Source organism: Pseudomonas sp. Pse35 (assembly GCF_024519715.1).
In the GTDB taxonomy this organism is placed as follows: Bacteria; Pseudomonadota; Gammaproteobacteria; order Pseudomonadales; family Pseudomonadaceae; genus Aquipseudomonas; species Aquipseudomonas paracarnis.
This window is the reverse complement of the sequence record NZ_JALJRP010000006.1, coordinates 1-57,671: the sequence shown is the minus strand read 5'-3', so window position 1 is coordinate 57,671 and position 57,671 is coordinate 1. Positions and strand designations below refer to the sequence as shown.

At 60.6% G+C, this 57,671-nt stretch carries 49 protein-coding genes, 1 tRNA gene and 3 pseudogenes (1 of these 53 running past the window's edge); 17 read left to right on the top strand and 36 right to left on the bottom strand.

The window, feature by feature from the left end; all coding sequences use genetic code 11:
- The 17 genes and pseudogenes from mdoH to hutC form a co-directional block, all read right to left on the bottom strand.
- Positions 1-1,154: pseudogene (gene mdoH / locus OC445_RS07475) on the bottom strand (glucans biosynthesis glucosyltransferase MdoH); its annotated part reaches 1,425 nt to the left of the window's first position; the annotation flags it as partial.
- A complete protein-coding gene (locus OC445_RS07470) occupies positions 1,147-2,883 on the bottom strand; it encodes a glucan biosynthesis protein G (RefSeq protein ID WP_262020036.1) in 1,737 nt (578 codons plus the stop codon). The pseudogene mdoH and the gene OC445_RS07470, both read right to left, overlap by 8 nt.
- Before the next feature lie 267 nt (positions 2,884-3,150).
- Positions 3,151-3,588, bottom strand: a complete 438-nt coding sequence (gene dtd, locus OC445_RS07465) for a D-aminoacyl-tRNA deacylase (protein ID WP_034125553.1) — start codon at positions 3,586-3,588, stop codon at positions 3,151-3,153.
- Positions 3,585-4,556: a prolyl aminopeptidase gene (pip, locus tag OC445_RS07460; RefSeq protein WP_034125552.1), complete on the bottom strand. Its 972-nt coding sequence runs from the start codon at positions 4,554-4,556 to the stop codon at positions 3,585-3,587. The genes dtd and pip overlap by 4 nt, the downstream gene beginning before the upstream one ends.
- 103 nt (positions 4,557-4,659) lie before the next feature.
- Positions 4,660-4,773: pseudogene (locus OC445_RS07455) on the bottom strand (alpha/beta hydrolase); the annotation flags it as partial.
- 144 nt (positions 4,774-4,917) lie between these two features.
- Entirely contained in the window at positions 4,918-5,718 is an 801-nt protein-coding gene (hutG, locus tag OC445_RS07450) for an N-formylglutamate deformylase (RefSeq protein ID WP_054897534.1), read from the bottom strand.
- Between the two features lie 12 nt (positions 5,719-5,730).
- On the bottom strand, positions 5,731-6,936 hold the full coding sequence (gene hutI / locus OC445_RS07445) for an imidazolonepropionase (RefSeq protein ID WP_072445800.1): 1,206 nt from the start codon (positions 6,934-6,936) through the stop codon (positions 5,731-5,733).
- A 15-nt stretch (positions 6,937-6,951) separates the two neighbouring features.
- Complete coding sequence (locus tag OC445_RS07440; protein WP_034125549.1) at positions 6,952-8,361, bottom strand: amino acid permease; 1,410 nt, start codon at positions 8,359-8,361, stop codon at positions 6,952-6,954.
- A 164-nt stretch (positions 8,362-8,525) separates the two neighbouring features.
- Entirely contained in the window at positions 8,526-10,064 is a 1,539-nt protein-coding gene (gene hutH / locus OC445_RS07435; RefSeq protein WP_089042090.1) for a histidine ammonia-lyase, read from the bottom strand.
- 26 nt (positions 10,065-10,090) lie between these two features.
- Positions 10,091-11,599: a histidine ammonia-lyase gene (gene hutH, locus OC445_RS07430; protein ID WP_198790472.1), complete on the bottom strand. Its 1,509-nt coding sequence runs from the start codon at positions 11,597-11,599 to the stop codon at positions 10,091-10,093.
- Positions 11,600-11,747: 148 nt separating this feature from the next.
- Positions 11,748-12,572, bottom strand: coding sequence for a glycine betaine/L-proline ABC transporter ATP-binding protein (locus OC445_RS07425; RefSeq protein ID WP_003187840.1), 825 nt, complete (start codon positions 12,570-12,572; stop codon positions 11,748-11,750).
- On the bottom strand, positions 12,569-13,420 hold the full coding sequence (locus tag OC445_RS07420) for an ABC transporter permease (protein ID WP_003187838.1): 852 nt from the start codon (positions 13,418-13,420) through the stop codon (positions 12,569-12,571). The genes OC445_RS07425 and OC445_RS07420 overlap by 4 nt, the downstream gene beginning before the upstream one ends.
- Before the next feature lie 71 nt (positions 13,421-13,491).
- A complete protein-coding gene (locus tag OC445_RS07415) occupies positions 13,492-14,457 on the bottom strand; it encodes an ABC transporter substrate-binding protein (RefSeq protein ID WP_032893997.1) in 966 nt (321 codons plus the stop codon).
- A gap of 69 nt (positions 14,458-14,526) precedes the next feature.
- Entirely contained in the window at positions 14,527-15,972 is a 1,446-nt protein-coding gene (locus OC445_RS07410) for a purine-cytosine permease family protein (protein WP_034125547.1), read from the bottom strand.
- A gap of 177 nt (positions 15,973-16,149) precedes the next feature.
- Positions 16,150-17,820, bottom strand: a complete 1,671-nt coding sequence (hutU, locus tag OC445_RS07405; protein WP_054919484.1) for a urocanate hydratase — start codon at positions 17,818-17,820, stop codon at positions 16,150-16,152.
- Between the two features lie 400 nt (positions 17,821-18,220).
- Positions 18,221-18,781, bottom strand: coding sequence for a HutD family protein (locus tag OC445_RS07400; RefSeq protein ID WP_198790470.1), 561 nt, complete (start codon positions 18,779-18,781; stop codon positions 18,221-18,223).
- The gene (hutC, locus tag OC445_RS07395; RefSeq protein WP_230182974.1) at positions 18,778-19,488 is read right to left on the bottom strand and encodes a histidine utilization repressor; all 711 of its coding nucleotides are present in this window, start codon (positions 19,486-19,488) and stop codon (positions 18,778-18,780) included. Before hutC ends, OC445_RS07400 begins: the two co-directional genes overlap by 4 nt.
- 147 nt (positions 19,489-19,635) lie before the next feature.
- Here hutC and OC445_RS07390 point away from each other — a divergent pair, with 147 nt between their 5' ends.
- Positions 19,636-21,000, top strand: coding sequence for a formimidoylglutamate deiminase (locus tag OC445_RS07390; RefSeq protein ID WP_181124073.1), 1,365 nt, complete (start codon positions 19,636-19,638; stop codon positions 20,998-21,000).
- 125 nt (positions 21,001-21,125) lie between these two features.
- On the opposite strand, the gene OC445_RS07385 is transcribed toward OC445_RS07390, so the two are convergent.
- From OC445_RS07385 to OC445_RS07370, 4 genes are all read right to left on the bottom strand, one after another.
- Complete coding sequence (locus OC445_RS07385) at positions 21,126-21,695, bottom strand: lipocalin family protein (RefSeq protein WP_262020035.1); 570 nt, start codon at positions 21,693-21,695, stop codon at positions 21,126-21,128.
- A 30-nt stretch (positions 21,696-21,725) separates the two neighbouring features.
- Positions 21,726-21,980, bottom strand: a complete 255-nt coding sequence (locus OC445_RS07380) for a hypothetical protein (protein ID WP_003187823.1) — start codon at positions 21,978-21,980, stop codon at positions 21,726-21,728.
- A gap of 176 nt (positions 21,981-22,156) precedes the next feature.
- Positions 22,157-23,167 (bottom strand): class 1 fructose-bisphosphatase, encoded by a 1,011-nt coding sequence (locus OC445_RS07375; protein WP_003187818.1) that lies wholly within the window; start codon positions 23,165-23,167, stop codon positions 22,157-22,159.
- A gap of 229 nt (positions 23,168-23,396) precedes the next feature.
- Complete coding sequence (locus tag OC445_RS07370) at positions 23,397-25,847, bottom strand: glycogen/starch/alpha-glucan phosphorylase (RefSeq protein ID WP_198790469.1); 2,451 nt, start codon at positions 25,845-25,847, stop codon at positions 23,397-23,399.
- Between the two features lie 237 nt (positions 25,848-26,084).
- Between OC445_RS07370 and OC445_RS07365 the strand changes: the two genes are divergently transcribed.
- Positions 26,085-26,519, top strand: coding sequence for a YkgJ family cysteine cluster protein (locus OC445_RS07365; protein WP_003187815.1), 435 nt, complete (start codon positions 26,085-26,087; stop codon positions 26,517-26,519).
- 197 nt (positions 26,520-26,716) lie between these two features.
- Here the strand turns inward: OC445_RS07365 and typA are convergent, their stop codons facing one another.
- Both typA and thiI read right to left on the bottom strand, forming a co-directional pair.
- A complete protein-coding gene (gene typA, locus OC445_RS07360; protein ID WP_014716526.1) occupies positions 26,717-28,537 on the bottom strand; it encodes a translational GTPase TypA in 1,821 nt (606 codons plus the stop codon).
- A 139-nt stretch (positions 28,538-28,676) separates the two neighbouring features.
- Complete coding sequence (thiI, locus tag OC445_RS07355) at positions 28,677-30,131, bottom strand: tRNA uracil 4-sulfurtransferase ThiI (RefSeq protein WP_262020034.1); 1,455 nt, start codon at positions 30,129-30,131, stop codon at positions 28,677-28,679.
- 335 nt (positions 30,132-30,466) lie between these two features.
- On the opposite strand from thiI, the gene glnA reads away from it, so the two are divergent.
- From glnA to ntrC, 4 genes are all read left to right on the top strand, one after another.
- Positions 30,467-31,873 carry a type I glutamate--ammonia ligase gene (glnA, locus tag OC445_RS07350; protein ID WP_003187811.1) on the top strand — a complete coding sequence of 469 codons (1,407 nt, stop codon included), beginning with the start codon at positions 30,467-30,469 and terminating at the stop codon, positions 31,871-31,873.
- A gap of 204 nt (positions 31,874-32,077) precedes the next feature.
- Entirely contained in the window at positions 32,078-32,623 is a 546-nt protein-coding gene (locus OC445_RS07345; RefSeq protein ID WP_262020033.1) for a chorismate mutase, read from the top strand.
- Between the two features lie 358 nt (positions 32,624-32,981).
- Positions 32,982-34,067 (top strand): nitrogen regulation protein NR(II), encoded by a 1,086-nt coding sequence (gene glnL / locus OC445_RS07340; protein ID WP_014716523.1) that lies wholly within the window; start codon positions 32,982-32,984, stop codon positions 34,065-34,067.
- Positions 34,064-35,500 (top strand): nitrogen regulation protein NR(I), encoded by a 1,437-nt coding sequence (gene ntrC, locus OC445_RS07335; protein WP_003187806.1) that lies wholly within the window; start codon positions 34,064-34,066, stop codon positions 35,498-35,500. The genes glnL and ntrC overlap by 4 nt, the downstream gene beginning before the upstream one ends.
- 446 nt (positions 35,501-35,946) lie before the next feature.
- Here the strand turns inward: ntrC and OC445_RS07330 are convergent, their stop codons facing one another.
- Entirely contained in the window at positions 35,947-36,387 is a 441-nt protein-coding gene (locus tag OC445_RS07330) for a hypothetical protein (RefSeq protein ID WP_032894013.1), read from the bottom strand.
- Between OC445_RS07330 and OC445_RS07325 the strand changes: the two genes are divergently transcribed.
- Positions 36,386-36,841 (top strand): tRNA (cytidine(34)-2'-O)-methyltransferase, encoded by a 456-nt coding sequence (locus tag OC445_RS07325; protein WP_262020032.1) that lies wholly within the window; start codon positions 36,386-36,388, stop codon positions 36,839-36,841. The two genes, OC445_RS07330 and OC445_RS07325, sit on opposite strands and share 2 nt — an antisense overlap.
- A 159-nt stretch (positions 36,842-37,000) precedes the next feature.
- On the opposite strand, the gene secB is transcribed toward OC445_RS07325, so the two are convergent.
- The 3 genes from secB to OC445_RS07310 are packed head-to-tail and all read right to left on the bottom strand — an operon-like array spanning position 37,001 to position 38,191.
- Positions 37,001-37,480, bottom strand: coding sequence for a protein-export chaperone SecB (gene secB / locus OC445_RS07320; protein WP_032894017.1), 480 nt, complete (start codon positions 37,478-37,480; stop codon positions 37,001-37,003).
- Positions 37,481-37,521: 41 nt separating this feature from the next.
- Positions 37,522-37,776: a glutaredoxin 3 gene (grxC, locus tag OC445_RS07315; protein WP_003171118.1), complete on the bottom strand. Its 255-nt coding sequence runs from the start codon at positions 37,774-37,776 to the stop codon at positions 37,522-37,524.
- A 1-nt stretch (position 37,777) separates the two neighbouring features.
- Positions 37,778-38,191 (bottom strand): rhodanese-like domain-containing protein, encoded by a 414-nt coding sequence (locus OC445_RS07310; RefSeq protein WP_032901811.1) that lies wholly within the window; start codon positions 38,189-38,191, stop codon positions 37,778-37,780.
- Positions 38,192-38,342: 151 nt separating this feature from the next.
- Between OC445_RS07310 and gpmI the strand changes: the two genes are divergently transcribed.
- The 4 genes and pseudogenes from gpmI (at position 38,343) to OC445_RS07290 (ending at position 43,542) form a co-directional block, all read left to right on the top strand.
- Positions 38,343-39,869: a 2,3-bisphosphoglycerate-independent phosphoglycerate mutase gene (gene gpmI, locus OC445_RS07305; protein ID WP_262020031.1), complete on the top strand. Its 1,527-nt coding sequence runs from the start codon at positions 38,343-38,345 to the stop codon at positions 39,867-39,869.
- A 258-nt stretch (positions 39,870-40,127) separates the two neighbouring features.
- Positions 40,128-41,422 (top strand): annotated as a pseudogene (locus OC445_RS07300) (murein hydrolase activator EnvC family protein).
- A gap of 30 nt (positions 41,423-41,452) precedes the next feature.
- Complete coding sequence (locus OC445_RS07295; protein WP_034125537.1) at positions 41,453-42,766, top strand: S41 family peptidase; 1,314 nt, start codon at positions 41,453-41,455, stop codon at positions 42,764-42,766.
- 2 nt (positions 42,767-42,768) lie between these two features.
- Positions 42,769-43,542, top strand: a complete 774-nt coding sequence (locus OC445_RS07290; RefSeq protein WP_054897548.1) for a divergent polysaccharide deacetylase family protein — start codon at positions 42,769-42,771, stop codon at positions 43,540-43,542.
- Between the two features lie 110 nt (positions 43,543-43,652).
- Here OC445_RS07290 and OC445_RS07285 read toward each other — a convergent pair whose 3' ends face one another.
- The 7 genes from OC445_RS07285 to OC445_RS07255 all read right to left on the bottom strand — a co-directional run bounded on the left by OC445_RS07285 (position 43,653) and on the right by OC445_RS07255 (position 49,395).
- The gene (locus tag OC445_RS07285) at positions 43,653-44,408 is read right to left on the bottom strand and encodes a substrate-binding periplasmic protein (protein WP_198790467.1); all 756 of its coding nucleotides are present in this window, start codon (positions 44,406-44,408) and stop codon (positions 43,653-43,655) included.
- Positions 44,409-44,474: 66 nt separating this feature from the next.
- Complete coding sequence (hisF, locus tag OC445_RS07280; RefSeq protein WP_003187786.1) at positions 44,475-45,245, bottom strand: imidazole glycerol phosphate synthase subunit HisF; 771 nt, start codon at positions 45,243-45,245, stop codon at positions 44,475-44,477.
- Between the two features lie 9 nt (positions 45,246-45,254).
- Positions 45,255-45,992 carry a 1-(5-phosphoribosyl)-5-[(5-phosphoribosylamino)methylideneamino]imidazole-4-carboxamide isomerase gene (hisA, locus tag OC445_RS07275; protein WP_032894030.1) on the bottom strand — a complete coding sequence of 246 codons (738 nt, stop codon included), beginning with the start codon at positions 45,990-45,992 and terminating at the stop codon, positions 45,255-45,257.
- A 39-nt stretch (positions 45,993-46,031) separates the two neighbouring features.
- Positions 46,032-46,289 carry a DUF2164 domain-containing protein gene (locus OC445_RS07270; RefSeq protein WP_032894032.1) on the bottom strand — a complete coding sequence of 86 codons (258 nt, stop codon included), beginning with the start codon at positions 46,287-46,289 and terminating at the stop codon, positions 46,032-46,034.
- On the bottom strand, positions 46,290-46,928 hold the full coding sequence (hisH, locus tag OC445_RS07265; protein ID WP_054897551.1) for an imidazole glycerol phosphate synthase subunit HisH: 639 nt from the start codon (positions 46,926-46,928) through the stop codon (positions 46,290-46,292). It abuts the gene before it with no gap.
- Positions 46,928-47,524 carry an imidazoleglycerol-phosphate dehydratase HisB gene (gene hisB, locus OC445_RS07260; protein WP_003187781.1) on the bottom strand — a complete coding sequence of 199 codons (597 nt, stop codon included), beginning with the start codon at positions 47,522-47,524 and terminating at the stop codon, positions 46,928-46,930. The genes hisH and hisB overlap by 1 nt, the downstream gene beginning before the upstream one ends.
- 209 nt (positions 47,525-47,733) lie before the next feature.
- The gene (locus OC445_RS07255; RefSeq protein WP_054897552.1) at positions 47,734-49,395 is read right to left on the bottom strand and encodes an OFA family MFS transporter; all 1,662 of its coding nucleotides are present in this window, start codon (positions 49,393-49,395) and stop codon (positions 47,734-47,736) included.
- A 326-nt stretch (positions 49,396-49,721) separates the two neighbouring features.
- Between OC445_RS07255 and OC445_RS07250 the strand changes: the two genes are divergently transcribed.
- The 5 genes from OC445_RS07250 (at position 49,722) to OC445_RS07230 (ending at position 54,294) form a co-directional block, all read left to right on the top strand.
- The gene (locus OC445_RS07250) at positions 49,722-51,938 is read left to right on the top strand and encodes an AsmA family protein (protein ID WP_072445788.1); all 2,217 of its coding nucleotides are present in this window, start codon (positions 49,722-49,724) and stop codon (positions 51,936-51,938) included.
- Positions 51,935-53,002, top strand: a complete 1,068-nt coding sequence (gene mutY, locus OC445_RS07245) for an A/G-specific adenine glycosylase (RefSeq protein WP_072445787.1) — start codon at positions 51,935-51,937, stop codon at positions 53,000-53,002. Before OC445_RS07250 ends, mutY begins: the two co-directional genes overlap by 4 nt.
- Positions 52,999-53,271, top strand: a complete 273-nt coding sequence (locus tag OC445_RS07240; RefSeq protein ID WP_034125530.1) for an oxidative damage protection protein — start codon at positions 52,999-53,001, stop codon at positions 53,269-53,271. The genes mutY and OC445_RS07240 overlap by 4 nt, the downstream gene beginning before the upstream one ends.
- A 103-nt stretch (positions 53,272-53,374) precedes the next feature.
- A tRNA-Phe gene (locus tag OC445_RS07235) sits at positions 53,375-53,450 on the top strand.
- Positions 53,451-53,622: 172 nt separating this feature from the next.
- On the top strand, positions 53,623-54,294 hold the full coding sequence (locus OC445_RS07230) for a hypothetical protein (protein ID WP_060764861.1): 672 nt from the start codon (positions 53,623-53,625) through the stop codon (positions 54,292-54,294).
- 36 nt (positions 54,295-54,330) lie between these two features.
- Here OC445_RS07230 and OC445_RS07225 read toward each other — a convergent pair whose 3' ends face one another.
- Both OC445_RS07225 and OC445_RS07220 read right to left on the bottom strand, forming a co-directional pair.
- The gene (locus OC445_RS07225; RefSeq protein WP_127880507.1) at positions 54,331-55,938 is read right to left on the bottom strand and encodes an ArnT family glycosyltransferase; all 1,608 of its coding nucleotides are present in this window, start codon (positions 55,936-55,938) and stop codon (positions 54,331-54,333) included.
- An 87-nt stretch (positions 55,939-56,025) separates the two neighbouring features.
- Positions 56,026-56,991: an arsenic resistance protein gene (locus OC445_RS07220; RefSeq protein WP_057975373.1), complete on the bottom strand. Its 966-nt coding sequence runs from the start codon at positions 56,989-56,991 to the stop codon at positions 56,026-56,028.
- A gap of 158 nt (positions 56,992-57,149) precedes the next feature.
- On the opposite strand from OC445_RS07220, the gene OC445_RS07215 reads away from it, so the two are divergent.
- A complete protein-coding gene (locus tag OC445_RS07215) occupies positions 57,150-57,563 on the top strand; it encodes a hypothetical protein (protein ID WP_034125526.1) in 414 nt (137 codons plus the stop codon).
- Positions 57,564-57,671: the final 108 nt, after the last annotated feature.

Genomic DNA, 57,671 nt, shown 5'->3' with positions numbered 1-57,671 from the left:
ATGCCCGACGCACGCGGCGCGGTCTGGATAATCCCGGCATCCGGCGTGGCTTCCATCAGGCGCACCAGGCTGGTCAGGCACTCGCCGCTCATCACAGAGTCAGCGTCAAGAACGACCATGTACTTGTAGTCACCGCCCCAACGACGGCAGAAGTCGTCGAGGTTGCCGCTCTTGCGCTTTACGCGACGGCGACGACGGCGATAGAAGATCTTGCCGAAACCACCCGCTTCGCGGCATACGTCGAGCCAGGCTTGCTGTTCGGCGATGCAGATGTCGGCGTCGTTACTGTCGCTGAGCACGAAGAAATCGAAGCGGTCCAGGTCACCGGTTGCGGCCACCGATTCGAACGTCGCACGCAAACCGGCGAATACACGCGGCACGTCTTCGTTACAGATCGGCATCACCAGGGCGGTGCGCGCATCTTTTGGAATCGGCTCGTCACCGGCACTTTTACCGGAGATACGATATTTATCGTGACCGGTCAGCAGCTCCAGGAAACCCATGAGCGCAGTCCAGAAACCGGCCGACACCCAGCAGAACAGAATCCCGAACATGATCAGGATGCTGGTTTGCAGCGCGTAAGGCAGTACCTGGGTAGCGGTTTGCAGCAGGGTCTGGTTGCGGATCTCGTCGAAGTCGACCAGCGACCAGCCCTGGTACGGCATGATGCCTTTCATGTACCAGCCGGCCACGATGGTCTGGCCCAGCATCAGCACCAACAGGATGTAACGACGGATCGAGCCCACGGTACGCCAGCGCGCAGCCGGCAGCACCCGCTCGTCTTTCGGTGGCTTGGGCGGGTTGGTGCGCCCGGTCATCCGGCGCCAACCGCGCACCAGGATGTTGGTGCGCCAAGGCTCGGGCACCACTTTGGTCCGACGGATCGGCGGCGTGGCCTTGAGGCACACACGACCGCTGGCATCGAGCGCCAGCATCTCGGCGTCTTGCAGCTCTTCGGCGCTGTTGAGGGTCAAGCGGCGGCCAACCGACGCTTGGGCAGCGTCGGTCGGTGCGTCGAAGGTCTTGGACGACAGACGTTCGTGCAGCTCGCTGAAGGACTTGCAGCCCGCCAGCTCGGCGCGCTGCTCAGCCGTCATGGGTAGATGCGCCAGGTACTCGGACAGAGTCTCTGGCTTGACTTGAGAATTACTCATCGGCAGGCAACTGATAGCTCCAGGTTTCGGTCAGGACTTGCTCGGTCTTGATCGGCTCCGGTGTGGCTGGGGCAGCCTCAGGCTGTTTGGCTTCCTTGTCCTTGGCGTCTTTCTTGGCCTGTTTCTCATGCTGCTTGGCCACGACTTTGTCGGCCTTGAGCACATGGTTGGAAACCGACTCAGCCTCAGGCTGCACGATATCCTGCACCAGTGCCGCACGCATTTCGGTCGGCTTGCTTGCGTCCTTGATCTTCATACGCAGGGTCAGGCGCCAGCCTTTGGTGTGTTCGTTGTAGCGCACGCTGTTTTCAACCAGTTCAGCGTTATCACCCACACTCACCTGGCTACGCACCGGGGCGTCCGGCAGCAGTTTCTTCAGGGACGGGCCCTCGAAGTCCACCAGGTAGGCCACGCTGCCATCCGGCTGACGGATCAGGTTCGATTGCTTCACATCACCCGTGGAGCGCAGGGTCTGCTTGACCCAGGCACTGTCCGGCGAATGGAAGGCCGCGTCGTCCAGTGTCCAGTGCAGGCGGTAGGCCACGTCCAGCGGCTTGCCGACTTCCGGCAGTTCGGCCGGGCTCCAGAACGCCACGATGTTGTCGTTGGTTTCATCGGCGGTCGGGATCTCGACCAGGTCGACAGAGCCTTTGCCCCAGTCACCTTCAGGCTCGATCCAGGCGCTTGGGCGCTTGTCGTAGTTGTCGTCCAGGTCTTCGTAGTGGCTGAAGTTGCGGCCACGTTGCAGCAGGCCGAACCCACGCGGGTTCTCGACGCTGAAGTTGCTGACCGACAGGTGTTTAGGGTTGTTCAGCGGACGCCAGATCCACTCGCCATTGCCGGCGTGAATCGACAGGCCGCTGGAATCGTGGAGCTCGCGGCGGTAGTTGAGGACCTTGGACGGCTGGTTGGCGCCGAACAGGAACATCGAGGTCAACGGCGCAACGCCCAGCTTGCTGACCTTGTCACGCAGGAACATCTGGGATTTGACGTCCACTACGGTGTCGGTGCCAGGACGCAGGATCAGGCGATAAGCGCCAGTGGCGCGTGGCGAATCCAGCAGCGCGAAAATCACCAGGTGCTTGTCACCCGGCTTTGGACGCTCGATCCAGAACTCGGTGAAACGCGGGAATTCTTCGCCAGACGGCAACGCGGTGTCGATCGCCATGCCACGGGCAGACAAGCCGTACACCTGATCCTTGCCCACGACGCGGAAATAGCTGGCGCCGAGCATGGTCATGATTTCGTCTTGCTTGTCGGCCTTGTTGATCGGGAAAAGCACACGGAAACCGGCGTAACCCAGCTGTTCGGTGGCTTTAGGATCAAATTTCACGTCGCCGAAATCGAAACGCGTCGGGTCGTACTTGATTTCATGCACGCTGTCGGCGGTGACTTCGTTGATTTTCACCGGGGTGTCGAAATGCATCCCCTGGTGATAGAAGGACAGCTTGAACGGGGTGTTCTGATCGGCCCACTCGGCTTTTTCATTGCGGAAACGAATCTTCTGGTAGTCAGCGAATTTCATTTCGCGGAATTCGTTCGGCAAATTGCTGCGCGGAGCTTCGTATTTCTGCCCAGCCAGCTCTTTTGCCTTGGCCGACACATCATCCAGACTGAACGCCCACAGTTGACCCGCGCCGAACAGGCAAAACAGGGCAGAGCCCGTCACCAGTGCGTTTCGTAACCGTTTGGCAGACAATTTTGGTGCATTACAGGGACTAACAATCACGAGCAACCCTCGCCGAAAACAGATCAAAAAACCAACGGCCAGCTATCTATATGCCAGGTTGGCGAGCAATGTTCCGACTCCTCTGGGGCGAAATGATTCCCCATGCGGTTGTCGGACAAGGCTCTACCTAAGTCAAAAATGGACCAAACAACGCTGATCCCCGTAGCGCGCGATTATCTAGTAGCCCGCGAGACAACGCATCAGGGACAGTGAAGTATTTGTAGCGAAACCCTGCGTTTTTAGGCATTAACGTCGTTTTTCATACATTCATGTCTGTAAGAGGAAGGTCACAGGGCCATCATTGACCAAGTGCACCTGCATATCCGCGCCAAAACGCCCCGACGCCACCTTGCCATGCAATTGTTGCGCTTGTAACAACAAGTGCTCAAAAAGCGCCGCTCCCAGGGCCGGAGGAGCCGCTGTGGAGAAGCTGGGCCGTAGCCCGCTTTTGGTATCCGCCGCCAGGGTGAACTGCGACACCAGCAGCAAACCGCCGCCGATGTCCTTGAGGGACAGGTTCATCTTGCCCTCCTCGTCACTGAACACCCGATAGTTAAGCAGCTTGTGCAGCAGTTTGTCGGCGCTTTCGGGCGTATCTGAAGGCTCGACGGCCACCAGCACCAGCAAACCCTGGTCAATCGAGCCTATCACCTCCCCTGCGACCTCAACCCGGGCGCCACGCACCCGCTGCAACAAGCCCTTCATGCTTCTTCAGGCGGCAGGTCGAGCAGGCGCCGGGCCATTTCGCCGGTCGCACGCACCAGTGCGTCGGTGATGCCCGGCTCGGACGCCGCGTGCCCTGCTTCGCGGATCACCTGCAACTCGCTGTTGGGCCAGGCCTGATGCAGCTCCCAAGCGTTATCCAGCGTGCAGATCATATCGTAGCGGCCATGGATGATGACGCCAGGCAGATGGGCGATCTTGTGCATATCGCGAATCAGCTGGTTGGGTTCCAGGAAGGAGTTGTTGGTGAAGTAATGGCATTCGATACGTGCGATGGACAAGGCGCGCTGCGGCTCGGAAAACCGTTCCACATGCTGCGGGCTCGGGCACAGGCCCAACATACGGCCTTCCCAGCCCGACCAGGCTTTGGCCGCATGCATCTGGGCGATCTGGTCGTTGCCGGTCAGGCGCTTGTGGTAAGCGGCAATCATATCGTGGCGCTCTTCCACCGGGATGGGTGCCACATAGTCCTGCCAGTAGTCCGGGAACAGGCGGCTCGCGCCCTCCTGGTAGAACCAGCGAATATCCTGCGGGCGGGCGAGGAAGATGCCGCGCACGATCAGGCCATGCACGCGCTCGGGGTGGGTTTGCGCGTAGGCCAGGGCCAGGGTCGAACCCCAGGAACCGCCGAACAGCACCCATTTGTCGATGCCCAGGTGCTCGCGGATGCGCTCAAGGTCGGCGACCAGATCCCAGGTGGTGTTGTTCTCGAGACTGGCCCTTGGCGTAGAGCGGCCGCAGCCACGCTGGTCGAAGGTGACAATATGGTAGAGGTTCGGGTCGAAATAGCAGCGGCTCTGGGCGTCGCAACCGGAGCCGGGGCCTCCATGGATGAACACGACAGGCAAGCCTTCGGGGGAGCCACTTTCATCGACGTACAGGGTGTGGGTGTCATCGACAGCCAGATCGTGCCGGGCGTAGGGTTTGATCTGCGGGTACCAAGTCTGCATTGCGTGCTCCGTAGGGTGTCGGGTTCATCCCTGGGGGGACGTCTATTATTTTGCCGTCTGGCATCATAAACCCGAATTGTGCAATGAGCATGTCCTTGAGCACTTAGACCTGTGTCAGCAGTTCGCGCCTCAGGTAACCAAGCAGATAGTCATACAGCCGATCCACCTCCGGCACCTGGCCGCGTGCCCGCAAACAACCGTGGGCCAGCCCTTTGCCGGGATGGCGGTGTGTCAGTTGATAAAAGTGTTGCTGAACCCCCGTTGTCGCAGGCAAGCCAGCTCCCACATCTCGAGCGCATTCTCATGATAGAGCGCGGTCAAGCGGGCTTGCTCGCGAAAGCTATTGCAGCAGCACCAACAATTACCGGTAGTGCTTCTGCCCCCAAGCCAACAGCCCTTCCAGCAACTGCCTCAACACCACCTGCGTCGGCTCGGCCAAATCATGGCGATAACGGAACGGCTCGAACTCCTCCATATAGGTGCTCTGGCACAACTCCAGCTGCACCGCATGAATATCCTGCGCCGGGTTGCCGTAGTGACGGGTGATATGGCCGCCCTTGAAGCGCCCGTTCAGCACATGGGTATATTGCGGATGCTGAGCGCAGATGGCTTCCAGCTGGCTGGCCAGCTGCGGGTCGCACGCAGCGCCGTTGAAGGTACCCAAATTGAAGTCCGGCAATTTGCCGTCAAACAGGTGCGGGATCAACGAGCGGATCGAGTGCGCATCGAACAGCAACGCATAACCGAACTCGGCCTTGAGGCGTGCCAGTTCTTCTTGCAGTTGGCGGTGGTACGGCCCCCAGATTTTTTGCAGGTAGCTGGCCCGCTCTTCGTCGGAGGGCGTTTGCCCTTCACGGAACAACGGCACGCCATCGAACAGCGTCTCTGGGTACAAGCCGGTAGTAGCACCGGCATACAGCGGCGCGTTGTCGGAGGGCCGGTTGAGGTCGATGACAAACCGCGAGTACTCCGCCGCCAGGGTGCTGGCGCCCAGCTCTTCGGCAAAGTCATACAACAGCGGGATATGCCAATCGGTATCCGGCAGGCTTTGCGCCTCGGGGATCAACCCGGCCTCGACCGCAGGGGTGAGCCGCAGGCCGGCGTGGGGCATGCTGATCAGCAGCGGCACGCGGCCTTGTTTGAATGTCAGAACCTTATCCACAACTGCATCCTCTCAAACAGTGACGTCGACGCCGTGGCGCACGACGCGTTTATCCAGTTCGCCACCCAGCCAGTAGGCCAGGTCGGCGGGGCGATCGATCTGCCAGGCGACAAAATCCGCGACCTTGCCCACTTCCAGGGAACCATGGGTATCGCCCAGGCCCAACGCGGTGGCCGCGTGTTGCGTGGCGCCGGCCAGGGCTTCTTCCGGGGTCATGCGGAACAGGGTGCAGGCCATGTTCAGCATCAGCCGCACCGACAGCGCCGGTGATGTGCCGGGGTTGAGGTCGCTGGCGATGGCGATCTTCACGCCGTGTTTGCGCAGGGCGTCCATGGGCGGCAACTGGGTTTCACGCAGGAAGTAGAACGCGCCCGGCAATAGCACGGCGACGGTACCGGCCGCAGCCATGGCGATGGCGTCTTCTTCAGTCATGAATTCCAGGTGGTCGGCCGACAACGCGTGGTAGCGCGCCGCCAGGCTTGAGCCATGCAACGACGAGAGTTGCTCGGCGTGCAGCTTCACCGGCAAGCCAAGTTGCTGGGCGACCTTGAATACCCGCTCAACCTGCTCGGGGGAAAATGCCAGGTATTCACAGAAGGCATCGACCGCATCCACCAACCCCTCAGCGGCCAGGGCCGGCAGCATCTGGCTGCAGATGTGCTCGATGTAATCGTCGGCGCGGTCCTTGTACTCCGGCGGTAACGCGTGGGCGGCCAGGCAGGTGGCGCGCACGCTGACCGGCAGCGCTTCACCCAGGCGCCGGACCACGCGCAACATCTTGCGTTCGTTGGCCAGGTCCAGGCCGTAGCCGGACTTGATTTCCACCGTGGTCACGCCGTCACGCAGCAAACTGCGCAGGCGCTTTTCAGCGCACAAGAACAGCTCATCTTCGCTCGCCGCACGGGTTGCGCGCACAGTGCTGGCAATGCCGCCGCCCTTGGCCGCGATCTCGGCGTAGCTGACACCTTCGAGGCGCTGCTCGAATTCGCCGCTGCGATTGCCACCGAACACCGTATGGGTGTGGCAATCGATCAGCCCGGGAGTGACCCACGCGCCTTGCAGGTCATGCACCTGGGCGTAATCCGCGGTTGGCGCCTGGCTGCGGGGGCCGACCCACTCGATGAGCGAGCCGGCAGTCACCATGGCGGCATCCTCGATGATCGAGTATTTGCCGTTGGCCATGGTTGCGACGTGGCAGTGTTGCCAAAGCGTTTTCATCAACGCCTCCCTAAGTTATCGATGAGACAAAACCGGGTCGTAATCGACCTTGGCCGTTTGCCCGGCGGCAGGCTTGACCCACAGCCAGTAGGCGATGATCAGCAGCACGATCCACACGGCGCCTACCATCAACGCCGCCTGGGTATCCGGGAAGTAACCGAGTACACCAAACACAAACAGCATGAACACAATGGCCGCCGCCGGCGCATAAGGCCAGAACGGTACCGGGAATTTCAGTTCGGCGATCTGCGCCTTGGTCATCGAGCGGCGCATGGCGACCTGGGTAAACAGGATCATCAGCCATACCCACACGGTGGCGAAGGTGGCAATCGAGGCGATCAGCAAGAACACGTTTTCCGGGATCAGGTAGTTGAGTACCACACCGCCGAGCAAGGCGGCGCCCATGACCACCACGGTCATCCATGGCACGCCTTGTTTGGACAATTGCGCGAAGCCCTTGGGCGCCTGCCCTTGTTGAGCCAGGCCGTACATCATGCGCCCGGCGCCGAAAATGTCGCTGTTGATCGCCGACACCGCCGCCGAGATCACCACGATGTTGAGGATGGTCGCCGCCGAGCCAATCCCCAGGTTGCTGAAGATCTGCACGAACGGGCTGCCCTGGCTGCCGATCTGCGGCCACGGGTAGATGGCCATCAACACGAACAGGGTGAGCACGTAGAACAGCAGGATACGCAGCGGCACAGCGTTGATCGCCTTGGGGATCACCCGCTGTGGGTCCTTGGCTTCACCGGCGGTGATGCCGATGATTTCGATGCCACCAAAGGCAAACATCACCACCGCAAACGAGGCGATCAGCCCACCGATGCCGTTGGGCATGAAGCCGCCGTGGGCCCACAGATTGCTCAAGCCACTGGCCTGGGTTTCGCCTGCCGAGTGAATACCAAACAGCATGATGCCAAAACCGCCGAGGATCATCGCCACAATGGCACCGACCTTGAGCAACGACAGCCAGAACTCCATCTCGCCAAAGACTTTGACGTTGCACAGGTTCAGGCCGCCGATCAGGAATACGATGCCCAGCACCCAGACCCAACGGGCCACTTCGGGAAACCAGAAGCCCATGTAGATGCCGAACGCGGTGACGTCGGCGAGGCAGACGATGATCATTTCAAAGGCGTAGGTCCAGCCGAGGATAAACCCGGCCATGGGCCCCAGGTAGGTGCTGGCGTAGTGGCCGAAGGAGCCAGACACCGGGTTGTGCACGGCCATCTCACCGAGGGCGCGCATCACCATGAATACAGCAGCGCCGCCGATCAGGTAGGCCAGCAGCACGGCAGGACCGGCCATTTGGATGGCGGAGGCAGAGCCATAGAACAGCCCGGTGCCGATCGCGGAACCGAGGGCCATGAAGCGAATATGTCGGGCGTTGAGCCCGCGTTTCAAACCTTTTTCTGGCTGGTGCATTTCTCGTCCCTAATTATTCTTATGAGGAGAAGATCGTTCCCACGCTCGGCGTGGGAACTCCGACCTGGACGCTCCGCGTCCGCTTTTAGAGCGGTGACGCAGAGCGTCACAGGATGCATTCCCACGCGGAGCGTGGGAATGATCAGGCACAGACCGAGTCGCGGTCAGAGGCTTGGCAGCAACTTGGCCGGCACCAGCTCATTCAGGCAGCGGCTGGCGAGCAGTTCGCTGGCGGCGTTGATGTCCGGGGCGAAGAAGCGGTCCTTGTCATAGAACGCCACCTTGTCGCGCAGGATGCCACGGGCTTTTTCCAGCTTGGGCGAGGTCTTCAGGCCGTCGCGCAGGTCCAGGCCCTGGCACGCCGCGAGCCATTCCACCGCGAGGATGCCCCGGGTGTTTTCGGCCATTTCCCACAAACGCTTGCCCGCAGCCGGTGCCATGGACACGTGGTCTTCCTGGTTGGCCGAAGTCGGCAAGCTGTCGACGCTATGGGGATGGGCCAGCGCCTTGTTCTCGCTGGCGAGCGCGGCAGCGGTCACCTGGGCGATCATGAAACCGGAGTTCACCCCGCCATTGCCCACCAGAAACGGCGGCAGTTGCGACATGTGTTTGTCCATCATCAACGAGATACGACGCTCGCTCAGCGAGCCGATTTCGGCAATCGCCAGGGCCATGTTATCGGCGGCCATGGCCACCGGTTCGGCGTGGAAGTTGCCGCCGGAAATCACATCGCCTTCGGCGGCAAATACCAACGGGTTATCCGACACTGCGTTGGCTTCTACCACCAGCACCTCGGCGGCCTGGCGCAATTGAGTCAGGCATGCACCCATGACCTGCGGCTGGCAACGCAGGGAATACGGGTCTTGCACCTTGTCGCAGTTCTGGTGCGATTGGGACACCTGGCTGCTCTCACCGAGCAGGTCACGATAGGCCGCTGCCGAGTCGATCTGGCCACGCTGGCCACGCGCCGCATGAATACGCGCATCGAACGGCGAACGCGAACCCAGTACCGCTTCCACAGTGAGGCCGCCGCAAGCGAGGGCAGCGGCGAACAGGTCTTCGCCTTCGAACAGGCCACGCAGGGCATAGGCCGTGGACACCTGGGTGCCGTTGAGCAGCGCCAGGCCTTCTTTGGCGGCCAGGGTCAGCGGGGTGAGGCCGGCGATTTTCAGTGCCTCGGTGGCTTCCAGCCATTCGCCCTTGTAACGCGCCTTGCCTTCGCCAAGCAGTACCAGGGACATGTGCGCCAGCGGCGCCAGGTCACCGGAAGCACCCACTGACCCCTTGAGCGGAATGTGCGGGTACACCTCGGCGTTGATCAGCGCGATCAGCGCGTCGATCACCTGGCGACGAATCCCGGAGAAGCCACGGCTCAGGCTGTTGACCTTGAGCACCATGACCAGTCGCACCAGTGCATCGCTGATCGGCTCACCGACGCCGGCGGCGTGGGACAGCACCAGCGAACGCTGGAGGTTTTCCAGGTCTTCGCTGGCGATGCGGGTCGATGCCAACAGGCCAAAACCGGTGTTGATGCCGTAGGCGGTGCGGTTCTCGGCGAGAATCTGCTCCACACAGGCAACGCTGGCTTCGATCTGGGCCGAGGCGCTGTCATCCAGGCTGAGGGTTACTGGCTGCTGGTAGATGGCACGCAGTTGGGCGAGGCTCAGTTGGCCTGGAATCAGGTTTAGCGCAGTCACATTCATACTCCTTGTGAATTGTTCTTAGGTGTTCAGTGCAAATTCGGTAAAGCAGTGTCTTTAAGCAATTGGGCAGCGGCGGCAATATCCGGCGCCAGCCAGCGGTCCTGTTCATACGCAGGGACCACTTCGCGCAGCAAACGCCAGGCGCGGTCGGTACCGGCGCCGAAGCGCTGGTCCTTGAGAAACTCGAAAGCCTGGGCCGCCAGCAGGTACTCGATGGCAAGAATCTGGGTGACGTTGGCCAGCACCTGGTGCAACTTGAGCGCGGCGTTGGTGCCCATGCTCAAGTGGTCTTCCTGCAGGCCCGAGGTGACGAAGTTGTCGAGCACGGCCGGTTGCGCCAACTGGCGGTTCTGCCCGCACAAGGACGCGGCGACGTACTGCACGATCATCATTCCGGAGTTGACGCCCGGGTTACTCACCAGGAAGGCAGGCAGGCCGCTGACATGCGGGTTGACCAGGCGGTCCAGGCGACGCTCGGCCACCGAACCGATCTCGGCCATGGCGATGGCGAGCATGTCGGCCGCCAACGCGACGGACTGTCCGTGGGGGTTGGCCTGGGACACCACGCGGTAGCTGTCTGGGGTGCCCAGCACCAGCGGGTTGTCGGTGGCGCTGTTGAGTTCGGTCTCGATCTGGCGCGTGGCGTGTTCCACCTGGTCGCGGGCCGCGCCGTGAATCTGCGGGATCGAGCGAATACTCAAGGCGTCCTGGGTGCGAATACCCTTGCTGCTGGCAATCACCTCACTGCCATCGAGCAGGGCACGCAGGTTGATACCCACTTGCTGCATGCCAGGATGCGGTTTGAGAGCAATGATTTCTTCGTCAAAGGCGTCGATCTGGCCGCGCTGGGCTTCGAAGCTCATGGCACCGATCACGTCGGCCCACTGCAGCAAGTGATGCGCGTCGGCCAGGGCCAGGCAGCTCAGGCCGGTCATGCACGGCGTGCCGTTGACCAGGCACAGGCCGTCCTTGGCGCCGAGCACCACCGGCTGCAAGCCTTCAGCCTGCAACGCGTGTTGCGCCGTGACGATCTGGCCGCGATAACTCACATTACCAACGCCCAGCAGGGCCACGCCGATATGGGCCATGTGGGTCAGATACCCCACCGAGCCTTGGGACGGTACTTGCGGGGTGATGCCGTGGTTGAGCAGCGCCAGCAGCGCGTGCACCACCTGCGGATGCAGGCCGGATTTGCCGTGGCTGTAGTTGATGATCGCCGCGCAGATGATCGCACGGGTTTGCTCATCGCTGAGCACCGGGCCGACGCCGCAGGCGTGGCTCAACAGCGTATTGCGCGACAGTTGGCTCAGTTGCTCGGTCTTGAGCGAGACGTTGCACAACGCGCCCAGGCCGGTGTTGACACCATAGGCACGCTCGCCGCTGGCGACGATGCGCTGCACGATGGCCTGGGCATTGTCGATACGCGCCCAGGCGTGGCCCGACAGTTCGAGCATGGCGCCGTGGCGGGCGACGGCGGTGACGTCCTGCCAGCGCATGGGGGTGTCGGCGATGATGATTTTGGTTGCCTGGGACATCTTCATACCTTCTTCAATTCTTAGGCAGCATTGATCGTTCCCACGCTCTGCGTGGGTACGCCGCCTGGGACGCTCTGCGTCCCCCCAAGTGACGCGGAGCGTCACGAAATGCGTTCCCACGCGGAGCGTGAGAACGTTCAAGCCCGGATCAGACCACCGCCGCCCGCCGCTGAACAAAGCGGTCCACATACTCATCCGCCGGCGAGTGCAGAATCTCTCGCGGCGTGCCGACCTGGATCAGCTTGCCGTCCTTGAGGATCGCAATGCGGTTGCCGATGCGCACGGCCTCGTCGAGGTCGTGGGTGATGAACACGATGGTCTTGTGCAGGGTCTTTTGCAGCTCGAGCAACTGATCCTGCATCTCGGCGCGGATCAACGGGTCGAGGGCGCTGAAGGCTTCGTCCATCAGGATGATGTCGGTGTCGGCCGCCAAGGCGCGGGCCAGGCCCACGCGCTGGCGCATGCCACCGGACAGCTGGTGGGGGTATTTGTTTTCGTAGCCTTTGAGGCCCACGGTTTCGATCCAGTGCAACGCACGTTCGGCGCAGACTTGCTTGGTTTCGCCACGCACTTTCAGGCCGTAGGCAACGTTGTCGAGCACGCTCTTGTGCGGCAGCAGGCCGAAGCTCTGGAACACCATGCTGATCTTGTGCCGACGGAATTGGCGCAGGGCTTCCATGTCCAGTTGCAGGATGTCTTCGCCATCCACCAGGATCGCGCCGCTGGTGGGGTCGATCAGGCGGTTGAAGTGGCGCACCAGGGTGGATTTGCCCGAACCCGACAAGCCCATGATCACAAAGATCTCACCGGTGCCGATGCTCAGGGACAGGTCATTCACACCGACCACGCAACCGGTCTCGGCCAGTACCTGGTCTTTGGTCTTGCCCTGGCCGACCATGGCCAGCGCATCCTGGGCGCGTGCGCCGAAAATCTTGAAGACGTTTTTGACTTCGATTTTGCTGACAGTCGTCATTTGCTCGCCTCATGCCGTGGGCGGCCATAAGCCTGGGTAATGCGGTCGATGACCACTGCAAGAATCACGATCGCCAGCCCGGCTTCAAGGCCACGGCCAACGTTGAGGGTCTGGATGCCGACGAGCACGTCTTCACCCAAGCCACGGGCACCGATCATCGAGGCGATCACCACCATCGACAGCGCCATCATGGTGGTCTGGTTGATCCCGGCCATGATGCTTGGCAGCGCCAGCGGCAATTGCACGCCGAACAGTTGCTGCCAGCGGTTGGCGCCGAAGGCGTTGATGGCTTCCATGACCTCGCCATCGACCTGGCGAATACCCAAGTCTGTCAGGCGAATCAGCGGCGGCGCGGCGTAGATCACCGTAGCGAAAATCGCCGGGACCTTGCCCAGGCCGAACAGCATCAGCACCGGGATCAGGTACACGAAGCTGGGCATGGTTTGCATGATGTCCAGCAGCGGCATCAGCACCGAACGCAGGCGATTACTGCGCGCCGACAAGATACCCAGGGGGATGCCGATCAACACCGAAATCACCGTGGCCACCATCATCAATGCCAGGGTTTGCATCAGCTTGTCCCACAGGCCAACGGCGCCCACCAGGAACAGCAAACCGACGATCACCGCCGTGGTCACCACCTTGCGTGTGGCGTGCCAGGCGATGCCCCCGACGATGGCCAGCATCAGCCACCAGGGCGCTGCGCGCAGCAGGCCTTCCAGGTTGACGATGGCCCACAGCAGCGTATCGGAGATGTGCCGGAACACATCGCCGTAGTTGGTGACCAGTGCGTCCACCCAACCGTTGACCCAGTCGGCGATGGAAAAGGTAAAGCTCTCAGGAAACATATCGTGCTCTCGATCCAGTGGGTTGTGGCCAGCCGCCCGGCCACCCTTGAGGGTAGCCGTGCACACTTGACCTACAAGGCCGCGTCGATTTTCTTGGCTGCGTCTTCGCTCACCCAGGCGTGCCAGACTTCAGGATGTTCCTTGAGGAATATTTTCGCCAGTTTCGGCGACTCGATCCGCTCCTTGGCCATGCGGCCCAGGTTCTGGTTCAGCAGGTCGATGGGCAGGTTGACCTTTTCCAGCACGGCCACCAGCTCCGGGGCTTGTTCGTGGAAAGTCTTGGAGAGGCCGACCTTGATGCTCACGGTTTTGTCCACGCCGGGCTTCTCTTCCAACTTGACCAGGTCGACCTGGCCCATCAGCGGTGTGGGTGACCAGTAGTAGAACAGGATCGGCTCGCCGCGCTTGTAGCTCGACAGCACCGCCGCATCCAGCGCCGGGCCGGTGCCCGGGCGGAAGTTGGTGTAGGTGCTTTCCAGGCCGTAGCTCTTGAGCATTTCGCTGTTGTCCAGCTCGCAGGTCCAGCCGGCCGGGCAGTTGTAGAAGCGGCCTTTGGACGGCTCTTCCTGGTCCTTGAACACCGAGGCGTATTTGGCCAGGTCGGCGATGCTTTTCAGGTCCGGGGCCTTGGCTTCCAGCTTGCGCTTGGCGTCGCCTTCGATCACATAGCGCGGCACGTACCAACCTTCGACCGCGCCGACTACCGGAGCCCCGACGCCCACGACTTTGCCGGCCTTCTCGGCTTTGTTCCAGACCTCGCTGCGGCCTACCCACTCCTCGGCGAACACTTGGATGTCGTTGCTGCCCAGGGCGTTTTCCATGGTGATGGAATTGCCCGGCAAGCTGTCGGTTTTGCAGTCGTAGCCTTTTTCCAGCACGGTTTGCAGGATGTCGGTGAGCAACATGCCGCTTTCCCAATTCAGGCCGGCGAATTTCACCGGTTTACCCGACTCGCACCAACCGGCCGCCTGGGCGCCGGCACTTGCCAGCACGCCAGCCGCGAACAAAGTAGCCAGCAAGGTCTTATTCATAGTCATTGTTGTGACGCTCCCAATCTTGAAATGGATTACGGCAGTCAGTAGGCGTCCTGCCCTGTCCACGTCCCATCAGGCTTGTGCAGCCAGCTCGTTTGTTATGGGTGAAGCGCCCTGCTCTTTTGGCAGGATCAGGTGATCGGGTACCGTGCCGTGCCATTTTTTCGCACACACGTAATACAGGGCCGCCGGCAGTACCAGGCCGATGATCCAGGAGATATCCACATCACCCAGCGCGGCCACCAGGGGGCCGGTGTAGAACTTGGTGGAGATGAACGGCAACTGCACCAGTACGCCGAACACATAGACGCTGATGCCCAGCAGGTTCCAGCGGCCGTAGCGACCGTTCGGGTCGGCCAGCGCCGGCACGTCATAACGCTCGCGGGTGATGCAGTAGTAATCCACCAGGTTGATCGCGCTCCAGGGCGTAAAGAACGCCAACAGGAACAGGATGAACGACTTGAATGCACCGAGGAACGAATGCTGGCCGAGCAACGCGATCAGCGTGGCCGTGCCGACGATCATCAACACGAACACCAGACGCTGCAGACGCGTGACTTCCAGACGCCCACGAAAGCCGCTGATGATAGTGGCGATGCACATGAAGCTGCCGTAGGAATTGAGCGTCGAGATGGTGACCTTGCCGAACGCGATGCTGAAATACAGCAACGCAGCGGTGGCCCCCGTGCCGCTCAAGCCAACGATGTACGCCACCTCGTGACCGGCAAACTGCCCGTTGGACATGGCCGCGGCAAACACGCCGAGGACCATCGCCACTTGGGCCCCGATGACCGAACCTGCGCCAGCAGCGAGAAAGGTTTTAACCGATGACGTGTGGCTCGGCAGGTAACGCGAGTAATCCGCCACGTAAGGGCCGAACGCAATCTGCCAGGAGGCCGCCAGCGACACGGCCAGCAGAAAACTGCTCCAGCTGAAGTGGCGGATCTGCAGGAGCGCGCCAACGTCGGTCTGGCTCATCAGGCGGCTGAACAGGTACACAAAGGCAACCACGCCAATCAGGCTGGCAACCCGGCCGATGAAGTGGATCACTCGGTAACCCAGCACCGTGACCAGCACGATGACACTGGCGAAGATCAGGATGCCGACGCTGTCGCTGACCCCGAACAACTGGCCCAGCGCCTGGCCCGACAACACGGTACCGGTGGCGGTGAAACCCAGGTACATCAAGCACACCAGCACAATCGGAATGGCCGCGCCATACACGCCGAACTGCACCCGGCTGGAAATCATCTGCGGCAGGCCAAGCTTGGGCCCTTGCGCCGCATGCAGCGCCATGACGCCACCGCCGATCAGTTGACCGATGAGCAAGCCGATCAACGACCAGAACACATCACCGCCCAGCACCACGGCCAACGCCCCGGTGACAATCGCAGTGATCTGCAGGTTGGCACCCATCCACAGGGTGAATTGACTGAATAGACGACCATGTCTTTCCGCTTCCGGGATGTAGTCGATCGAACGTTTCTCGATCAACGGGGTGGTGTCGTTTGCAGCCATGTTGTTCAACCTCTGATGGATTGTTTTGTATGCATCTTGCTCTTCTGTGGGCGCTGGCTTGCTGTGGCGAGGGAGCTTGCTCCCGTTCGACAGCGAAGCTGGAGCCGGCTTTTTGGGGCTGCTTCGCACCCCAGCGCAAGCAAGCTTGCTCGCCACACAAGCCCACCCCACATTGAGTTACTTGATCATCGGCAGGTTCAGGCCTTGTTCCTTGGCGCAGTCGACAGCGATCTGGTAACCCGCATCCGCATGACGCATCACCCCGGTCGCCGGGTCGTTGTGCAGCACGCGGGCAATCCGCTCGGCCGCTTCGTCAGTACCGTCGCAGACAATCACCATCCCCGAGTGCTGGGAGAAGCCCATGCCCACGCCGCCACCGTGGTGCAGCGAGACCCAGGTGGCGCCGCTCGCGGTGTTGAGCAAGGCGTTGAGCAGTGGCCAGTCGGACACAGCGTCGGAGCCGTCCTGCATGGCTTCGGTTTCGCGGTTCGGGCTGGCGACCGAGCCGGAGTCCAGGTGGTCACGGCCGATCACGACCGGCGCGGACAGTTCGCCGCTGCGCACCATTTCGTTGAACGCCAGGCCCAACTTGGCACGCTGGCCCAGGCCGACCCAGCAGATACGTGCCGGCAGACCCTGGAAGCTGATGCGCTCGCGGGCCATGTCCAGCCAGTTGTGCAGGTGGGCATCGTCCGGGATCAGTTCTTTGACTTTGGCGTCGGTCTTGTAGATGTCTTGCGGGTCGCCGGACAGCGCCGCCCAACGGAACGGGCCGATGCCACGGCAGAACAGTGGGCGGATGTAAGCCGGTACGAAACCTGGGAAGTCGAACGCGTTTTCCACGCCTTCTTCCTGGGCCATCTGGCGGATGTTGTTGCCGTAGTCGAAGGTCGGGATGCCTTGCTTCTGGAATTCGAGCATGGCTTTGACGTGGACGGCCATCGACTGCTTGGCGGCCTTGATCACGGCGGCCGGCTCGGTCTTGGCGCGAGCGCGGTATTCGTCCCAGGTCCAGCCGGCCGGCAGGTAGCCGTTGAGTGGGTCGTGGGCGCTGGTCTGGTCGGTGACCATGTCCGGGCGCACGCCACGCTTGACCAGTTCCGGCAGGATCTCGGCGGCGTTGCCCAGCAGGGCGATGGAGATGGCCTTGCCTTCTTTGGTGTACTTGGCGATACGGGCCAGGGCGTCGTCGAGGTCGGTGGCCTGCTCGTCGACGTAGCGGCTGTTCAGGCGGAAGTCGATGCTGACTTGCTGGCACTCGATGTTCAGCGAGCAGGCGCCGGCCAGGGTCGCGGCCAGTGGCTGCGCGCCGCCCATGCCGCCGAGGCCGGCGGTGAGCACCCAACGGCCGGTCAGGTCGCTGTTGTAATGCTGGCGGCCGGCTTCCACGAAGGTTTCGTAGGTGCCTTGAACGATGCCCTGGCTGCCGATGTAGATCCAGCTGCCGGCGGTCATCTGGCCGTACATGGCCAGGCCCTTGGCATCCAGTTCGTTGAAATGCTCCCAACTGGCCCAGTGCGGTACCAGGTTGGAGTTGGCAATCAGCACGCGCGGGGCGTCGCTGTGGGTCTTGAACACGCCGACCGGCTTACCGGATTGCACCAGCAGGGTTTCGTCGTCGTTCAGATTGGTGAGGCTCTCGACGATCTGGTCGTAGCACTCCCAGTTGCGCGCCGCACGGCCGATACCGCCGTACACCACCAGTTCTTTGGGGTTCTCGGCCACTTGCGGGTCGAGGTTGTTCATCAGCATGCGCAGCGGCGCTTCGGTCAGCCAGCTTTTGGCGGTGAGCTTGTTACCGCGGGCGGCGCGGATTTCGACGTCACGGTATTTTGTAGGCTTGGTCACAGCTAGGACTCCTCGGCGATCGATGCGCGAACATGGATGGTGCGAAGTCTTACGCACACATCTTTACTTGTATGTACAAGCATATGCAATCGAGCGGCCAACTTTAGCCAGGAGTGGTTGGGATTTTTTTCACGGGGCGTGCGAGCCTTGTAAATCAAGGCTTCAAAGCTTGATGAAATTTCTTACGGAGGTTTGTTGCAGCGCGGGGAATTTGTCACGGCAGCGAAGCTTTGCGTCACGCTGGGGCATTCGGTAACAAATTGGTGCGCGGAGTGGAAACAGATTTTGTGAACAATGCAAAAACAAAGGTGGGAGCTGGCTTGCCTGCGATAGCGGTGTGTCAGTCAGCGCATCAGCTACTGATATACCGCTATCGCAGGCAAGCCAGCTCCCACAGTTTTTAATCGCGTGCGGTCAGTTCGACTACGCAGCTGCGGCCGCTGACCGAGATATCCAGCAGGCCCGTATTACCGTCCACTTGCAGGCAATCATGGTGGCCGAGCTTCTCGCCCAGCACCTTCACTTCATCCGCCACGCTGAACACCAACAGCGTCTGCGCCGTGCTGAAAAACCGCTGCACGCCATCCACCCACTGCAAGCGTGCATGGTAACGCTCGGGCGAATAGATAAGATTGAAGTCGCGGATCGGCCCGGTGATCAAACGGCATGACACCTGGCTTTCGCCCTTGAACGCGAACGGCTGCAACGGTAACAACCCGCGCTGCTCCTCACCGTCTACGGTCAGCACCATGCCGGCGCCTTTGATCACCGTAATCACGCGCTGGTAACCGGCGAAGGTGGAGAACCCACCCGACTCGGCGATATCAGCAATCGACAAACGCCAGCCAAATCCATCCAGGCCGGTGCCGGCGTCGCGACTGATTTCTTCGGTACTGCCGCCGCCGTTCTTCCACGGCATGCGCACGTAGTCGGCGGCGCGCCAGACGTTGATCTCACTCATTTACTGAAGCGTCCTTCGAGGCTGTGACGGGAACCGGGGTGGATCAACCGCGCCGCAGTCACCGGCTGGCGACCCGACCAGGTGCGTCGGCGAATCAACAGGCACGGCTCGCTCGGCTCGATCTGCAACAACTTGCACTCGGCGGCATCGGCGAGAATCGCCTCAACCACATGCTCACCCTCAGTCAACGGCGCGACCTGGTTCAAATAGGCATACGGGGTTTGCTGGGTGAAGTCCTGCTGCAGGTATTCCGGCGCGACCAGAGCGTTGACGAAACGGTCTTCGATTTGCACAGGAATGTCGTTCTCGTAATGCACGATCAACGAGTGGAACACCCGCCCGCCTTCGCGCATTTCCAAGGCGACGGCGCGCTCGGAACCAGCAGCTTCTTCGCCCAGGGTGATGACCTGGCAAGTGTGCCGATGCCCGCGGGAGGCGATTTCATCGGCGATGTTGTGCACTTCAAACAGGGCCGACTGGCTTTTCGGCTCGGCAACAAACGTACCCACACCCTGCATACGCACCAACAAGCCTTCGGCGGTCAGCTCGCGCAGGGCGCGGTTGATGGTCATGCGGCTGAAGCCCAACTCGCTGACCAGCTCGCTTTCCGACGGCACGCGGTAATGGGGCGGCCAGTTGCCGTTGAGGATCTGCTGGCTGATCATCTGTTTGACGCGGGCATACAAGGGCGCCGGACTTTCGTCCATGTGGGCAGCCAGCGAAGAGTTGGCGGGCGGAGTCGGCACAGGGAATCCTTGCAGGGGAAAAAGATGCATAGATTGCCGGAGTTTACCGAGCAGGCAAACGTCTGTATATGTATATACAAATAAACACACGACCGGGGTGCCTTGATCATGTCCGCTTTCTTTGCCGAACGCGCACTTCTGCCTAATGGATGGGCCAACGATGTACGTCTTGAAGTCAGCACCGATGGCCTGCTGACAAAGGTTGAGCCCAATGCCAGTGCAGAAGGCGCGGAACGGCTCAGGGGCCCGGTGTTGGCGGGCATGCCGAACCTGCACTCCCATGCCTTCCAACGCGCCATGGCGGGCTTGGCCGAAGTGGCCGGCAACCCCAACGACAGTTTCTGGACCTGGCGCGACTTGATGTACCGCATGGTCGGCAAGATCAACCCCGAGCAGTTACAGGTCATCGCCCGTCAGCTGTATATCGAAATGCTCAAGGCCGGCTACACCTCGGTAGCCGAGTTTCATTACGTGCACCACGATCTCAGCGGCCAGCCCTATGCCGACCGTACGGAGCTGTCCCGCCAGATCAGCCAGGCGGCCGCCAGCAGCGGGATCGGCCTGACCTTGCTGCCGGTGCTCTACACCCACGCGGGTTTTGGTGGCCAAGCGCCGAATGAAGGCCAGCGACGGTTTATCAACAGCACGGAACACTACCTGGACCTGCAAGCACGCCTGCAGCCCATTCTGGCGGCACAACCGGCGCAGCAACTGGGCCTGTGCTTCCACTCCCTGCGCGCCGTAACCCCCGAACAAATCCATACCGTGCTGGGCGCCAGTGACAAAAACTGCCCCGTGCATATCCACATCGCCGAACAGCAAAAAGAAGTCGACGACTGCCTGGCCTGGAGCGGCAAGCGCCCGTTGCAGTGGCTGTATGACAATGTCGAGGTGGATGATCGCTGGTGCCTGGTGCATGCCACCCATGCCGATGCCGACGAAGTCACGCGCATGGCCAACAGCCGAGCGATTGCCGGTTTGTGCCTGACCACCGAAGCCAACCTGGGCGATGGGATTTTTCCGGCGGTGGACTTCCTCGCTCAGGGCGGCCGCATGGGCATCGGTTCCGACAGCCATGTGTCACTGAGCGTGGTGGAAGAACTGCGTTGGCTGGAATACGGCCAGCGCCTGCGCGATCAACGGCGCAACCGCCTGTATCGCAGCGATCAGCCGATGGTGGGTCGCACGCTGTTCGATGCTGCGCTGGACGGTGGCGCACAAGCGCTGGGCCAGCCGATTGGTCGACTGCAAGTGGGCAAGCGTGCGGACTGGATAGTGCTGGACGGTAGCGACCCGTACTTGGCGACGGCCAGTGAGGATGGAATTCTCAACCGCTGGCTATTTGCCGGTGGTGATCGGCAAGTGCGCGATGTACTGGTCAATGGCAAATGGGTGGTGCGAGATGGGCATCATGCTGGCGAAGAAGACAGCAGTCGGGCATTCACCCAGGTCCTGAAGGACTTGCTGAACTGACGACCAACCCATAACAACTGTGGGAGCTGGCTTGCCTGCGATACAGACACCTCGGCGCTTCAGTTACACCGGGTTGATGCTATCGCAGGCAAGCCAGCTCCCACATTTGATTGAGGGGCCGCAAATTACTGAGACGTCTTCGCCATCTGCTTATCCGACGTGCGCCAGATCAACCGCGTGGTGTCATAGCCTTGCTGTCGCGCCCTGCTCAGCAGGTCTTCGCGGGTATCGGCACTCACCGTCGGCGTGCGCGACAGGATCCACATATAGCGACGGCTCGGGCTGCCGACGATGGCGGTCTTGTAGTCATCGCTGACATACAGCACCCAGTAGTCGCCCTTGGCAACGCCCGGCAACAGCGATGTAAACCAGTTATTGAATTCCACCCACAGTTTGTCGGTCTTGCCTGGCACCTGCGGCGTTGCCGTGCCTTTGGCCTCTTGCCACTTCCACTCAGGCGTCAGGCAGCGGTTGAAAACCGACATGTCACCATCAGGCAGCAAGGAGTAGCGGGCTTCGGATTGCGCACAGTTGCGCTGGAAGTACATCGGCAACCGGGCCAACTCATACCAGGTGCCCTGGTAACGCTTGAGGTTGACGTTGCTCGCAGTCTTGGGTTGCAGATCATCGCCAGAATGGCTGGCGCAGCCCGCCAAAAACAGGCTGGCGCAAAGGAACAAAACAAAACGCATCATTCTTCTTCTCCCGCAGGCTCGCGCCCCGGTTTACTTCAGGCCTTGCCCGGAAAACATCAGAACTTTGTCACCGGCGTACTGCACGCTGATAAAGCTGTTTTTATCGCCCCAGGTGCAGCTGGACATGCCCAGTGCGCCGGAACAATCGGTTGGCTTACCCAGCAACGACTCCACCTCGGCCTTGGCCATGCCGGCCGAGAGCTTTTGGTAGTTTTCTTGGGTGACCTTGCTGCAAGCGGCTAAGAGCACGCAAAAAGCCAGCAGGGCGAGACGGCGTATAGACATGGAAAAGCTCCTGGAGAGACAAAGCAGCTGGGGTATCTGCCAGAAGCTTAGAAGGAAAAAGGGGTGTCTGGTTCCCGACGAGCGAAAACAAAAAAGCCCCGAAAACGCTGAAACGTTTCGGGGCTTCTTTAACGGTGATCCATCTCACAATACAGCGGCTCACCGCTCGTTACGGCTTACTTCTTGTGATAGGCCGTCACGCGCTCAACTTCTTCCTTCGAACCCAGGAATACCGCCACACGCTGGTGCAGGCCTTCAGGCTGAATGTCGAGGATGCGCTGGTGGCCGTCGGTGGACGCACCGCCTGCCTGTTCAACCAAAAACGACATCGGGTTGGCTTCGTACATCAGGCGCAGCTTGCCTGGCTTGGACGGCTCGCGGCTGTCGCGTGGGTACATGAACAGCCCACCACGGGTCAGGATGCGGTGTACGTCGGCAACCATCGCGGCCACCCAGCGCATGTTGAAGTTCTTCTTCAGCGGGCCTTCTTCGCCTTCCATCAGCTCGTTGACGTAGCGCTTCACCGGTTCTTCCCAGTGGCGCTGGTTGGACATGTTGATGGCAAATTCCTGGGTAGAAGCAGGAATCGAAATGTCTTCGTGGGTCAGCACGAAGCTGCCCATTTCACGGTCCAGGGTGAAGCCCTTGACGCCGTCGCCCAGGGTCAGCACCAGCATGGTCTGTGGGCCGTAGATCGCATAGCCGGCAGCAACCTGCTCGGTGCCTGGCTGCAGGAAGGCCTTTTCGTTCAGGGCTTCGTTCTGGCTCAGGTATTCGTTGGGGCAACGCAGTACCGAGAAGATGGTGCCGACCGGTGCGTTGATGTCGATGTTGGACGAACCGTCCAGTGGGTCGAATACCAGCAGGTATGCGCCCTTCGGGTATTTGCCTGGGATCTGGTAGGCATTGTCCATTTCTTCGGACGCCATGCCGGCCAGGTGGCCGCCCCATTCGTTGGCTTCGAGCAGGATTTCGTTGGACAGAACGTCCAGTTTCTTCTGCACTTCGCCCTGCACGTTTTCAGTGCCCATGCTGCCCAGGACACCGCCCAGTGCGCCTTTGGAAACGGCGTGGCTGATTTCCTTGCAAGCACGCGCCACCACTTCGATAAGGAAGCGCAGATCGGCAGGCGTGTTGTTGCTGCGGGTCTGCTCGATCAAATAGCGACTCAAGGTAACGCGGGACATGGACGGCTCCGGAGAATGGGGGGCTAAAAACCCGCGCAGTTTAGCGCGAGTCGGGGCTGATTTCCTCTAATCAGAGGATTTAACGCCAATAGAGTTCACGACCCAACGCAATAGCCCTCTGTAGGAGCGAGCTTGCTCGCGAAAAACTCACACGCGCCGCGTTCATTCAGCAAGCACGCGTTATCGTTGGAGTTCTTCGCGAGCAAGCTCGCTCCTACAGGGGTATCAGTTAGTCGAGGGCTTTCCAGATCTCGGTGGCGTACTCGCGGATGGTGCGGTCAGAGCTGAACCACCCCATGCGCGCCGTGTTGAGCACCGCCGAGCGCCACCAGGCCTTGGAGTCGTGCCAATGCGCCTCGACCCGCGCCTGCGCGTCCCAGTAGGCGTCAAAGTCGGCACACACCAGGAAGCGATCGTAGTCGATCAGCCCATCGATCAGGCCCACATAGCGGCCCGGGTCATCCGGCGAAAATACCCCACCACGGATCGCTTGCAGCACGTCGTTCAAGCGATGGGACGCGGCGATGTCCGGCCCGGCGCTGAACTCGCCGGCGTGCTTGCGGGCTTCTACCTGCTGGGCGCTGAGGCCAAAGATAAACATGTGCTCGGCGCCGACCCGCTCGTGCATCTCCACGTTGGCGCCGTCCATGGTGCCAATGGTCAGCGCGCCGTTGAGGCCGAACTTCATGTTGCTGGTACCCGACGCCTCAAAGCCGGCCGTGGAAATCTGCTCCGACAAATCCGCTGCCGGAATGATGCTTTCCGCCAGGCTGACGTTGTAGTTGGGCAGGAACACCACCTTGAGCAGGCCGCGTACGGTCGGGTCGTTGTTGACGGTGCGGGCGATGTCGTTGGTCAGCTTGATGATCAGCTTGGCCTGGTGATAACTGGCCGCTGCCTTACCCGCGAAGATCTTCACCCGCGGCACCCAATCGATGCCCGGCTCGGCACGGATCGCCTGGTACAGCGCCACAGTGTGCAGCAGGTTGAGCAGTTGGCGCTTGTATTCATGGATGCGCTTGACCTGCACGTCGAACATCGCCGCCGGGTTGATCGCAATGCCCAGGCGCTCATGGATGATCTGCGCCAGTGCGCGCTTGCTGTGCAGGCGCTGTTCAGCGAACGCTTTGCGGAAGGCCGGTTTCTCGGCAAAGGGTTCCAACTCGATAAGACGCTGCTCGGGCTGGTCCAGAATATCCGGGCCCAGGGCTTCCACCAGCATATCGGTCAACTTGGGGTTGGCCTGGTACAACCAGCGACGGAAGGTAATGCCGTTGGTTTTGTTGTTGATGCGCTCGGGGTAGAGCTTGTGCAGTTCGGAGAACACCGTGCTGCGCATTAGCTGGGTATGCAAACCGGACACGCCGTTGACGCTATGGGAGCCCAGGAATGCCAGGTTGCCCATGCGCACGCGGCGGCCGTTGTCTTCTTCGATCAGCGACACAGCGCGCAAGACATCAAAGTCGTGGATGCCTTTGGCACGCAGCGAGTCGATGTGCTGGGCGTTGATCAGGTAGATGATCTGCATGTGCCGCGGCAGCATGCGCTCCATCAAACCGACAGGCCAGGTTTCCAGGGCCTCGGGCAGCAAGGTGTGGTTGGTGTACGAAAGGGTCTCGACGGTGACATCCCACGCGGCTTCCCACGGTACATCGTGCAGGTCGACCAGTTGGCGCATCAACTCGGCCACGGCGATGGACGGGTGGGTGTCGTTGAGCTGGATGGCGGCGTGCTCGCCCAGGCTGAGCACCGAACCGTGCATGTTCTTGTGGCGGCGCAGCAAATCCTGCAGGGACGCGGAGACGAAGAAATATTCCTGGCGCAGGCGCAGTTCCTGCCCTGCTTCGGTGCTGTCAGCCGGGTAAAGCACTCGGGAGATGCTTTCGGCACGGGCCACCTCGGCGACGGCGCCCAAGTGGTCACCGGCGTTGAAGCGCTCCAGATGCAGGTCTTCTACAGCCCGCGCACGCCATAGGCGCAGGGTGTTGACGCTGGCGCCGCGCCAACCGACGACCGGCGTGTCATAGGCAACAGCACGCACGGTTTCGTTGGGCGACCATACCTGGATCATCTTGCCGGAGGCGTCCGCAACGGTTTCGACGCTACCGCCAAAGCCGATCGGGTAAATCACTTCGGCGCGCTCGAACTCCCAAGGGTTGCCGAAATCCAGCCAGCGTTCGGTCTGTTCCTGTTGCCAACCGTCGACAATCGCCTGGCGGAACAAGCCGTGCTCATAACGAATGCCGTAACCGTGGCCGGCAACGCCCAGCGTCGACATGCTTTCCATAAAGCACGCCGCCAGCCGGCCCAGGCCACCGTTGCCGAGCGCCGCGTCGGGCTCCAGCAGGCGGATGCGTTCCAGATCCACGCCCAGCTCCGACAGCGCTTCGCGAGCGATCTCCAGCACACCCAGGTTGCTCAGGCTGTCGTAGAGCAACCGGCCAATGAGAAATTCCAGGGACAGGTAATAAACGCGCTTCTGGCCTTTGCGATAAATACGTCGCGTGTGATCCATCCAGTGATCGACCATCTGGTCGCGGGCGGCCAGCGCAATGGCTTCGAACCAATCATGGTCGAAGGCGTGATCCGGGTCCTTGCCCACCGCGTAGGTGAGTTTGGTCAAGACAGCATCGCGGAATGCGGCTACCTCTGCTTCTCGTGCAAGCGGTTCCTGAGACATCGGTGCGACCTCGGGCGAGATTGAAGGAGTTGCTAGAGCCTAGTCGGTCTGACAGACGGTAGACGTGCTGGTTCGGCAGTTTTTTAACTCATTCGCCATGGGCTGAATTTGATGCAGGGGTCGTGCCCGATCAGACCGTGGCTAAACCTTTGAGCTGAAACCTGCAAAATATTGTTCAAAAAACCACCAATCCCGGTATGATCGCGCGCCCGGATAACGCCCCACCTTGGAACCTTGATGAAGCCTCAACTGATCGCCGCCGCGGAACTCGACCGTCTAGAGACCTGGCAGAAATATTCCGCCCATATGTGCGGCGGCTGCGTGTCCAGCTGCTGCACGCTGCCGGTGGAGGTGAAGATCAAGGACCTGATCCGCATTGGCATCGTCGATGAGTTCGAGCGCGGCGATCCGCCGAAGAACATCGCCAAGCGTTTGCAGAAAGAAGGCATCGTCGAGCGGTACAACAACAAGTCCGAAATTTTTACCCTGCAGCGCATGAGCAACAACGACTGCCTGTACCTGGATCGTAAGACGCGCTTTTGCACTATTTATGACAAGCGCCCGGATACGTGCCGCAACCACCCGAAAATCGGGCCGCGGCCGGGGTATTGCGCGTATAAGCCCAAGGAAGTGGTGCGCGAGACCAACTTCAAGACCCTCGACAAGTTCTAAGTTTTTGATCGTTCCCACGCTCTGCGTGGGAATGCAGCTGTGGACGCTCTGCGTCCGCTCTTGAAAGCAGGACGCGGAGCGTCCCAAGCGGCGTTCCCACGCGGAGCGTGGGAACGATCACAACACACAAACTGCAGGCATAAAAAAACGCCCCCGGCCTTTCGACCGGGGGCGTTTTTCATTCAGCCTGAGTTAACTCAGTTCTTGGCTTTCTTGGCAGCGCGGGTACGCTCGCCTTCGTCCAGGATCTTCTTACGCAGGCGGATCGACTTAGGCGTGACTTCGCACAGCTCGTCGTCCTGGATGAATTCCAGGGCCTGTTCCAGGGTGAAGCGAACAGGTGGAACCAGAGCGATGGTTTCGTCTTTGCCCGAAGCACGCATGTTGTCGAGCTTCTTGCCTTTGGTTGGGTTCACGCCCATGTCGTTGTCGCGGCTGTTCAGACCAACGATCTGGCCGTTGTAGATCTCTTGACCGTGTTCAACGAACAGCTTGCCACGCGCCTGGAGGGTTTCCAGGGAGTAGGTCAGCGCCTTGCCGGTTTCTACCGATACCAGAACACCGTTCTGACGGCCGGACATGTCGCCGGACTTCATGGTGTCGTAGCGATCGAAGATCGAGGTCAGGATGCCAGCACCGTTGGTCAGGGTCAGGAACTGGTTACGGAAACCGATCAGACCACGAGCAGGGATGTTGTATTCCAGACGCACACGGCCTTTGCCATCCGGCACCATGTTGGTCAGGTCGCCCTTACGCAGGCCCATCTCTTCCATGACCTTGCCCTGGGACTCTTCCGGGGTGTCGATGGTGACGTTTTCGAACGGTTCCTGCTTCACGCCGTCAACCTGACGGATGATCACTTCCGGACGACCAACACCCATTTCGAAGCCTTCGCGACGCATGGTTTCGATCAGTACCGAGAGGTGCAGCTCACCACGGCCGGAGACCTTGAACTTGTCAGCCGAGTCGCCTTCTTCAACGCGCAGAGCAACGTTGTACAGCAGCTCCTTGTCCAGACGCTCCTTGATGTTACGGGAGGTCACGAACTTGCCTTCTTTACCGCAGAAAGGCGAGTCGTTTACCTGGAAGGTCATGGAAACGGTTGGCTCGTCAACGGTCAGAGGCTTCATCGCCTCGACGTTGTCCGGCTGGCACAGGGTGTCGGAGATGAACAGCGAGTCCATACCGCTCACGCATACGATGTCGCCAGCGAAAGCTTCTTCAACGTCGATGCGGTGCAGGCCGTGGTGACCCATCAGCTTCAGGATACGACCGTTACGCTTCTTGCCGTCAGCGCCGATAGCGACAACCGGGGTGTTCGGCTTGACGCTACCACGAGCGATACGGCCAACGCCGATAACACCCAGGAAGCTGTTGTAGTCCAGTGCCGAGATTTGCATCTGGAACGGGCCTTCACGGTCGACTTTCGGTGCTGGTACGTTGTCGACGATCGACTGGTACAGCGGAGTCATGTCTTCAGCCATGTCGGTGTGGTCAAGACCAGCAATACCGTTCAGGGCCGAAGCGTAGATGACTTGGAAGTCCAGCTGTTCTTCGGTGGCACCCAGGTTGTCGAACAGATCGAAGATCTGGTCCAGAACCCAGTCCGGACGCGCGCCTGGACGGTCAACCTTGTTGATGCACACGATCGGACGCAGGCCGGCTTCGAAAGCCTTCTTGGTCACGAAACGGGTTTGCGGCATAGGGCCGTCTTGAGCGTCAACCAGCAGCAGAACGGAGTCAACCATCGACATTACGCGCTCTACTTCGCCGCCGAAGTCGGCGTGGCCCGGGGTATCCACGATGTTGATGTGGTAGCCGTTCCAGTTGATAGCGGTGTTTTTTGCCAGGATGGTAATACCGCGCTCTTTTTCCTGGTCGTTGGAGTCCATCACGCGCTCGTCGTTGAGCTCGTTGCGCTCCAGGGTGCCGGATTGACGCAGGAGTTTGTCTACCAGGGTGGTTTTACCATGGTCAACGTGAGCAATGATGGCGATGTTACGTAGATTTTCGATCACTTGTGTATCTCGATCAGAGGATTCGGTGTGCTGACAGGTCGTGGCAGCGATTAACAGTAGAGTCAGGCCTTGCCGTTACAGCTTGACGGCAGAGTCGGGGGGCCGGTGACGCAGGCCACAGGCAAACAGCCCCGGGCTCTTAGCTCGGTCGATAAACGCGCACATTGGCATGCCCCTCACTGAGCAAATGGTGGGCATGCAGGCGACTCATCACGCCTTTGTCGCAATACAACAGGTACTGACGGCTGTTATCCAGTTCCTTGAAACGCGCGTTCAGTGCGTAGAACGGCAGCGTTTGCACGTCGATGCCAGCGATTTCCAGCGGCTCATCTTCGGCGGCATCCGGATGACGGATGTCGACGACGATCTGGCCCGCCAGGGCTTCGCTGACTTCTTCGATCTGCACATCCTGGCCCAATTCGTCGATCACTCGATCGATTGGCACCAGCTTGGCGTTCTCGAGCGCACGCTCCAGAATCGCCATGTCGAATTCTTTTTCTTCATGCTCCACGCGGTGACGCTTGGCGTGAGTCTTGGGGTTCACCGAAATGACCCCGCAGTATTCAGGCATATGCTTGGCAAAGTCGGCGGTGCCGATTTGCTCTGCCAGGTCGATGATGTCCTGCTTGTGGCTGGCGATCAGCGGGCGTAGCACCAGCTTCTCGGTCACGCAGTCAATGATCGACAGGTTAGGCAGCGTCTGGCTGGAAACCTGGGAAATCGCTTCGCCGGTCACCAGGGCGTCGATCTGCAATTGATCGGCGATTCGGGACGCAGCGCGCAACATCATACGCTTCAATACTACGCCCATATGACTGTTATCGACTTTGCCGAGAATTTCGCCCAGCACTTCCTCGAACGGTACGCTTACAAATAGCACGCGTTGGGAGCTGCCGTATTTCTTCCAGATAAAGTGCGCAACTTCCATCACGCCCAATTCATGTGCACGCCCGCCCAGGTTGAAGAAGCAGAAGTGGCTCATCAGGCCGCGACGCATGATCTGGTAGGCCGCAACCGTGGAATCGAAACCGCCGGACATCAATACCAGGGTCTGTTCCAGGGCACCCAGCGGGTAGCCGCCGATGCTGTTGTGCTGGCTGTGGATCACGAACAACCGTTGGTCGCGAATTTCCATGCGCACTTCAATTTGTGGCGCTTTCAGGGAAATTCCAGCGGCACCGCACTCGCGACGCAGCTTGCTGCCGACGTATTTCTCGATGTCCATGGAGCTGAACGGATGCTTGCCGGCACGCTTGCAGCGCACCGAAAAAATCTTGCCTTCAAGCGCACTACCGTAGTGCTGCTTGCACTTTTCGGTGATGTCGTCGAAGTCGCCCAGCGGGTACTCATCCACCTGCAGGAAATGCGCGATGCCCGGCATGCAGCTCAGGCGCTCGGTCATGTCCTTCAAGGCTTTGGCGTCGGTAATGCGGGTTTCCAGCTCGAGGTTGTCCCACACGCCGTTCACCACCACAGCCGGGTCCAGGTCACGGAGCACGGCACGGATGTTCTTGGCCAACTGACGGATGAAACGCGTCCGTACCGGTCGGCTTTTGATGGTGATCTCGGGGAAGACTTTAACGATTAATTTCATGGAAACAGCGCGCGCCGGGCCTGCTGAAAAAGGGGGGCGCGGATTATAGCGGAAATCGCTCAAGGTTTAACCAGTTAATATGCATTGCATACGCAATGCACCAAAACGGGTCATTTGCACAAATAAACGCTACATTGCAGTGCGCGATTTATGCCGTTTTTGCCGATTGCACCGTTATAGGGGCCATTTTGAGGCAAAACGGCCATGTTGGCGCACTGGCATGCAATTTGCTCTCTTGTGAGGCAGGTTGCCTTGGCGGAGTATCCGCGCCGGCATCACCCAAATTCTAAGGGCTAACTCCACTACCCCAAGCCCGAAGCCACCCGGAGGACACCATGTCGAAGTCGGTTCAACTCATCAAAGATCATGACGTTAAATGGATTGATCTGCGCTTCACGGACACAAAAGGCACTCAGCACCACGTGACCATGCCGGCTCGCGATGCGCTGGAAGATGACTTCTTCGAAGTCGGCAAGATGTTCGACGGTTCCTCCATCGCAGGCTGGAAAGGCATCGAAGCCTCCGACATGATCCTGCTGCCAGACGACAGCACCGCCGTACTCGACCCATTCACCGAAGAGCCGACCCTGATCCTGGTGTGCGACATCATCGAACCTTCGACCATGCAAGGCTATGACCGCGACCCACGCGCCATCGCCCACCGTGCCGAGGAATACCTGAAGTCCACCGGTATCGGCGACACCGCATTCTTCGGCCCTGAGCCAGAGTTCTTCATCTTCGACTCGGTGAAGTTCAAATCCGACATCTCCGGCTCCATGTTCAAGATTTTCTCCGAGCAAGGCTCGTGGATGTCCGACCAGGACGTGGAAGGCGGCAACAAAGGCCACCGTCCAGGCGTGAAAGGCGGCTACTTCCCAGTACCACCGTTCGACTTCGACCATGAAATCCGTACTTCCATGTGCAACGCACTGGAAGAAATGGGCCAGACCGTTGAAGTTCACCACCACGAAGTGGCGACTGCCGGCCAGAACGAAATCGGCGTGAAATTCAACACGCTGGTGAAGAAGGCTGACGAAGTTCAAACCCTGAAATACTGCGTGCACAACGTTGCCGATGCCTATGGCCGCACCGCTACCTTCATGCCTAAGCCGCTGTACGGCGATAACGGCTCGGGCATGCACGTTCACGTATCGATTTCCAAAGACGGCAAGAACACCTTCGCCGGCGAAGGCTATGCCGGCCTGTCCGACACCGCTCTGTACTTCATCGGCGGCATCATCAAGCACGGCAAGGCCCTGAACGGCTTCACCAACCCGTCGACCAACTCCTACAAGCGTCTGGTCCCAGGTTTTGAAGCGCCGGTGATGCTGGCCTACTCGGCACGCAACCGCTCCGCCTCGATCCGTATTCCTTACGTCAACAGCCCTAAAGGCCGTCGTATCGAAGCGCGCTTCCCAGACCCGGCTGCCAACCCTTACCTGGCCTTCGCCGCCCTGATGATGGCCGGCCTGGACGGTATCCAGAACAAGATCCACCCTGGCGACGCCGCCGACAAAAACTTGTACGACCTTCCGCCTGAAGAGGCCAAAGAGATCCCACAAGTGTGCGGCAGCCTGAAAGAAGCCCTGGAAGAACTGGACAAGGGCCGTGCGTTCCTGACCAAAGGCGGCGTTTTCAGCGACGACTTCATCGACGCTTACATCGCCCTGAAAAGCGAAGAAGAAATCAAAGTACGCACCTTCGTACACCCACTGGAATACGAGCTGTACTACAGCTGCTAATCCGGTAGCGCTGCTTGAGGTAGCGTGATGAGAAAGACCTCCTTCGGGAGGTCTTTTTTTTGCCTGGGCGTTACGCTACGCCAGCTCTGCAAACCCAATCAAAGTGTGGGAGCTGGCTTGCCTGCGATAGCGCACTGCCGGCCACCTGCTGTATCACTGACACACCGCCATCGCGGGCAAGCCCGCTCCCACAGGAGATCACCTTTGAGATATCGACTTGTATTTGCCCTGCTGTTCATCAGTGCCAGTGCCAGTGCGAGCGCTGCGCCGCCTACGTTCGAACCCTTGCTCAACAGCATCGCCGAACGCCTGGAGATTGCCGACCAGGTAGCACTGAGCAAATGGGACAGCCACAAACCCGTGGAGGACAAGAAGCGCGAGCAAGAGGTGATCGCCAGCGTCACTGCCCAGGCGCCGAGCTACAAGCTGGACCCGGCCGCTGCCGAGCAGTTTTTCGCCGCCCAGATCGAAGCCAACAAACTGGTGCAATACACCCATCTGTCCGATTGGCAGTTCCAGGGCAAAGCGCCCGACGACCCGCGCCCGGACCTGGTCCAGCAGATCCGCCCGCAACTGGACGATCTGCAAAAAAGGCTGCTGCAGCAGTTGGCCGACTTCACCCCCCTGCGCACAGACCCCAAATGCCCCCAATGGGTGGCCGAGGCCGTGCACGAACCGCTGAATGATCCGCTGCGCCAACTGGCGATGATCCGCGCCACCGCCGAGCTGTGCATCTACAAAGGCGAGTGACTGCAACCCCATTCAAACATGTGGGAGCTGGCTTGCCTGCGATAGCGCTGTTGAATGCACCACCGCTATCGCAGGCAAGCCAGCTCCCACACTGACTGCGATTCGCCTTAAATCTTCAGTTGCTGAACAACCTTCACAAAACCGCACTATATTGGTGCGATAGCCTGCACCCTTCTCAATTGCCCAGCCCATTTTGGTTCGAAACTTCCCGTTGAGGCTGGCAGAACGCCACAGTTTCGCGCCTGAAACCCTTATTTCAGGGCATTAGCGCTTCTTTTCGGAGCCTTGGTTTGGTTTTTGCATTTTCCTTGTATCAGCGTGTGCCTCAAGCCCACGCCTTGCTCCAAAAGAGGTCCCGATGACCATCAGCGATGCACTGCACCGTTTGTTACTCGACAACCTGACCACCGCGACCATCCTGCTCAATGCCGACCTGCGCCTTGAGTACATGAACCCGGCGGCGGAGATGCTCCTGGCCATCAGCGGCCAGCGCAGCCATGGGCAGTTCATCAGCGAATTGTTCACCGAGTCGGCCGAAGCCTTGAGTTCGTTGCGCCAGGCCGTGGAGCAGGCACACCCGTTCACCAAGCGCGAAGCGATGCTCACCGCGCTCACCGGGCAAACGTTGACCGTCGACTACGCCGTGACCCCGATCCTGAGCAATGGCGCGACCCTGCTGCTGCTCGAAGTCCACCCCCGCGACCGCCTGCTGCGCATTACCAAGGAGGAAGCGCAGCTGTCCAAGCAAGAAACGAGCAAGATGCTGGTGCGCGGCCTCGCCCACGAGATCAAAAACCCGCTGGGCGGTATTCGCGGCGCGGCACAGTTGTTGTCCCGCGAGCTGCCGGACGAGCACCTCAAGGACTACACCAACGTCATCATCGAAGAAGCCGACCGCCTGCGTAACCTGGTGGACCGCATGCTCGGCTCCAACAAGCTGCCGTCCCTGGCGATGACCAACGTGCATGAGGTGCTGGAGCGGGTCTGCCAATTGGTCGAGGCCGAAAGCCAAGGCTGCATCACCTTGGTGCGCGACTACGACCCAAGTATTCCCGACGTGTTGATCGACCGCGAACAGATGATCCAGGCGGTGCTCAACATCGTGCGCAACGCCATGCAGGCCATCAGCAGCCAGAATGAGCTACGCCTGGGCCGCATCAGCCTGCGCACCCGCGCCCTGCGCCAGTTCACCATCGGCCATGTGCGCCACCGCCTGGTGACCAAGGTCGAGATCATCGACAACGGCCCCGGCATTCCTGCGGAGCTGCAGGAAACCATCTTCTTTCCCATGGTCAGCGGCCGCCCGGACGGTACCGGGCTGGGCCTGGCCATCACCCAGAACATCATCAGCCAGCACCAGGGCCTGATCGAATGTGAGAGCCACCCTGGCCACACCACGTTCTCGATCTTCCTGCCATTGGAACAAGGAGCCCCCACGACATGAGCCGTAGTGAAACTGTCTGGATCGTCGATGACGACCGTTCTATCCGCTGGGTCCTCGAGAAAGCCTTGCAACAAGAAGGCATGACCACCCAGAGCTTCGACAGCGCCGATGGGGTGATGAGCCGCCTGGCACGTCAGCAGCCGGACGTGATCATTTCCGATATCCGCATGCCTGGCGCCAGTGGCCTGGACTTGCTGGCGCGCATTCGCGAGCAGCACCCGCGCCTGCCGGTGATCATCATGACCGCCCACTCGGACCTGGACAGCGCTGTCGCGTCCTACCAGGGCGGCGCCTTTGAATACCTGCCCAAGCCATTCGATGTGGATGAAGCGGTGGCGCTGGTCAAGCGCGCCAACCAGCACGCCCAGGAACAACAGAACCAGGAAGCGCCGCCGACCCTGACCCGCACCCCGGAAATCATCGGGGAAGCGCCGGCGATGCAGGAAGTGTTTCGCGCCATCGGGCGCTTGAGCCACTCCAACATCACTGTGCTGATCAACGGCGAATCGGGGACCGGTAAAGAACTGGTGGCCCACGCCCTGCACCGCCACAGTCCACGGGCGGCGTCGCCGTTTATCGCGCTGAACATGGCGGCGATCCCCAAGGATTTGATGGAGTCCGAGCTGTTCGGCCATGAGAAAGGCGCGTTCACCGGCGCAGCCAACCTGCGTCGCGGGCGCTTTGAACAGGCGGACGGCGGCACGCTGTTCCTCGATGAGATCGGCGACATGCCGGCCGATACCCAGACTCGCTTGCTGCGCGTACTGGCTGACGGCGAGTTCTACCGTGTGGGCGGGCATACGCCGGTGAAGGTGGATGTGCGCATCATCGCGGCCACCCACCAGAACCTGGAAACACTGGTGCATGCGGGTAAATTCCGTGAGGACTTGTTTCACCGCCTCAACGTGATCCGCATCCACATCCCGCGCATGTCGGACCGTCGCGAAGATATCCCCACCCTCGCCCGCCACTTCCTCAGCCGCGCCGCTCTGGAGCTGGCGGTGGAGCCCAAGCTGCTCAAAAGCGAGACCGAGGAATACCTCAAAAACCTGCCGTGGCCCGGCAACGTGCGCCAGCTGGAGAATACCTGCCGCTGGATCACGGTGATGGCCTCCGGGCGTGAAGTGCACATCAGCGACCTGCCGCCGGAGCTGCTGAGCCTGCCGCAGGACTCGGCTCCCGTGACCAACTGGGAACAGGCGTTGCGCCAATGGGCGGACCAGGCCTTGGCACGCGGCCAGTCGAACCTGCTGGACAGCGCGGTGCCGGCGTTCGAGCGGATCATGATCGAGACTGCCCTGAAGCACACTGCCGGCCGTCGTCGCGATGCGGCCGTGCTGCTGGGTTGGGGGCGCAATACCCTGACGCGCAAGATCAAGGAATTGGGGATGAAGGTTGATGGTGGGGATGATGATGAGGGTGATGAGGCCTGAACCCCAAGACCGCTGAAGGCCCAGTGTGGGAGCCGGGCTTGCCCGCGATGGCGGTGTGTCAGTCACCCGATAGAGGGCTGACACACCGCCATCGCAGGCAAGCCAGCTCCCACATTTGTTTTGTGCAATGCCTGCAGACTGTGCACCGCTTCAATGCACGATGAACCGCCATTGAGCACAGACCCGAAACCTCACAGAGCGCTTTCGCTACAAAGTTCTTAACCGTAGAAACAACCAAAGCCCCGTATTCCGGGGCTTTGCGCTTTTTGGCATTTTTTTTCCAGCAGCAATTGCAAGTTTTGGCACGCCCCCTGCAATAACCTCAGTACTACCCAGTTTCGGGGACCTTGGTACAGGCAGGCCGAGAATCCCCTCTTTAACACCGAAGCCTTAGGCTTCACCCCGTTTTGGGAGCCCTGGTACAGGCAGGCCGGGAACTCCCTCTTTTATTGCTCTTGGAGATGGATCTCCAGCCGCCAGCGGCCATCGACCTCTGCACCGCTCCACTCCCCACGCAACGGCCGAGCCGCCACCAGGTTCAGCAGCAGGCCAGCGTCGGTCTTGCGTATGCGCCAATTCACGTCCTTGTCATTGACCTTGAGTTGCCCGCTGGCAGCCTTGCCCTGGGCGTCAAACAGCAACGCCACGGTGCCGTCGATATGCTCGCCGTGCAGCTTGGGTTCGTTGTTGAACCACACCACCAAACCATCCGCCGCAGGTTCTACCTGTTGCAGCTCAAGCGGCTCGGGGGTGGTCAAGCGACCGATCATCAAGCCAATCATCAAGCCGACAATCGCCAATGAGCCCAACACCCTCGGCAATAGCTTCGGTCTCGGGTCGTCTTCGGGGGTAGAATGCAGCGCATCTTTGCCTTCGGAGCCGTGCATGTTTCACGTCGTCCTTTTTCAACCAGAAATTCCGCCGAATACCGGCAACGTTATCAGGCTGTGCGCCAACAGTGGCTGCCACCTGCATTTGATCGAGCCGTTGGGCTTTGACATGGACGACAAGCGCCTGCGCCGTGCCGGGCTGGACTACCACGAGTACGCCACCCTCAAGCGCCATGCCGACCTCGCCAGTTGCCTGGAGAGCCTGGGCCACCCTCGGCTGTTCGCGTTCACCACCAAGGGCTCGCGGCCGTTTCATGATGCCAGCTTTGCCGAGGGCGACGCGCTCCTGTTCGGCCCGGAGAGCCGAGGCCTGCCGGCCGAGGTGCTTGACGCATTGCCCGATGGCCATCGCCTGCGCTTGCCGATGCGTGAAGGCTGCCGCAGCCTGAACCTGTCGAACACCGTAGCCGTTGCCGTCTATGAAGGCTGGCGCCAACTGGGCTTTAAATAACACCGCATAACAAATGTGGGAGCGGGCTTGTGTGGGAGCCGGGCTTGCCCGCGAGGCAGGCACCTCGGTGTGTCAGTCACACCGCAGTGATGCTATCGCAGGCAAGCCAGCTCCCACACAAGCCCGCTCCCACATTTTAGAACGGCATCGCTCAGCAAATTACTGAACGGTTGGCGCGCCTTCCTGTTGCATGCGCTGCAGCTCTTGGGCGTACAGGGCATCGAAGTTCACCGGGGCCAGCATCAGCGCCGGGAACGAACCACGGGTGACCAGGCTGTCCAGGGTCTCACGGGCATACGGGAACAGGATGTTCGGGCAGAACGCACCCAGGGTGTGGCTCATGGACGCTTCGTCCAGGCCCTGGATCAGGAAGATACCGGCCTGTTGCACTTCAGCGATGAAAGCGACTTCTTCACCATTCTTGACGGTGACCGACAGGGTCAGCACGACTTCGTGGAAGTCACCTTCCAGGGATTTCTGACGGGTGTTCAGGTCCAGCGCAACGCTTGGGGTCCACTCCTGACGGAAGATGGCCGGGCTTTTTGGCGCTTCGAACGACAGGTCACGCACGTAGATCCGCTGCAGCGAGAACTGTGGGCCTTGAGCTTCTGCTGCTTCGGTGTTCTGTTGATCAGTCATCGCAGATCCTTCTTTATCTTGGGTTCTTGAGGGTTTAGGCGTCAGGCGGACAGCAGCGCATCAAGTTTACCGGCGCGCTCCAGAGCGAACAGGTCGTCGCAACCACCGATATGCCGGGTGCCGATCCAGATCTGCGGGACCGACGTGCGGCCAGCCTTCTGGGCCATTTCGGCGCGCACCTGGGGCTTGCCATCGACCTTGATCTCTTCAAAGGCAACACCCTTTTTCTCAAGCAAGGCCTTGGCCCGCATGCAGTAAGGGCACCAATCGCTGGAATACACGACAACCTGGCTCATATCACTTCACCAACGGCAGGTTATCGCCACGCCAGCTGCTGATACCACCCGACAGCTTGGCGGCGGTGAAGCCGGACTTGAGCATCTCACGGGCGTGGGTGCCGGAGTGCTGGCCCTGGGCATCGACCAGGATGATGGTCTTGGCCTTGTGCTTCTCCAGTTCGCCCAGACGCGCAATCAGCTTGTCCTGGGGAATGTTCAGGGCGCCAACGATATGGCCGGCGGCATAATCCTTGGCCGGGCGAATATCGACGACGACGGCCTCATCCTTGTTGACCAGCGCGGTCAGCTCCGACGTGCTCAGGCTGCGACCACCGCGGCTCAGTTCGTGAGCGATCAGCAGCGCCAGCAGGATGACGAAGGCGCCCACAAGCAGGTAGTGGGCAGTGGCAAATGCAATCAGGTGATCAACCATCAAGGAGGTTCCAGGGCGTTAAAATGGCGGTAAGTATACACAGCCGCCAGGGGGGGCCAACCCCCGTAAAGCGGTGACGTGGTTGGAACTTCGCTTTAAACTGCCACTCCCTTTTCAATTGTCTTCCTTTATTAGCGCCGCGAGAGGATCTATGACTACCACGCCTAAACCTTTGGTCCTGATAATTCTCGATGGCTTCGGACACAGTGAAAGCCACCACGACAACGCGGTGTACTCGGCCAACAAGCCGGTACTGGACCGCCTGACCGCCACCGTGCCCAACGGCCTGATCTCAGGTTCCGGCATGGACGTGGGCCTGCCGGACGGCCAGATGGGCAACTCGGAAGTCGGCCACATGAACCTAGGTGCCGGACGAGTGGTGTACCAGGACTTCACTCGTGTCACCAAGGCGATCCGCGATGGCGAGTTCTTCGAAAACCCGACCATCTGCGCGGCGGTCGATAAAGCCGTTGCCGCGGGCAAGGCCGTGCACTTCATGGGTCTGTTGTCGGACGGCGGCGTACACAGCCATCAGGATCACTTGGTCGCCATGGCCGAACTGGCGTTCAAGCGCGGCGCTGACAAAATCTATCTGCACGCCTTCCTCGACGGCCGCGACACGCCGCCTAAAAGCGCGCAATCCTCCATCGAACTGCTGGATACCACCTTCGCCGCCCTGGGCAAGGGCCGTATTGCCAGCCTGGTGGGCCGTTACTTCGCCATGGACCGCGACAACCGCTGGGACCGTGTCGCCCAGGCCTACAACCTGATCGTCGACGGCCAGGCCGAATTCAACGCGGCCACCGCCCAGGAAGGTCTGGAAGCGGCCTACGCCCGCGGTGAAAGCGATGAATTCGTCAAAGCCACCACCATCGGCGAGCCGGTGAAAGTCGAAGACGGCGACGCCGTGGTGTTCATGAACTTCCGCGCCGACCGCGCCCGTGAACTGAGCCATGTGTTCGTCGATGAAGGCTTCAAGGACTTCGAACGCGCGCGCCAGCCGAAGGTCGAGTTCGTCATGCTCACCCAATACGCCGCCAACATCCCGGCCCCGTCGGCGTTCGCCCCGGGCAGCCTGGAGAACGTGCTGGGCGACTACCTGGCCAAGAACGGCAAGACCCAACTGCGCATCGCCGAAACCGAGAAATACGCCCACGTGACGTTCTTCTTCTCCGGTGGCCGCGAGGAGCCGTTCCCCGGCGAAGAGCGCATCCTGATCCCGTCGCCAAAAGTCGCTACCTACGACTTGCAGCCGGAAATGAGCGCACCGGAAGTCACCGACAAGATCGTCGACGCCATTGATCACCAGCGTTATGACGTGATCGTCGTCAACTACGCCAACGGCGACATGGTTGGCCACAGCGGCAACCTGGAAGCGGCGGTCAAGGCCGTGGAATGCCTGGATAAATGTGTTGGTCGCATCGTCGACGCGCTGGAAAAAGTCGGCGGCGAAGCGCTGATCACCGCCGACCATGGCAACTGCGAACAGATGTCCGACGAATCCACCGGCCAGGCGCACACCGCGCACACCACCGAACCGGTGCCGTTCATCTACGTCGGCAAACGTAACCTGAAAGTGCGTGAAGGTGGCGTGCTGGCGGATGTGGCGCCCACCATGCTCAAGCTGATGGGGTTGGAACAGCCGAAGGAGATGACCGGGACCTCGATCCTGGTCTGATCCAAAGTACGCCACAAAACAGTGTGGGAGCGGGCTTGCCCGCGATAGCGGCTAATCAGTCGACATCTATGTCGCTGACCCACCGCAATCGCGGGCAAGCCCGCTCCCACATTGGTTTTGTGGTGTTTGATAGATGTCTTTTTGCCATACCATCGCCACTCGGCGGCTATCTTGCCCTACCGCCCCAATTGGGCGTTTTTTTTGCAGCGCTTGGCGGGCATACTAGGCCGTCCTTTTCCCCTGGTGTCGCCCGCCTCTATGCTTCGCGCCTTGATAACCCTTGCTCTTGTCTGCCTGCTCCAACCGGCGTTTGCCGATGAGCGCGCACAAACCCAACAACAGTTGGACGCTACGCGTCAGGACATTACCGAGCTGAAAAAGCTGCTCGGCAAGCTCCAGGAAGAAAAATCCGGGGTGCAGAAAGACCTGCGCGGCACGGAAACCGAAATGGGCAAGCTGGAGAAGCAGGTCCAGGAGCTGCAAAAAGAACTAAAGAAGAGCGAGTCGGAACTGGAGCGACTCGACGCTGAGAAAAAAAACTCCAGAGCGCACGCATTGAACAGCAACGCCTGATCGCGATCCAGGCCCGTGCCGCGTACCAGAGCGGCCGCCAGGAATACCTCAAGCTGCTGCTCAACCAGCAGAACCCGGAAAAATTCGCCCGTACCCTCACCTATTACGACTACCTGAGCCAGGCGCGCCTGGCGCAATTGAAGGGGTTTAACGAAACCCTGCGCCAATTGGCCAATGTCGAACAGGAAATCGCCGACCAGCAATCGCAGTTGCTCGACCAGAAAACTGCCCTCGACACCCAGCGCGACCAGCTCGATAAAGTACGCAAGGAACGCCAGCAGGCCCTGGCCAAGCTCAACAGCGACGTAAAAGCCCGCGACGCCAAGTTGCAGGCCCGCGAGCAAGACCAGGCCGACCTGGCCAAAGTCCTCAAGACCATTGAAGAAACCCTGGCCCGCCAGGCACGCGAGGCCGAAGAAGCGCGGCAAAAAGCGCTGATCGCCCAGCAGGAAGCCGAAAAAAAGCGTCAGCGTGAGGCCGAACTGGCTGCCACCACCGACGCTCCGGCCCCGCGCAAACCGGCGCGTGCAGCGCCTGGCCCGTTGGTTTCCAGCAGCGGCGAGTCGTTCGGCGGCCCTTTTGCTTCAGCACGAGGCAAACTTCCATGGCCGGTTGATGGTCGATTACTGGCACGCTTTGGGGAAACCCGTGGCGATGACACCCGCGCCAAGTGGGATGGCGTGATGATCAGCGCCTCTGCCGGCAGCCAGGTCCACGCGGTGCACGGTGGGCGCGTGGTGTTCGCCGATTGGTTGCGGGGCGCCGGCTTGCTGGTGATTCTTGACCACGGTAATGGCTATTTGAGCCTTTACGGCCACAATCAGACACTACTCAAGTCGGCAGGTGATGTTGTAAAAGCCGGTGAATCCATCTCCACTGTCGGTAACAGTGGCGGCCAGGACACCCCGGCGCTGTACTTCGCTATTCGTCAGCAGGGCCGCCCGAGCGACCCTGCACAATGGTGCCGGTCCCAAGGATAGGGTCGCATCTACATTAGGAGTTCGTTCGACATGCTGCATTTGTCCCGCCTCACTTCGCTGGCCCTGACGATCGCCCTGGTGATCGGCGCGCCTCTGGCTTTTGCCGACCAGGCCGCACCGGCTGCACCTGCCATGGCTGCGACGACCAAGGCGCCATTGCCGCTGGACGAGCTGCGCACCTTTGCCGAGGTCATGGACCGGATCAAGGCAGCGTATGTCGAACCCGTAGACGACAAGGCCCTGCTGGAAAATGCCATCAAGGGCATGCTCAGCAACCTCGACCCGCACTCCGCTTACCTGGGCCCGGAAGATTTCGCCGAGCTGCAGGAAAGCACCAGCGGTGAGTTCGGCGGCCTGGGCATCGAAGTGGGCTCCGAAGACGGCCAGATAAAAGTGGTCTCGCCTATCGACGACACCCCGGCGTCCAAGGCCGGCATCCAGGCCGGCGACCTGATCGTGAAGATCAACGGCCAGCCGACCCGTGGCCAGACCATGACCGAAGCCGTCGACAAGATGCGCGGCAAGCTCGGCCAGAAGATCACCCTGACCCTGGTACGCGACGGCGGCAACCCGTTTGACGTGACCCTGGCCCGTGCGACCATCACGGTCAAGAGCGTGAAAAGCCAGCTGCTGGAGTCGGGCTACGGCTATATCCGTATCACCCAGTTCCAGGTCAAGACCGGCGACGAAGTGGCCAAGGCACTGGCCAAGCTGCGCAAAGACAACGGCAAGAAGCTCAACGGCATCGTGCTTGACCTGCGCAACAACCCAGGCGGCGTGTTGCAGTCGGCGGTCGAGGTGGTCGACCACTTCGTCACCAAGGGCCTGATCGTCTACACCAAGGGCCGTATCGCCAACTCCGAGTTGCGCTTCTCGGCCACCGGCAACGACCTTAGCGAGAACGTGCCACTGGCGGTATTGATCAACGGCGGCAGCGCCTCGGCCTCGGAAATCGTCGCCGGCGCCCTGCAAGACCTCAAGCGCGGTGTGCTGATGGGCACCACCAGCTTCGGCAAAGGCTCGGTGCAGACCGTATTGCCGCTGAACAACGACCGTGCACTGAAGATCACCACGGCGCTGTATTACACGCCGAACGGCCGCTCGATCCAGGCCCAGGGCATTGTGCCGGACATCGAAGTACGCCGCGCCAAGATCACCAACGAGATCGATGGCGAATACTACAAAGAGGCCGACCTGCAAGGCCACCTGGGCAATGGCAACGGCGGTGCCGACCAGCCAACCGGCAGCCGCGCCAAGGCCAAGCCGATGCCGCAGGACGATGACTACCAACTGGCCCAGGCGCTCAGCCTGCTCAAGGGCTTGAGCATCACCCGCAGCCGTTGATCATGCGTCTTGCCCTGATCTTCGCTGTGCTGTGCAGCCTGGCGGGGGTCGCTCAAGCGGCCACTGCCAGCGAACCGCACAAAGCCTACCTGACGCTTATCATCGACGACCTGGGGCAAAACCTGCCTCGGGATCGTCGCGTGCTTGCGCTACCCGGCCCGGTGACCGCCGCCATCATGCCGGACACGCCCCACGCCGCCGAATTTGCCCGTGAGGCCCACAAGGCTGGCAAGATCGTGATCCTGCACATGCCCATGGACCCGGCCACCGGCCCATTCGCCTGGCACCCGGAGCTGTCCATCGAAGAACTGGGCAAACGCCTGGACGCGGCATTTGAAGCCGTGCCCTACACCGCCGGCATCAACAACCACATGGGCAGCCGCATGACCGCACAACCGGCAGCGATGGCCTGGCTGATGGGTGAGTTGCAACGGCGTCACAAGTTCTTCGTCGACAGCCGCACCAGTGCGCAAACCGTCGCCGCCGCCGAGGCGCAGAAGATCGGTTTGGCCCATGTGTCGCGGGATGTATTTCTCGATGACGAACGCACCGAGGCGGCGATTACCACGCAACTGCAGACCGCGATCAAACTGGCGCACAAGCAGGGTTCGGCAGTCATGATCGGGCATCCTTACCCACAGACGCTGGCGGTACTGGAGCGCGAATTGCCCAAGCTCAAGGCGCAGGGCGTGGAGTGGATCGATATCAAGTTGATGATCAGCGTGCGCAGTAATCGGGCGATGAGTGCCCACGGCAAAAACGGCATCTATCGCTGACAGTCACTGTGGCGAGGGAGCTTGCTCCCGCTGAAGCGCGAAGCGCTCCCACGATTTTAGGGCCGCTACGCAGCCCAGCGGGAGCAAGCTCCCTCGCCACAACAGCTCACTTACAGATATTGCGCCATGATTTCGTCTATACGGCCGCTGTTGCGTAACTCATCCAATGCGGCCTGGAGCCTGGCCACCAGCTCATCCGACACGTCTTTGTTCAACGCCAGGTAAAGCTGCGCACTGTTGAAGCGCAATACCGTCTTGAGCCCGTTCACTCCCACCTGCCGCGCCAGGTAACGCCCAGCAGGATCGCCAGTGGCCCACAGGTCGATCTGGCCTTCCATAAGCTTTTGCGCATTATCCTGGTCACGCAGGGCGACTATCGGCTTGAGCCCCTGCTTGTCCAGGCTTTCGGCAATGGCATCGCCTTTGTAGGCGCCAATCTTGTAGCGGCGCGCTTGCTCCAGATTTTCCAACTCGATCTTGCTGTCTGCCCTGGCCAGCAACACCCAATCGTCCGGGCCGATAGGGCCGACCCATTTGAACAAGGCTTCACGATCTGGCAACCGCGCCATCACAAACACGCCGTAACCTGGCTGTTCCAGGGCGAGCTTGTAGATTCGCTCCCAAGGAAAACGCAGAGTGAGGTTGTAGGAAATGCCAGCGCGCTTGAAGGTTTCGCGCACGATGTCCACGGCAATGCCTTCGATGTTCTCGTCCTTGGCGAAGTTCTTGCCGTTTTTCGCCATGTTGTAGGGCGGGAAATTTTCCGTCAGCAACACCAGGGAGGCGTCAGACGGTTGTTCGGCGTGTGCCGTAGCCACCATGAACATGGAGGAACTGGCGAGGGCGAGCAGCAGGTGTTTGAACATGAAGGCTACCGGAATCCATGGCAAGCGCAGAGAGTGCCGCGAGCCTGCCATGGTGTCCAGCAGCGTTTAGCGCACGACGATACCGCGCGCCGCCATGTAGGCCTTGGCCTCGGGCACGGTGTATTCGCCAAAGTGGAAAATACTCGCCGCCAGCACCGCGCTGGCGTGGCCTTCAAGCACGCCATCGGCCAGGTGTTGCAGGTTGCCAACCCCACCCGACGCGATCACCGGGATGCCCAGAGCATCGCTGATGGCGCGGGTGACGCCCAGGTCGAAGCCGTTTTTCATGCCGTCCTGGTCCATGCTGGTCAGCAGGATTTCACCGGCGCCCAGGCCTTCCATCTTCATCGCCCACTCCACCGCGTCCAGCCCGGTAGGCTTGCGCCCGCCGTGGGTGAAGATCTCCCAGCGCGGGGTTTCACCCGGGCCGGAGACCTTCTTGGCGTCGATAGCCACCACGATGCATTGCGAGCCGAAGTGTTGCGCGGCTTCGCCGACAAACTCAGGGTTGAACACGGCGGCGGTGTTGATCGAGACCTTGTCCGCACCGGCATTGAGCAGATTGCGGATGTCTTGCACGGTGCGCACTCCGCCACCCACGGTCAGCGGGATAAACACCTGGCTGGCCATGCGCTCGACGGTATGCAGCGTGGTATCGCGGCCATCCACGCTGGCAGTGATGTCGAGAAAGGTAATCTCGTCGGCACCTTGCTCATCGTAGCGACGGGCAATTTCCACCGGGTCGCCGGCGTCACGGATATTCTCGAACTTGACGCCCTTGACCACGCGACCGTTGTCGACGTCCAGGCAAGGGATGATGCGTTTGGCCAGCGCCATGGTCAGTCCTCAGCCGTTGTAGGCGTCGCAGTAAGCCTGGGCTTCGGCGACGTCCAGGGTGCCTTCATAGATCGCACGGCCGGTGATGGCGCCGATGATCCCAGGCGCCTTGGCGTCCAGCAGCGACTTGATGTCGCCCAGGTTGTGGATGCCGCCGGAAGCGATCACCGGAATCTTCGTGGCCGCTGCCAGGGCTGCGGTGAAGGGTACGTTGCAGCCCTGCATCATGCCGTCTTTGGCGATGTCGGTATAAACGATGGCGGACACGCCATCGGCTTCGAACTGCTTGGCCAGGTCGATCACTTGCACGGTGCTGATTTCAGCCCAGCCGTCGGTGGCGACGAAGCCGTCCTTGGCATCCAGGCCGACGATCACCTTGCCAGGGAACGCGCGGCAGGCTTCGGCGACGAAGGCTGGGTCTTTCACGGCCTTGGTGCCGATGATCACGTAGCTCACGCCCGCTTTCACGTAGTGCTCGATGGTTTCCAGGGAGCGGATACCGCCGCCGATCTGGATCGGCAGGGTCGGGTAGCGCTTGGCGATGGCGGTGACCACCTCGCCATTGACCGGCTGGCCTTCGAAGGCGCCGTTCAGGTCCACCAGATGCAGACGACGGCAGCCCCCTTCTACCCATTTGGCAGCCATGCTCACCGGGTCATCGGAGAACACGGTGGAATCTTCCATGCGGCCTTGGCGCAGGCGGACACAAGCGCCGTCCTTGAGATCGATAGCGGGGATAATCAGCATCTGGCAAACCTTATTCGATATTCAGCAATGCTTGGGAAATCAGGGTTTCTCAAGCGACCACAAGTCGCTTTCGATGCTTTCGAACCTTTCTTTAAGGAGCGTCTGCGTGTCGAAAATCGCCCTGTTGTAATAATGCGGCGCCACTTCGGTGGTGAACAGCTCAAGAATTTCGGCGACCTCGAACGAGCCCAGCTTGAGCTCGAAGCGGTCTTCCATGAACCGCTTGATCTTGTCGGTAGCCTCACGCTCCTGCTCGGGCGCGAGGTTCAAGATCGGCGGCTTCGGCTTCCTGGCCATTTACCAGCGACCATCCCACGCGGCGAAATTCTGCAGCAATTGCAGGCCATGGGTATGGCTTTTCTCCGGGTGAAACTGCACGGCAAAGCGCGAACCATCGGCCAGTGCGGCGGCAAAATCGACGCCGTAATGCCCGCCACCCACCACCTGGCGCGGGTTACCGGCGGCGATGTAGTAGCTGTGCACGAAGTAGAAACGCGCCATGTCCGGGATGTCGTGCCACAGCGGGTGGTCGACGGTGCGGCGCACTTCGTTCCAGCCCATGTGCGGGACTTTGAGGTGCTCGCCATCTTCATGCAGGTCTTTGCCGAAGAACTTCACCTGCCCTGGAAACAGGCCAATGCAGTCGACACCGCCGTTCTCTTCACTGCTGTCGAGCAAGGCTTGCATGCCCACGCAGATACCGAGGAAGGGGCGGTCCTGGCTGACTTCGCGCACCAGGCTATCAAAGCCCAGGCGACGGATCTCGGCCATGCAATCGCGAATCGCGCCGACGCCGGGGAACACCACACGGTCGGCTTCGCGAATCACGTTGGCATCGCTGGTGATCAGCACCTTGCCGGCGCCTACATGCTCAAGGGCCTTGGCCACCGAGTGCAGGTTACCCATGCCGTAATCGATAACCGCGACCGTCTGCATTACAGGACGCCCTTGGTCGACGGCATTTGCCCGCCCATGCGCTCATCGACTTCCACGGCCATGCGCAGTGCGCGGCCGAAAGCCTTGAACACGGTTTCGATCTGGTGGTGAGTGTTGGTGCCGCGCAGGTTGTCGATGTGCAGGCTGACCAGTGCGTGGTTGACAAAGCCCTGGAAGAATTCCTGGAACAGGTCGACGTCAAAGCCACGGCCCACGTTAGCGCGGGTGTACGGCACGTGCATCTGCAAACCCGGGCGACCGGAGAAGTCGATGACCACACGGGACAGCGCTTCATCCAACGGGACATAGGCATGGCCGTAGCGACGGATGCCTTTTTTGTCGCCGATGGCCTTGGCAAACGCCTGGCCGAGGGTGATGCCCACGTCTTCCACCATGTGGTGGTCGTCGATATGCAGGTCGCCTTTGCCGACGATATCCAGGTCGATCAGCCCGTGACGGGCGATCTGGTCCAGCATGTGCTCAAGAAAAGGTACACCGATATCAAATCGGGCCTTTCCGGTGCCATCCAGGTTGATCGAGGCTTTGATCTGGGTTTCCAGAGTGTCGCGCTCGACAGATGCCTTACGTTCGGCCATCACCAGCTCCGCAAAATCATTGGGCGAAAAAGGCAGCCATTATAGGGGCGCAGGCGCTAAACAGAAACAACGAAGGGGATAAGACTGACGAGTTGGAGCGAGGAATGTCGAGGATAGACATGTGCATACATGTGAGCATGGGCTTATGTGGGAGCCAGCTCCCACACAAGCCCGGCCCCACAGGAGCCGGGCCCACCCTTATTGCGGTGTCAGTGGAACAGTACCGCCGTCTTCTGCAGGGTCACCCACACACCCCACGCCAACGGAATACCCACTACCAGCCACGCAGCAATCGCCAGCGGCTTGCTGGCGGCGGAGGCCTTCCATTCCAGCACAGTGCTCGCATCAGCACCTTTGTCATGGCCCAGCGCCTGTTCGGCGGCAAGTTCCGCGTCGGTCATGAAGTACTTGTCGGCCACCGGGCGCACCAGCAGGTTGCAGATGAAGCCCAGCACCAGCAGGCCGGCGAGGATGTACAAGGTGATGTCGTAGGCCGCGGCGCGTTCAACGCCGATGCTCAACTGGTATTCACGCAGGTAGTTCACCAGCACCGGGCCCAATACGCCCGCAGCGGCCCAGGCGGTCAACAGGCGACCGTGGATCGCGCCAACCATCTGAGTGCCGAACAAGTCCGCCAGGTAGGCCGGAACCGTGGCAAAACCACCGCCGTACATCGACAGAATGATGCAGAACGCGGCCACGAACAGCGCCACGTTACCCAGGTGCCCCAGGTTCGGGATCAGCGCGTACAGGGCAAAGCCCAGGGCGAAGAACACAAAATAGGTGTTTTTACGCCCCAGGTAGTCGGAGAACGACGCCCAGAAGAACCGGCCACCGATGTTGAACAGGCTCAACAGGCCGGTAAAACCAGCGGCAATGGCTGCAATGGAGGCCAACTGGCCCGCATCCAATTGACCAAATGGCACATCAACACCCAGCAACTTGCCGCCGAACACTTCCTGCAGCAGTGGCGAAGCCATGCCCAGGATGCCGATACCGGCCGACACGTTCAGGCACAGCACCAGCCATACCAGGCGGAACTGCGGGGTTTTCCACGCGACATTCACATGCACATGGCGGTGAGTGATCATCGCATTGCTGGCTTTTTTCGCCGGAGCAGTCCAACCCTCAGGCTTCCAGCCGGTTGGCGGCACGCGATACAGCAGTGCGCCACCGATCATGAACACGAAGTAAATCGCCGCCATGACCACAAAGCTCTGCCATACACCGACGCTGGTCGGTGAAGAGAAATGGCCCATCAGCGCCGCGGCCAAAGGTGCACCCACCATCGCGCCGCCGCCAAAGCCCATGATCGCCATGCCGGTCGCCATGCCGCGTTTGTCCGGGAACCACTTGATCAAGGTCGAAACGGGCGAGATATAGCCCAGGCCCAGGCCAATACCGCCAATGACCCCGGAGCCGATCCACATCAGCCAGATCTGGTGGGTATAGATACCCAAGGCGGAGATCAGCAGGCCACCACACCAGCACAGCGCCGAGACAACACCAGCCTTACGCGGCCCGGCGTGTTCCAGCCAGCCGCCCCAGATTGCTGCGGAGCAGCCCAGGAAGATGAAGAACAGGGTATAGATCCAGCCCAGCATGGAGATGGGCCAGTCGCATTGGGACGAAAAGACTTGGGCGATAAAGCTCATGTCCGGCGCGCAGGCCACCGGCGCGGTGATACCCAGCGCCTTGGACAAGGGCAGCCAGAACACCGAGAAGCCGTAGGCCATGCCGATGCACAAGTGGATGGCCAGTGCGGCCGGTGGAACCAGCCAGCGGTTGAAGCCCGGCTTGGCGATGATGCGCTCCTTGGACAGGAACGCAGGCTGTGCGGCGGCATTGCCGGCCACAGTGCTAGTGCTCATTGGTGTTTCCCCCAGTTATTGGTATGCGTCCGTCAGGCGCTCTCTCCCTCGGCCTTGCACGCAAAGCGTGGCCGTTTTGTTGAGTGAAGCTCCCTTTTAGGCGCGACGTTAAGTCGCAGAAGGCGGACGAACGTGCAGAGATTAGCACCAGTGGATGACGGAAAAATCAAACTGCCACTACCTTTTTTCGATTATCTGTATTTTCTTGACGTCAAAATCCCATTTCCGCACCGGTGGATACAATGTAACGATCCGTGAACTGACGCCGGCCTTCGGGCGTTATACTCTGCGGCTAAATTTTGAAATCGACATACAAGGACTCGCCCATGAAAGCGTTCGGCAAAATCCTGGGTCTGGTACTTCTCGGGCTGTTGCTGATCATTGTGGCGCTCGGCTTTGCCCTGACCCACCTTTTCGATCCCAACGACTACAAAGAAGAAATTCGCCAGATAGCCCGCGACAAGGCCCACATCGAGCTGACGCTCAATGGCGATATCGGCTGGAGCCTGTTCCCCTGGCTGGGCCTGGAGCTTCATGAAGCCAGCGTCGCAACCCTGACCGCACCGACTCAACCGTTTGCCGACTTGCAGATGCTCGGCCTCTCGGTGCGCGTACTGCCACTGCTGCGCCGCGAAGTACAAATGAGCGATGTGCGTGTCGAGGGCTTGAACCTGCGCCTGAACCGCGATAAGCAAGGCCACGGCAACTGGGAAGACATCGGCAAGAACCTGCCCGACGAAACCGCCGGTGCCCCCGCTCCCGCGCCGGTCGAACCGGTGGCTGAAACCAAGCCGGAAAAACCGCCGCAGCCGATCCGCCTGGACATCGACAGCCTGACCATCAACAACGCCCGCGTCGAATACACCGATGAACAGACCGGCAAGCAATTGAGTGCCGAAAGTATCCAGTTGAGTGCCGGTGCCATCCACGAAGGCGCCAGCATCCCGCTGAAACTCACCGCGTTCCTGGGCAGCAACCAGCCGCTGATGCGGGTCAAGACTGAGCTGAACGGCAACTTGCGCATCCAGCGCGCGCTCAAGCGTTATCAGTTCGAAGACATGCGCTTGAGTGGCGAGGCTACCGGTGAGCCGTTGCAAGGCAAGACCGTGAGCTTCTCCACCCAGGGCCAACTGCTGGTGGACCTGGCGGCCAACGTCGCCGAATGGACCAACCTGAAACTGGCGGCCAACCAACTGCGCGCCTTGGGGGAACTGAAGGCCAATGACCTGGACAAAACCCCGCAGATCAGCGGCGCCCTGTCGGTTGCCCAGTTTGACCTGGCCAAGTTTCTTGAGAGCGTCGGCCACCCACTGCCTGCCATGGCCCCAGGCAGCCTGAGCAAGGTCGAACTGGTGAGCCGCCTCAAGGGCACGCCCACCAGCGTCGCCCTGGAAAACTTGAACCTGAAGCTCGATGCCAGCACCTTCACCGGCCGCATCGCCGTGGATGACTTCGCCAAGCAGTCACTGCGTGTGCAGCTCAAGGGCGATACCTTCAATGCCGACAATTACCTGCCGGCCAAATCCGAAGCCGCCAAAGGCGCAACCGCCGCACGCCAGGCCGAAGTACAGAGCAGCGAAGCCGGCGCCATGGCGGCAGGCGGCAGTACACCATTGCCGGAAGCGCCAACCAAAGGTGCCTGGAGCAACGACAAACTGCTGCCGCTGACGCGCCTGCGCAGCCTGGACGTGAATGCAGACCTGGCCTTTGGCGAACTGACCCTGAGCCAGTTGCCCATTCAGAACGCGGTGCTCAAAGCCTCTGGCATTGACGGGCAACTCAAGCTCGACACCCTCAGCGGCGGTCTCTACAACGGCACGTTCCAGGCCAACGGCACACTCGACGTACGCCAGGACACGCCAGTGCTGGCCCTGCAAAGCCACATCAAGCAGGTGCCCGTTGAGCGCATCCTGCAGGCCCAAGGGAAAAACCCGCCGGTCAAAGGCCAGCTCACCCTCGACAGTAACCTCAACGGCCGTGGCAATAGCCAGAAGGCCTTGATCGACAGCCTCAACGGCACCGCCAGCATCGTGATCAACAACGGTGTGCTGCTCAATGCCAACATCGAGCAGCAACTGTGCACCGGCATCGCCCTGCTCAACCGCAAGACCCTGAGCGCCACACCAGGCGGCAAGGACACGCCCTTCCAGGAACTGCGCGGCAACCTCACGTTCCGTAACGGCGTGGCCAGCAACCCCGACCTGAAAGTACGTATCCCTGGCCTGACGCTCAACGGCAACGGCGATGTGGATTTACGCGTGCTGGGCATGGACTACCGCGTCGGCATCATCGTCGAAGGCGACAAGCGTGACGTGCCGGACCCAGCCTGCCAGGTCGGCGCCAACTTCCAGGGCATTGAGGTGCCCCTGCGCTGCCGAGGCCCGCTTGAGCTTGGCGCCAAGGCCTGCCGCCTGGACAAGGACGGCCTGGGCCAGGTCGCCCTCAAGGCTGCCGGCAACCGCCTCAACGAGAAGCTGGAAGAGAAGCTCGACAAGGTTAACCCCAAGCTCAAAGACGCATTGAAAGGCCTGTTCAACCGATGAGAAACGAGCAGTTTTCACAAGCGGTGCTGGACTGGTACGACCGCCATGGCCGCCACGACCTGCCTTGGCAACAGGACATCACCCCTTACCGGGTGTGGGTGTCGGAGATCATGCTGCAACAGACCCAGGTCAGCACCGTGCTCAACTACTTCGACCGGTTCATGGCGTCCCTGCCGACCGTCGAAGCCCTGGCCGCTGCGCCGGAAGATGAAGTGCTGCACCTGTGGACGGGCCTGGGCTACTACACCCGGGCGCGCAACCTGCAGAAGACCGCCAAGATCGTGGTGGCCGAACACGGCGGCGAATTCCCCCGCGACGTGGAAAAGCTCACCGAGCTGCCGGGCATCGGCCTGTCCACCGCTGGCGCGATTGCCAGCCTGAGCATGGGCCTGCGCGCGCCGATCCTCGACGGCAACGTCAAACGCGTGCTGGCGCGCTTTACCGCGCAAGAGGGTTACCCGGGCGAGCCCAAGGTCGCCAAACAGCTGTGGGCCACCGCAGAGCGCTTCACACCCTTTGAGCGCGTCAACGCCTACACCCAGGCCATGATGGACATGGGCGCCACCCTGTGCACCCGCAGCAAACCCAGCTGCCTGCTGTGCCCGCTGGAAAAAGGCTGCGAAGCCCACATGCTGGGCCTGGAAACACGCTACCCGATCCCGAAGCCGCGCAAGACCATCCCGCAAAAGCGCACGCTGATGCCCATGCTGGCCAACGCAGAGGGCGCGATCCTGCTTTACCGTCGCCCGTCTACGGGCTTGTGGGGCGGCTTGTGGAGCTTGCCGGAGCTGGACGACCTGCAAGACCTGGATCACCTCGCCAACCAGCACGCGCTGGCGCTGGGCAAGCATCAGGAACTGCCCGGGCTGGTCCACACTTTCAGCCACTTCCAACTGGCCATCGAACCCTGGCTGGTCCAGGTCGAGGAAACCGCCCATCACGTGGCCGAGGCCGACTGGCTCTGGTATAACCTCGCCACCCCGCCGCGCCTGGGCCTTGCCGCCCCGGTGAAAAAACTGCTGAAGCGCGCGGCCGACGTATTGAACGCAGGAGTTTCGTCATGACCCGCACCATCATGTGCCGCAAGTACAAAGAAGAACTGCCAGCCCTGGAGCGCCCTCCGTACCCAGGTGCCAAGGGCCAGGACATCTACGAGCACGTCTCCGCCAAAGCCTGGGGCGACTGGTTGAAACACCAGACCCTGCTGATCAACGAAAAACGCCTGAACATGATGAACGCCGAAGACCGTAAATACCTGGCCGGCGAAATGGACAAGTTCTTTTCCGGCGAGGAATACGCCAAGGCCGACGGCTACGTGCCGCCTGCTCAATAATTGATCAAAAACCAGGGTCTGCACGTAAGCGACGGTAATAATTAAATATTTTTTGAAAACTTGCTTGACGACCCCCTGAAAAACCCGTTTAATGCGCCCCGTTGCCCAGATAGCTCAGTCGGTAGAGCAGGGGATTGAAAATCCCCGTGTCGGCGGTTCGATTCCGTCTCTGGGCACCAAAATACCGAGAAACCCCAAGGAACAATGCGTTCCTTGGGGTTTTTTATTGCCTGCGATTTAATGCGACTCACGCATTTACGGACACGATGTCGCAGCAGGACGATTGAGGGTTATTTTTGGCTGGACTCAATCGTTCAGCCTTTACCCAAATCTCAGTTGTAAGGTTTTTTCATGACCCGCTTCTTGCTTTGCACCCTATTAATACTGACCGCCCTGCTCAGTGGGTGTGCCACGCAGCTGGACGTAGCGATCAACGCGACGCCTGATCCCGACTATCACTTCGACCGACAGGCAACCGTGCTGGTGACATCCACTGGCGGAAGTGATGAAAACTCACTCAATGCTCGCTACTACCTGCGTGACATGGTCCGCGCCATGCAGGACCAGGGCTTTCGCAATGTCTTCACCGACACCACCCTGCCCAAGAACCACGCGCCGATCAAAATGACCGTCACTCTGGATGTCGACAGCAAGCAGGTGACGTATCGCTACACCGCCACCGAATACGGGCAGGTGGCAAAGAGCACCACCACCCAATGCAAGAAGAACAAGAAAAAGACCGACCAACTGACCTGTACCAGTACCCCAAACACTTCCTACGGCCCGGTAGGGACCTCGGAGCGCACCGGCTACACCACGCTCACCACCTTCCGGGTCACCGCTCGTGATGAAGTGAGCAGGCGCGCGGTCTACCTGCTACGGGCGTCTTCCTATAACGACGATTGCCAAGCCGCCAAGGTCGAAGCCTTCCTGGTACAGCAGGGTTTGCAGAATCTGAATTTCCAGGACCGCGTGCAGCGCAATTACACGGTCACGATGCCTGAAAGCTTCCGCTGCAAATAATCATCTGCTCGACAGGCCCTTGGCTCAAGGGCCTCCTTACTTGAGCAAGAACACCATCAACGGGTTGTCATTCAAGCGCCCTTGATAGCTCGGCGCCAGGTGCTCCACCGGCGACCCCTTCAACAGCGCGGTCTCCTTGCGCGACACGATCACCCAGGAGGGCCGGGGCAGCGCCGCCAACTTCTCAAGCTCGTGACGCCCGACAAACAGCGGCTGTTCATCGTGATCCAGGTTCATCATGTAGCGCACCGCCCAGGTATCCCGGGCCAGATCGACAAACACCAAGGGACCTGGCTGCGCCTGGCGCAACGCCTCCACCTGGCTGACAAACCGCCGGGTGTCGAATTGCAGGTCCTTGGCCGGCTCTATCACTGTCACAAGCAACAGCCATTGCGCCACCAGCGCGATCAGACTGAGCCACACCAACCGCCATGCTCGCTGCCAGGCAATCAACGCTGCGGCTTGCAGCACCACCAACACGCCGATCATCAACGGCAAGGAAATCTCCGGCCAGTAGCCCTGTTTATGCCAGGCGTGTCGACACACAAACAACACAACCACGCACAACGCCGGCAGCGCCGCGACGAGCCATTCATAGCAACGGCGCACACCCACCAGCCAGCCTTGCGCGTGAAGCAGCCCATAGGCAGCGACAGCCGCAAACATCGGCACCATCGGCAGAATGTAATAAGCGCGCTTGAAATGCGGTACCGACAGGCCGAGCAGAATCATCAAGCCGCAGCCCCCGAACCGCACCAGCAATTGCAGGTGCTCATTGGCCCAACGCTCGGGCCAGCGATGGCGCAACGCAAACAGGGTCGCGAACGCCAGCGGCACCACCGGGAAGTAGCGGTACAAGCTCAGTTGGAAATAAAAGTAAAACGGCTCACCCGACTCATCCAGACGCCCGCCGACTTGCATCTTGAAGACTTCATCGGCAAACGCATCGCCACCACTGAACCGCGCAAGCTTCATCAGCAGCCACCAGCACGCGGCGAGCAACACCAGGCCGACAACGCCGTGGATCAGCACCTGTCGGACACGCTCCCCCGGCTTGCTCAACGCCCAATACACACACACCACCGCGCAGACTTCAATCAACCCCAGCGGCCCACGTAAGGCGAAACCCAGGATGAACAGCGGGAACACCGCCAGTTGCCTCAACCGTGACCCGAGGCGTTCGCCGGTGTGCAGCAGGTAGAAACTGCCCACGCATAACAATGCAACCATCTGGTCCAGGCACACCGAGCGCGACTTCTCGAGCAACTGGGCGGTGAGCAGCGTGAGCAGCACCGTCAGCAGCGACCAGGCACGGCTGTAGGGCGCCAGCAGGCGATACATCAGCGCGATCACCCCCGCCGACGCGAGCGCTGTGGGCAGCACATTCGCCAAGTGGTTCGGCGCGTCAAACAAGCGCGCGAATAGATAACTGAAGAAGGTCGCAGTGCCGGGGTAATCCGCATAGGGCTGGCCGTAGGTGGTGGGGAAAAGACTCGCGCCATGGCGATACATTTCCTGCAGGAACAGCGCCCAACGCCCGTCAAAACCCTGGGGCTGCTGATCCCAGATACCTACTGTGAACAACAAGAGAGCGACCAGGAAAATACCCAGTGACTCCAGGCGAAAACGGTTGCGGTGATCCATCGGTTGACCTGTCAGGTGGGAAGCGCTGGCGTATGGTGCCGAACGCGCCCCTGAATGGCGCCTGAACAGACCTGAACATTCACGCGGTTACCGACTGGTGGGCCACACCACTGCCGGGATCAGGCGAACGTAGAGCAGTTCGGCAACCAGCTCGATCAGGGTCTGCAGGATCACCACCGTTGCGGCCAAACCGCGCACATCCTCCGGCAGGGCCAGCGCCAATGGCAAAACCACCAGCGAATTACGCGTCGACGCACTGAACGTCACCGCCCGCGCCGTCACCGCTGGCAGTGCGAACAGCCGCGCAGCCCCAATGCCCATCAACGGCGCCAACAATACAAAGGCCACGTAGATTGGAATGACCGGCAACAACAAGTTGATATCTCGCACCACCGCAGTGATGTGCGAAGCGAGCACGACAAACAACACCAGCGCCATCGCCGGCACCGGCAACCACGCCCAGGCGCTGCTCCAAAGACCGATAGCGCTCGAACGCCGCGCAAGCGCGCTGGTGAGGACAGCCAGAAGCATCGGCACCACAATCAACCCCACGAACGCCTCTACAAATGGCCCCGCCGCTACCACCACGCTGGATTGCTCGCCCAACATCAGCCCCAGGTATACCGGCAATAGCAGCAGTTGCAGCAAAAGCAACAGCGGGGTTGCCGCCAGCATCGAACGCGAATCGCCCTTGCCGATATGGGTAAACACCACCACGTAGTCGATACAGGGCGTCAGCAACACCAGCAGAGCGCCCACCAGCAACGCCGGACGCTCCACCAGGCCGCGGGTCAACCCCCACACCAGCAAAGGCACCAGAATGAAATTGGCCAGCAGCAAGGCCGCCATGAATCGCTTGTTGCCCAAGCCTTGGCGCAGCTCAAGAAAGGGTATCTGCAAAAACATCGCATACATCAGCACGGCAATGGCAGGTGTCACCCAAAGGCTGAAGCCCTGCGCCGACAAGGGCCAGAACAGGCCAAACGTGACGGCAACAAAGACGGCAACAAAGTAGATCGGGACCTGATGGTGTTCCAGGGTGTCACGGGTCATGGGCGGGCTCTGGTGGGTCAATAGACTGTCAGCCTAAGTACCCGCGCAGATAAGGTCGAGCACTACAGCAATCATTGCCGCCCGAGAAACCCTTGGGATTTACCCCAACCTGCGCTTCAATACACCCTCCAGACCAGACCCCCAAGGACGTTGAGCCCATGGCCTCGCCAAACAAGCAGCAAAAACGCGCCCACCGGGCAAAAGCCAAGGCCAAGCAAAACCGCACCCAGCGCGCCGTGGCGCACAAGCCGGATGCTTTTGCTGGCGACGACAGCCGCATCGACCTTGAGTCGGTGGATTTGACTGAACTGTTCGTCGAAATGCGTGCCGCTGGCGAGATCAGCCAGCAGGCGCTGTGTGCGGTGTTCCTGGCGCACCCGTTGCTGGCGTTGGTGCTGGAGCAGGAAGGCGAAGAAGAAGCGACCGACTTTATCCTGGCGGCGCTGATCGAGTATCGGCAGTGGGCGACGGACAGCGATGACGAAGCCGCGGCGTTAGCGTGGATTGAGTCGCCGCAGTTCCAGGCCGATTACGTGGCGGCGTCCCAGGCGCTGGCCAACGCCCCCGACTGACACAAAATAAAAATGTGGGAGCGGGCTTGCCCTAATGCCAGTCAGTTAAGAGTTCGAGCAGACAACCAGTGACTTGTGGCGAGGGAGCTTGCTCCCGCTGGACTGCGT

What these genes read in the sequence shown, in the direction of transcription:
- pip (WP_034125552.1), bottom strand. Translation starts at nt 4,556, where the DNA reads ATGCAGACTTGGTACCCGCAGATCAAACCCTACGCCCGGCACGATCTG.
- gpmI (WP_262020031.1), top strand. Translation starts at nt 38,343, where the DNA reads ATGACTACCACGCCTAAACCTTTGGTCCTGATAATTCTCGATGGCTTC.
- hisB (WP_003187781.1), bottom strand. Translation starts at nt 47,524, where the DNA reads ATGGCCGAACGTAAGGCATCTGTCGAGCGCGACACTCTGGAAACCCAG.
- OC445_RS07285 (WP_198790467.1), bottom strand. Translation starts at nt 44,408, where the DNA reads ATGTTCAAACACCTGCTGCTCGCCCTCGCCAGTTCCTCCATGTTCATG.
- OC445_RS07330 (WP_032894013.1), bottom strand. Translation starts at nt 36,387, where the DNA reads ATGCACGGCTCCGAAGGCAAAGATGCGCTGCATTCTACCCCCGAAGAC.
- OC445_RS07410 (WP_034125547.1), bottom strand. Translation starts at nt 15,972, where the DNA reads ATGGCTGCAAACGACACCACCCCGTTGATCGAGAAACGTTCGATCGAC.
- OC445_RS07425 (WP_003187840.1), bottom strand. Translation starts at nt 12,572, where the DNA reads ATGACGACTGTCAGCAAAATCGAAGTCAAAAACGTCTTCAAGATTTTC.
- OC445_RS07420 (WP_003187838.1), bottom strand. Translation starts at nt 13,420, where the DNA reads ATGTTTCCTGAGAGCTTTACCTTTTCCATCGCCGACTGGGTCAACGGT.
- OC445_RS07230 (WP_060764861.1), top strand. Translation starts at nt 53,623, where the DNA reads ATGACCCGCTTCTTGCTTTGCACCCTATTAATACTGACCGCCCTGCTC.
- glnL (WP_014716523.1), top strand. Translation starts at nt 32,982, where the DNA reads ATGACCATCAGCGATGCACTGCACCGTTTGTTACTCGACAACCTGACC.
- OC445_RS07215 (WP_034125526.1), top strand. Translation starts at nt 57,150, where the DNA reads ATGGCCTCGCCAAACAAGCAGCAAAAACGCGCCCACCGGGCAAAAGCC.
- OC445_RS07310 (WP_032901811.1), bottom strand. Translation starts at nt 38,191, where the DNA reads ATGGTTGATCACCTGATTGCATTTGCCACTGCCCACTACCTGCTTGTG.
- hutC (WP_230182974.1), bottom strand. Translation starts at nt 19,488, where the DNA reads ATGGACGAAAGTCCGGCGCCCTTGTATGCCCGCGTCAAACAGATGATC.
- OC445_RS07240 (WP_034125530.1), top strand. Translation starts at nt 52,999, where the DNA reads ATGACCCGCACCATCATGTGCCGCAAGTACAAAGAAGAACTGCCAGCC.
- hutH (WP_089042090.1), bottom strand. Translation starts at nt 10,064, where the DNA reads ATGAATGTGACTGCGCTAAACCTGATTCCAGGCCAACTGAGCCTCGCC.
- OC445_RS07225 (WP_127880507.1), bottom strand. Translation starts at nt 55,938, where the DNA reads ATGGATCACCGCAACCGTTTTCGCCTGGAGTCACTGGGTATTTTCCTG.
- OC445_RS07250 (WP_072445788.1), top strand. Translation starts at nt 49,722, where the DNA reads ATGAAAGCGTTCGGCAAAATCCTGGGTCTGGTACTTCTCGGGCTGTTG.
- glnA (WP_003187811.1), top strand. Translation starts at nt 30,467, where the DNA reads ATGTCGAAGTCGGTTCAACTCATCAAAGATCATGACGTTAAATGGATT.
- ntrC (WP_003187806.1), top strand. Translation starts at nt 34,064, where the DNA reads ATGAGCCGTAGTGAAACTGTCTGGATCGTCGATGACGACCGTTCTATC.
- OC445_RS07385 (WP_262020035.1), bottom strand. Translation starts at nt 21,695, where the DNA reads ATGATGCGTTTTGTTTTGTTCCTTTGCGCCAGCCTGTTTTTGGCGGGC.
- OC445_RS07400 (WP_198790470.1), bottom strand. Translation starts at nt 18,781, where the DNA reads ATGAGTGAGATCAACGTCTGGCGCGCCGCCGACTACGTGCGCATGCCG.
- OC445_RS07375 (WP_003187818.1), bottom strand. Translation starts at nt 23,167, where the DNA reads ATGTCCCGCGTTACCTTGAGTCGCTATTTGATCGAGCAGACCCGCAGC.
- OC445_RS07295 (WP_034125537.1), top strand. Translation starts at nt 41,453, where the DNA reads ATGCTGCATTTGTCCCGCCTCACTTCGCTGGCCCTGACGATCGCCCTG.
- hisF (WP_003187786.1), bottom strand. Translation starts at nt 45,245, where the DNA reads ATGGCGCTGGCCAAACGCATCATCCCTTGCCTGGACGTCGACAACGGT.
- hutI (WP_072445800.1), bottom strand. Translation starts at nt 6,936, where the DNA reads ATGAAAACGCTTTGGCAACACTGCCACGTCGCAACCATGGCCAACGGC.
- OC445_RS07290 (WP_054897548.1), top strand. Translation starts at nt 42,769, where the DNA reads ATGCGTCTTGCCCTGATCTTCGCTGTGCTGTGCAGCCTGGCGGGGGTC.
- hisA (WP_032894030.1), bottom strand. Translation starts at nt 45,992, where the DNA reads ATGCTGATTATCCCCGCTATCGATCTCAAGGACGGCGCTTGTGTCCGC.
- grxC (WP_003171118.1), bottom strand. Translation starts at nt 37,776, where the DNA reads ATGAGCCAGGTTGTCGTGTATTCCAGCGATTGGTGCCCTTACTGCATG.
- OC445_RS07325 (WP_262020032.1), top strand. Translation starts at nt 36,386, where the DNA reads ATGTTTCACGTCGTCCTTTTTCAACCAGAAATTCCGCCGAATACCGGC.
- OC445_RS07390 (WP_181124073.1), top strand. Translation starts at nt 19,636, where the DNA reads ATGTCCGCTTTCTTTGCCGAACGCGCACTTCTGCCTAATGGATGGGCC.
- secB (WP_032894017.1), bottom strand. Translation starts at nt 37,480, where the DNA reads ATGACTGATCAACAGAACACCGAAGCAGCAGAAGCTCAAGGCCCACAG.
- thiI (WP_262020034.1), bottom strand. Translation starts at nt 30,131, where the DNA reads ATGAAATTAATCGTTAAAGTCTTCCCCGAGATCACCATCAAAAGCCGA.
- OC445_RS07440 (WP_034125549.1), bottom strand. Translation starts at nt 8,361, where the DNA reads ATGCACCAGCCAGAAAAAGGTTTGAAACGCGGGCTCAACGCCCGACAT.
- OC445_RS07365 (WP_003187815.1), top strand. Translation starts at nt 26,085, where the DNA reads ATGAAGCCTCAACTGATCGCCGCCGCGGAACTCGACCGTCTAGAGACC.
- OC445_RS07270 (WP_032894032.1), bottom strand. Translation starts at nt 46,289, where the DNA reads ATGGCCAGGAAGCCGAAGCCGCCGATCTTGAACCTCGCGCCCGAGCAG.
- OC445_RS07415 (WP_032893997.1), bottom strand. Translation starts at nt 14,457, where the DNA reads ATGACTATGAATAAGACCTTGCTGGCTACTTTGTTCGCGGCTGGCGTG.
- dtd (WP_034125553.1), bottom strand. Translation starts at nt 3,588, where the DNA reads ATGAAGGGCTTGTTGCAGCGGGTGCGTGGCGCCCGGGTTGAGGTCGCA.
- mutY (WP_072445787.1), top strand. Translation starts at nt 51,935, where the DNA reads ATGAGAAACGAGCAGTTTTCACAAGCGGTGCTGGACTGGTACGACCGC.
- OC445_RS07255 (WP_054897552.1), bottom strand. Translation starts at nt 49,395, where the DNA reads ATGAGCACTAGCACTGTGGCCGGCAATGCCGCCGCACAGCCTGCGTTC.
- hutH (WP_198790472.1), bottom strand. Translation starts at nt 11,599, where the DNA reads ATGTCCCAGGCAACCAAAATCATCATCGCCGACACCCCCATGCGCTGG.
- OC445_RS07370 (WP_198790469.1), bottom strand. Translation starts at nt 25,847, where the DNA reads ATGTCTCAGGAACCGCTTGCACGAGAAGCAGAGGTAGCCGCATTCCGC.
- OC445_RS07220 (WP_057975373.1), bottom strand. Translation starts at nt 56,991, where the DNA reads ATGACCCGTGACACCCTGGAACACCATCAGGTCCCGATCTACTTTGTT.
- OC445_RS07380 (WP_003187823.1), bottom strand. Translation starts at nt 21,980, where the DNA reads ATGTCTATACGCCGTCTCGCCCTGCTGGCTTTTTGCGTGCTCTTAGCC.
- hisH (WP_054897551.1), bottom strand. Translation starts at nt 46,928, where the DNA reads ATGCAGACGGTCGCGGTTATCGATTACGGCATGGGTAACCTGCACTCG.